The organism is Wolbachia endosymbiont of Litomosoides brasiliensis (assembly GCF_013366805.1).
Classification (GTDB): Bacteria; Pseudomonadota; Alphaproteobacteria; order Rickettsiales; family Anaplasmataceae; genus Wolbachia.
The window spans coordinates 1-52152 of record NZ_WQMO01000008.1 but is presented as its reverse complement, the minus strand read 5'-3'; the positions used below and the strand labels follow the sequence as shown (position 1 = coordinate 52152).

Sequence of the window (52152 nt, the reverse complement as noted above, 5' to 3'; positions counted from 1 at the left end):
TTCATACAATCAGTGTTAACACCCGGCACAAACAAGCTAGAACCCTCCCTATTTCCAGAATTAGTTATATTGTAGAGATAAAAATTCTGTCTACCTAATTTTAACTTTAACCTGTGTTCTAATACTCTTTTTAAACCAACCGTGCCCAACTTTCGGATGTGTGCTAACCCGCAATTCATCAAAAAAAATAACTCTTGTTTAGGATGTTTACTAATAGTCTCATTTAGCTTTATCTTGTCATTGTGAACCAGCCTTAACGTAATATACGAAAACTTCATTTCTTGCATATTACAGTGTACTGTAGACTTGCTGACATTCAAGCCAAATTTTCCTGAATTTCTTACTCTCATCTCTTTAATAGTAATATTAGGGTTTTCTTGTATCTACATTTCAACTTGTCTTAGTTGACTTGATTCAATTCAGTTTTTCTACGATATTAAAGGAAAGTAAATAATTTTTCTTCTCTTTTAAGTTTAGGTGCTTTATCCATGCGGTTAGTGCTGTTTTTAAATATAACTTCGCTACGGCTGTCGTACTGTGCCTTTTTGCCGCAATTATAGCATTTAGTTTTTTTGCAACATATGCGTTATTTCGCACTTCCTTCAGCATTTCTTTTGCTGATTCCATGACTTTTTACCCAATAATTGTTGATTTCAATTTCATTCTTATCATGAATTGTACTAGTTGGTATAAGTCAAAAAATTTAAAGGTACCTAAAAACATTGAGATTATGTACTTGCCACCATACTTACCCGCGCTCAATCCTATTGAGGGATTTTGGTTGTATATAAAACAGAACATTTTGCATAACAAACTCTATAATACAATTGCTTTGCCTGAGAGCACTTTGTGCAAATTTATTACCTTTCCTTTTCTCACTCCGCAATCAAACAACCTTGCAATATCACTTATTGACCCATTAACAATGAAAATTAGTATAAGCAATCCCATTATATCATAATCAAAATCCTTCATTATGTACCCTAAAGCACAGCTTAAAACTTGACTGTTGTTTATGTTAAACGACCTTGTATTGCTAAAAGGATTGATTTTCAAAAAGAGTTTTTCTTAAGGTTATTTGTTATATCGTAAAGGCTTAAAGCCAGTTTAAAAACTCCCATGTTACTACTTCTAGCAAGATCTAACTAAAAAATTGTTTATGATACCCATGACTGTACTCTCTATAAAAGCTCACCATCATCGCACAATTTTTAACCAAGATGATTTATTTCATACTAATGCAACCCTTTGCATCCAATAGCTCTCTACATCCACTTAACAAGAGGTGGCATTGACATCATAATTGCATCCGGATTACCATCCGTCATTAAACCAAACTTTGTGCCACGGTCATACAACAGATTGAACTCTACATACCTACCGCGTTTTATTAATTGGGCTTCTCGTTGCTCTTTCGTCCAAGGCTTGTGCATATGTTGACGCACAACATGTAAATAAATTTCCAAAAAGTTTTTACCTACTGCTTTTGTAAACTCAAAATCATCTTCCCACCTACCGGAATTAAGATTATCGTAAAAGATTCCACCAATACCGCGTGGCTCTTTCCTGTGCCGTAAGAAAAAGTAGCTGTCACACTGCTTCTTGAATTTTGGATAATATTCAGCATCAAATTTATCACATGTTGTTTTGATTGATTCATGGATGTACTTATAATCTTCTTCGTTTTTATATGCTGGAGTAAAGTCCATTCCCCCACCGAACCATTGTTTTGATGTATACATCAACCTTGTGTTCATATGTGCTGCAGGAACAAGTGGCGATTGCATGTGAGACACTAAAGATATACCACTCGCCCAAAACTCTCCACTACTCTCACTTGCACCAGGAATTTCATTTATAACTGAATCTGCAAATTTTCCATATACCTCTGAAACGTTTACCCCCACCTTCTCAAAGATGTCACCATAGATAATTACAGATTCCCCACCTCCACCACCCGGACGATTCCATTTTCTTTTTTCGATTTTTGGACCTGTAGGTGACTGCCTTTCAATTAACAAGAAAGACTCAATAATTCTGTCTCTCAGCACACAGAACCATTCGAAAGCTTGTGTTTTCTGTTCTTTCATAATATTTCGCCACTAATACTAACTTAAAGAGATTTAAATGGTAATTATCTATCAAAGATGTTAATAAACCTATAATAATTAAACAAGTATAATGAAATATTTTTACATACACAATGAGTAAAAGGTACATAGATAGCAAAAAAGAGAACAGGGTTGACTTCATATTGAGGAATCACGGAATGTCAGTTATCATTATGGCAGTTATTATGTTCTTACCTCCAGTAGCAATATCAGTACTCTACTTTTTTGATATATATGATCAGCACACTAACATAGAGATTAACCTATTGGTTAGCACTCTCATGACTCTCTTTATAGTCTATAATGTAAAACATTATAGACACTTACTCAATATCATAGAATTTCAAAATGCAATATTTGCAAATGCTCTAAACCATAATACAGAATTTTGCCTTATTTTACACAAAAATGAAGATGTTGTTTATGCTGATGCAAGGTTCTATGAAAGATTTAAAGATCACATAGATAATGATATTACACTAGGCAAAATTCTTGAAGTAGGGGATATTTTAGAGAAAGACAAAAAAGCATTATATCATGCACTAAAGAACAACTCTTCTGTACAGGTGCGCATTGCCTTAAATAAGAAAAGTAGAATATCCAGCTTTCTTTTGCTTTGTGAACCAATACCAGATAATCCACAAATTGCTATAAGTAGTAATAAGATCTTAAATTTATCATTAGCACCAATAGCAAGACCACATGGATATTTCGTGTTGAAAGCAACACAAATGAACAAAGAACAGGTATACGAGGAGTTAATAGAAAAGCACAATATAGGAACTTACATTGCAAATACTAAGGGGGTAATTTTATCTGTAAATAAAAGGTTTTTAGACATATTTGAATTGAAAAAACTTGAAAAAGGCAGTTCAATTAATGATTTTATATTTCAATCTAAGTATAACAATGCAGCAGCTGATAATAACATTTTGTTTTTTACTGTAAGTGGTGTTCCATTTAAGGCTTATATGAGCACCGCTATGTTTTGTGATAAACATCATCATAGCTATACATATGGCCTCATTACACCAGTTGAATCAAACATTATTGATTACCAATTACATCCTTGTTTTGCAAATTCATCAATCGCTATTGCACAATGTGATGTAAACGGCAGTTTTATAAAGAAAAATACAGCACTGATAAAACTTGCAGGACCAGATAACAGTTCAATATTTACATTAATATCTGATGACTATCATATAAAAATACGTGAATACTTCTCGAGTAACAGGATAAACAATGCGTCCTTTGATGTGCAACTCAACAACAATGATAACATGAAAATATATTTCAATAAGTTTCTTCATAATAGAATGATGTTTATACTTTGTTATTTTGTTGACAATACTGAGCACAAAAACCTGGAGATAAAGCTTGAGCATTATCAAAAAATGCAAGCTATAGGTCAACTAGCAGGTGGCATTGCACATGATTTCAACAATATACTTACTGGAATAATAGGATTTTGTGACTTGCTTTTACTTCAGCATTCAGCTGGTGACCCATCTTTCGGGGATATAATACAAATACAGCAAAATGCAAAACGTGGATCAAATTTGGTTAAGCAATTGCTTGCTTTTTCAAGAAGGCAAACTATGCAACCAAAGATTATTGATGTAAATAGCACGATAGCTAATCTTTATGAAATGATAAAAAGATTAATAGGTGAAAACATAAAATTTACTACTTATTATGGTAGAGATCTAGGTATGGTTAGGGCTGACCAAGGGCAATTAGAGCAAGTTATACTTAACTTAGCAGTCAATGCTAGTGCTGCTATGGAAAAAGGAGGAGAGTTAACTATACGAACTTTTAATAAAAAGATTGATTCATTAAATTCTACACCTCAGGGTATGTTTTCTCCAGATAAGGAAGCAATTGAGCACGGGAATTACGTTATGATTGAAGTAATTGACACAGGATGTGGCATGGCAAGTGATACAGTTGAGAAGGTGTTTGATCCATTTTTTTCTACCAAAGATATTACCTCTGGTACAGGTCTTGGTCTCTCTACTGTATATGGTATTATCAAACAAACTGAAGGGTATATCTACGTTGCTAGTGAAGTAAATTGTGGAACTAAATTTAGCATATTTTTACCTATGGTTTACATATTAGATGAGAATCATAGAGATAAAGGTAGTAAAGAAATAAAGAAACCTGTAGTAAATGAAGTGAAAAATAACGGCATAATTTTATTAATTGAAGATGAAGACTCAGTAAGAGAGTTCACTACCAAAGCATTAAAAAGAAAAGGATTTGACGTAATAGAAGCTAGTATAGGCAGCAAAGCATTAGAAATAATAAGTAAAAAAAATCAACATATAGATCTAATAATCACTGATGTAATAATGCCAGAAGTCAGCGGTCCAGAGATAGTTAAAGAAGCTCTAATTCACAGACCAGATATTAACGTTATTTTTATTTCCGGGTACGCAGAAGATGCTTTTTTGAAGAACGACAACATTAATATAGAAGATTTTCACTTTCTACCAAAGCCATTTACTCTAAGTGAATTAGAAAATAAAGTTCAAAGTGTACTACATAAAGTAAAAAAAGCTGTTCAATTTTAGGCAACAAAAAAATTTTCTAACGCAAAAGCTTTTAGCATATATATAACAGAGTTATTTAACATATAGGATAAAGAACGTGAGCAAGGTTATTACAATAGTAAATCAAAAGGTAGAGTTGCAAAATCACAATTAGTATAAATTTATCGACAGCTTTTGCTGCTGTAGGAAAAAGTACTTTATTGACAGATCTTGATCCTTAAGGAAATGGCCAATATTAGCTAGAGAATTTCTTATTGTAGTAGAGAAGAGAAAAATATATATAAAATTATTACTAAGTAGCGAAAATAAACTGATAAGACTAGGAATTTTCAATATAAAAGAATGCATTAGAGAAAATACGTAATGAATTATGAGTACATAATTACTGATTGCCCTTCATTACTTAGCTTGCTTATTATCAATGCTTTACAGCTACCGATTCTATTATCGTTCCTTTCCAGTGTGAATTTCTTGTTCTGGAAGGGCTGAGTCATTTAGTTTAACTGTAGAGCTTACTAAAAAGAAATAACCCAAACCCTCTTCTGGCAATAGAAGTAATCTTGCTAACATGTATGACAGCGTAATAAACCTAGCAAACAGATTAAGAATGGCATTTGTTAATACCTAAATATAATACTAGTTCTCATTATTAATAAGTCAAATAAGCGACATTACAGAGTTGTTGAATTGCGGAGTGAAAAAGAGAGGTAATAAATTTGCACAAAGCATCCTAAAGCATTGTATCACAGACTTTATTACGCAAAATGCTCTGTCTTATATACAACAACAAAGTCTCTCAATAGTATTGGGCTCATGTGAGTATGGTGGCTGGTATATAATCTCGATCTTTCTAGGTACCTTTAAATTTTTGACTTATGCCAGATACCACAATTCATGACAAGATTTGTTCAAGAAATATAATTCATACAATCAGTGTTGACATTCAGCGTAAATAAGCTAAAATTCTCTCCATTCTAAGGCTTCTCTTGTTCTTAAATATTGTGATATAGGATTAACTGCACTGTTGTAGAGATAAAAATTTTGTTAACTTGTGCTTTAACACTCTTTTTAAACCATCCGTGTCCAACTTTTGAATGTGTGCTAAACCATGACCCATCAAAGATGAATAACTCTTGTTTAGGATACTTACCAATAATCTCATTAAGTTTTTTTAAAATTCTTCCTGTCTACCTTTATCTTGCTCATTGTAAATTGGTCTTGACGTAATATACGAAAACTTCATTCTTTGCATATTATGTGAAAATATTGGTATCAGCTACTTGATAACAACTTATTGAACAGTAACGGTGAGGTATAACAAATAAAGAAGGTTGGATAAAATGGTTAATAAAGTAAAGGCACTGAGGTTTAACTTAAAATAGCCTGACAAAATTTGTACCACGCTTCCAAATGCTGGCACCCAAGAGAGTAACACAACTGCATAGATCAGTGGATTTTTTATGATTCCTGGTGTTTTATGCTCGTTCTCTAATTTGTGGTACGATTTCCTGATAGAAATTGTTATTTTACCTAAGTACCAATTGACCATTCCACCAAGGCTTGATCCCAGCACCCCAAAAAGTAACGTAAGTAGTGGATTATAATATGACCTAAAATACAACATAGTATAAAATACAAAACCTCGGTGTATAGGTAAGATTAGAGATGATACTAAGTTGTCCGTAAACAACAGGAGATAATTTTCCATATAAATTTACCAGACCGTTGTACCATCTTCGCTGTCAGAAATTGTAACTCCCATCTGTTTTAATTGATCTCTTATTCTATCTGCAGCATCATAATCTTTATTTTGTTTTGCTACTTTTCTTAAATCCATCAATCTTTTTATCTCTTGATAACTTATACTAGTAGTAAACCACTCTTGATAGCTTGACCCAAGAAGACCGATGAATCTTGCGCTCTTAATAAAACTTCCAGTTAATTTGAGCTTCTCATTCTCATTATTTGTTTTATTAATTTTTGTAGCCATTTTATGCAATATAGCCAAAGCTTCAGGAATATTCAGGTCGTTTTTTAAAGCCTTTATAAAGTCTCTAGAAATTTCTGCACCACTTTTTTCGATGCTTGCTACATCTATGTCACGTAACAATCGATAAAATCTGTTTAAAGTTTCTCGCGATTCAGAAATAATATTTTCTGTCCAATCTAGTGGTTTTCTGTAATGAGTTTTAAGCAGTGCGCAACGTATTACTTCACCCTTTATTCCGCTCTCCAGTAAATCTCTTACCTTAACTATATTAAATAAAGATTTGCTCATTTTCTCTTCGTTTACCGTAAGAAACCCGTTATGCACCCAGTATCTTGCAAACATTGATCCAGCAAATGCAGATTTATTTTGTGCAATTTCATTTTCGTGATGAGGAAATTGCAAATCTATACCACCACCATGAATGTCAAAATCTTTGCCAAGATAAGCATGTGATATTGCTGAACATTCTATGTGCCACCCTGGTCTTCCTTTTCCCCATGGGCTATTCCAATAACTTGAAAGCTTGTAATCAGTGTCGTTCGCAGGCTTCCATAATACGAAATCTCCCGGATGTTTTTTATTTTCACCAACTTCAACCCTACTGCCATGTTCTAATTCATCAATTTTTTTTCCTGATAAAGCACCATACTCAGGATAAGACTCTATACTAAAGTACACATGTTTGTTGGATTCATAAGCGTGACCAGATTGCAATAAACATTCGACTAATTCAATAATATACTTTATATTTTCTGCTACTCTTGGCTCATGTGTTGGTTCTGCACAATTTATGCTTCTCATGTCTTCATGAAAAGCCCTAGTGTAATATGTGCTGATACTTTCTACACTGCTATTTTTTTCACTTGCTGCATTTATTATCTTATCATCAATGTCAGTTATATTACGCACGTAAGTGACTTTGCCATAACAAAATTTAAGCAGTTGAAATAACACATCGTAAACAACAATAGAACGTGCATTACCTATGTGTGCTGTATCATATACCGTTGGTCCGCAGACATACATTTTTACATGATCTTTATTAATCGGTATAAAAAGCTCTTTTTTTTTTGTTAAAGTGTTGTAAAGTCTAACCATATACAAAACTTTTTAAAAAAGAAAATGCTCCAAGTATGAGCTGTGGTCCTTTGACTAGTACAATAAAAGTAAGTAATAACCCACACAGTGATACTAAGACTCCCAAGACAGAGAAAAGTCCGTCTTTACTCATAATACCAAGTGAAATGAGAGTTGTGCCAATTGCAGGAATAAAGTTAGTTAAAGGCAGTGGAATAGCTATAGATAATGCACAGAATAGCATTATGAATGCCAAAACCTTTTCACCTGGTCCACAGAAAATAAAAGACATTCTTGGCCTCATGAACTTCTCTATTTTTTTTAATGCAGGGGAAGTTTTTTCTACCACAAGAGCTAGCGTTGAACGTTGAAATGACTTCCCTTCTAACCAGTGAGGCATCCAAGGAGAGTGAAAACCAAATAAAAGCTGCAGTGCAAATAAGATTAGAGGTATAGAGAGTATAGTTGTATAGCCAGGTGGAACCGGTATAGGCACAGATAGTGGCAAGGAAAAAATAATTATTAAAATACCAAAACCACGTTCTTGCAAAGCTGCTTTAATATCAAACAATGTCACTTTATCGCTATTAGCGTTATTGGTGCCTGCAACCTCTTTTAGAAGGTCAGACGCTAATTTTTTATTTTTGGCTAGTTTCTCACTTTTTTGCACAGCTACCCTTCAACAGAACTATTCCTTCTAATTAACACAATTATCGCCGCATTTCAACCTGATATTTTACTTCTCTTTAATTCTTTAGCCTAGTCTTTAAAAAGAATGATACGCACTGAAAGTGCGTATCATGAAGTATGAAGACGCTAACGATCTGGTTCATTAGACGATAACTTCTCTGAGTCCTTAAGCTCTTGTTTAAGATTTTTAATACCTTTTCCCAAGTCACCCATAACTTGTGGTAACCTACCTGCGCCAAACAGAACTAATATTATTATTAAGACTAGAAATAATTGCCATGGACCTAAACTCATTGTGTACCACCATTTAAAATGTTAATTTAGATATTAAAACCTGACTGAAGTCAAGTAATTATATCACCCCTTGTTTAATTATAGATCAAAATTTTTTAATGTTTAGTTCTATTTTACAATAATTTTAGATTAGATTACTTTCTAGCAGCAAATATACCATCAAGTAGAAATTCCTCACTTAATTGTTGGGTAAAAGGGAGTTCACTAAAGAACTTTGCTAATGTAGCATCTTTAGGCCTGTAATACATATCGACTAGAAACTCCCGACTGAATAATTCTACCATTTTTCATCACATAGATAAAATCTACAACTTTCAATGCTTCTTGCGGGTCATGAATTACCACCAGCATAGGAATGTTTTTGCTTCTAAAAAGAGACAATATACGTTGCCTTATTTGACACTTTAACAGTATATCTAAGTTAGAAAATGGTTCGTTGAGCAAAACAACACCAGGGTTTTGTGCATTACCCTTGCTATTGCAACCAATTGTTGCTGTCCTCCAGATAAAGCATTAGGATATATATCTTCATACTTTGCTATATTCAATAGTTCCAAAATCTCCAATGCAATGAGGTGCTTTTCTTTCTTAAAAGAACCGCAAATAGCAAAAGTTATATTCTCTATTACTATTTTGTGAGGAAACAATGCCGAATGCTGGAAGATCAATCTTACATTTCTATACTCCACAGCAATTGATGTGCTGCTGCTTGCAACTAGCTTATCATCTATAAAAATAGCTCCAGATTTTGGGCTTTCTATTCCCGCAATTAGTTTTACAATTGTCAACTTACCGCAACCTGAATACCCTAATAAACACGCAACTTTTTCTCTTTTTACTTTAATATTTATATTACTTAAAGCAAAGTCGCCTTAATTGCTATAAAAATAACTGATACCGTTAACTAATATTAACCTTTCAACTTAAACTGCGTTATTAAGTATAATAGCATTGTACTCAAGAAGTATACAAAAATGTTTTGTGCTTTCGTAAATTGGTTATGCAAGAGATCTAGGAAAACGCAGAGTTTTTTGCTATAACCTTGCATAAATAATAGAAACATGGGACTATAGCTCAGCAGGATAGAGCGTTGGATTCCTAATCCGAAGGTCGTGCGTTCAAGCCGCACTAGTCCCACCGTGGACTTATTTACAGAACTATTTGTAAAGTAGCAACGGAAGCAATATACTTACTTATATTCTAATTCGAGAATTTAATTTATGTGGTCGCTCCCGATAAAATCAATCAATAAATTTTATCACTTAAAGATGAGAAGCAAAGAAATTATTATTTCTGACATTGCTCTTATTCCGCTGTTTTCTATTAACAGTGCTCTTTTAGAGAAAGTTAAGCAATTTATAGTGATAGTACAATTAATGGCTTTTCAGCAAAAACTTAAGAATGTAAACCGTGAAATCGCACTATATATTTAAACTTTCCTGGTACAGCAAGTTCCTTACATAAAGCCAGCCTTACCCCAAAAGTGAGTGATAAAGTTACTACTATTTATTTATCTGATGGTGAGACGGCAAAAAAGGGTGATGTAGTGTTGAAGATAGAAAACCCTGGCAGAATTAAACAAGTTAAAAAGGCCAGGGGATTTTATTAAAGCAGCACGAAGTTGATATGATTCTTCGGTCAAGCTTAGTAAAAAAAGCTATAGAGCGCAAATATAAGTAGAAGTGGCATATTTTACTGTGTTACACAGTGCAAAAGTTGACCTAAAAAGGCCAGAATTAGATCTAGAAAATACTGCAGTTAAGCCTTCTATTGATAGCTGCACGATAAAACCCACACAAACCAAGGGGATTTTGTTAACACTGGTCAAAAAATAACTGACGTGATTAATTTTAATCAAGTGCTTGTAGTGTTATACGTTTAGGAAAGTGTAGTAATACCAATCCTCATTGTTAATGGATTAAATAATAACATTGCAGAGCTGTTCAATGCGCTCTCAAGTAAAGCATTGTATTATAGACTTTATTATGCAAAATATTCTGTTTTATATACAACCAAAGCCTCTCAATAGGATTAAGCTTGGATGAGCATAGTAGTAAGTATATAATCTCAATATTTTCAGGTACTTTTAAATTTTTTAACTTATACCAACTAGTACAATCCATGACAAGGAAGGCTCTCATGTTCTTAAATATTGTGATATTTGTTCAAGAAATATACTCATAAAATCAGTGTTGAGGTGCATTCACAGCATAAATAAGCTAGAATTTCCCCATTCTTAGGATTAACTGCGCTGTAGGCTAAAAATTTTGTTAACCTGTTTTAACGCTATTGATGAATGTGTGTTAAACCACGATTCATCAAAGAAAAACAACCCTTGTTCATGATACTCATACCAATTCCTATTGTATAAGGAACGGATAGACAATAATGGAAAAGAAGCCATGCTGAAGTAGATAAAATAACAAGGTTTAAATGGCGTTTGTGAAATCAAAAATCATTAAATAAAAAAGCCGTGGAATCAGCAAAAAAATGCTGAAGTAAAGTGTAAAACAGCACATATGCTGCAAAAAAAACTAAATGCCGTAACTGCAGCAAAAAAGCACAGTATAACGGACGTAGTAAAAATACGGTATACTTAGAGAACAACACTAAAATTTATTCATATATTTTTAACAAACAGTAAAATATGAGACCCTGAGAACTAAAAGATACCCTTGGAGCAAAAAATTTTTGCCCCAAGGCCCACATTTATCTAGAATCCATTCATTCCACCCATACTGCCCGCGCCCATATGAGATGAAGCGTTTTCTTCCTTGCTTGGTATATCAACTATCATAGACTCAGTAGTAATTAGCACACTTGCAACAGATATCGCTGTTTCAAAAGCAATGCGTACCACCTTTGCTGGATCAATAACACCGGCAGTAAACGCATTAGCATAATTCATAGCCTCAACGTTATATATAAGCTCTTTGTCATTTTGCTTAGTCAAATGATCAATTATAACAGCAGATTCAAGGCCAGCATTCTTAACTAATCTCTTAATTGGAGCACTAAGAACTTTCTTAATAATATTTATGCCTATCTGTTCTTCATCACTTCCAGCTCTTAGCTTGTCGAGAGCAGACGAAGCATAAAGAAGCGCAACCCCACCACCTGGAACTATGCCTTCTTCAATTGCAGCTCTTGTTGCATGTAGTGCATCCTCAACCCTATCTCTACGTTCTTTAACCTCTACTTCAGTTGCTCCACCGACTTTAAGCACAGCAACACCACCTGATAGTTTTGCTAAACGCTCCCTCAGCTTTTCTTTATCATAATCAGAAGTCGAGGTTTCAATTTGAGATTTGATCTGTTCGATTCTAGCTTTTACTCTGTCAGAGTCACTGTTTTCGCTAACAATTATGGTATTGTCTTTAGTAATTTTAACATTTTTAGCAGTACCAAGATCTTCAAGAGTTAGATCTTCCATCTTGATTCCAAGCTCATCTTTTATTACATGTTTGATACCAGTTAAAGCTGCTATGTCTTCAAGCATCTCTTTTCTTCTATCGCCAAAACCTGGAGCTTTCACTGCAGCAACCTTCAGACCACCACGCAATTTATTGATAACCAAAGTACTTAATGCTTCACCTTCAATATCTTCTGCAATAACAAGCAAAGGTCTACCAGACTTAACAACAGCTTCAAGAATAGGAAGCAATGGCTGTATAATGCTCAATTTTTTCTCTGTAACTAAGAGATATGGATCATCAAATTCTACAATCATTTTCTCATTACTTGTGATAAAGTATGGAGAAAGATAACCGCGATCAAACTGCATACCAGTAGTAAGCTCAACTTCTAACTCTTTTGAGCCCTTACTTTCTTCAACAGTAATCACACCTTCTTTCCCAACTTTTTTAACAGCATCAGCAATGCTATTACCAATATCCTTATCACCATTTGCAGAAATTATTGCAACTTGCGCTACCTCATCCATTTTTTCCAAAGGAATTGTGCGAGACATTGATGTAATTCCTTCTAATACTGCATCTTTTGCCTTTTGCATCCCGTTTTTAATGCCAACACGATCATTTCCAGCAGCAATTGACTTTAAAGCCTCCATTACCATGTTACTAGTTAGTATTGAGCACGTTGTTGTACCATCACCAACTTTATCATTACATTGAAAACAACTTTGAGCAAAGATGCTTGTTATTGCAGCATGTAACGGTTTTTCAGGCTTAATGCCCTTCATTACCTTATAACCATCTTTTGTAATTTCTGGTGCTCCATAGGGCTTATTAATCCCTACTGTTTTCCCTCTAGGTCCAGCAGTTATCGCTACCGTTGAGTCCACTATTACTGCAACTTCACGAAAAGCTTCTTGCAACTGCTCACCTGATACTACTACATTAGCCATTTTTATCACCTCTTGTTAATAAAAAACTTAGAAAACCATAAATAAAATTACTTACAATGCACTATATTGTGCTTTGCTTTTAATTTAGTAAAAATAAAAACTTCTACTTAACGATAGCAAGTATATCTGACTCCTTCATTACGATAAGCTTTTCATTACCGTGTTCTATTTCTGTACCAGCCCATTGGCGATAAAATACTTTATCACCAGCTTTCACAGTCAAAGCTATGCGTTCACCACTTGAATTGCGTGAACCTTCACCAATTGCTATAACTTCACCTTTAGTAGGTTTCTTCTCAGCACTTGATGGAAGTACAATCCCACCTTGCTTTTCTTCACTGATAGGCTTGATCAGAACACTATCATCCAATACACTTAAGCTTATACTTGACATTTGTTTTCCCTCTCAACAAATTAACTTATAAACTTATATATGCACTTGTAAGTTAGATTTCAAGGGCTGAAACTTGTAAAATATAATAAGAAGACGAGAAGTGCCCAATGCTGTATAGTAAAATTTGGATTTATTAGTAGAAATTTTATGGGTTATATACCATTGCCAAATCGTGGTGTAATAGTTTTATACGGGCCAGATACGAGGAGTTTCTTGCAAAGTGTTATAACAAATGATATCAATAAGTTGAATGGTCAAAAGGCTATTTATTCCTTATTGCTTAGCCCTCAGGGAAAATACCTATACGATTTTTTTCTTATTGAATATGGTAAATATATCCTCTTGGAATGTGAAAACTTATACTTGCAACAGATAATCGAGAAACTAGATTTGCTCAAAACTTATTTAAGAGTGAAGATTAAGAACATTAGTGCACTATATAGGGTTGGGGTTTTATTTAATACTAAGTCAACGGAGTGTAGCAATGAGTCACAGGTCATTTTTCAAGACCCAAGACACAAGTCGTTGGAAATGAGAATAATACACAAAAATGAAATAAAGGAACTAGTTGGAGATTCTACTCAGTATGAAAGAGTAAGAATCCAAAATCTTGTTCCAGATGGAGCGAAAGACATGGTGCAAAATTCGTCGTTTCCGCTACAATACTTAATCGATAAGGTAAATGGTATAAGCTTTAACAAGGGATGTTACATAGGTCAGGAAGTTGTAAGGCAAATGAGCAGACAAAAAATATTCAGAAAAAAGCTTTACCTTATTGAGGGGGATAACGTACTGCCCAATATTGGCACTAAAGTAACAAATGAAAATAATGAGGAAGTAGGAGAACTACGCTCTAGCACAGATAACATTGGGCTCGCATTACTCAACACCGGAAAAAGCCATGCAAACTTGCACGCTGATAGAGTTGGAGTATTTGTGCGTTAGGGTATTATGAGAGGAAAGCCTTAAAATAGCTGGAATCTAGTAAAAAGCATTTACAAGTTATGCAGCAAATAACGTGCTCTGAGGGAATATGTTAAAAATAATATCCATAACAGTGTCAGCTATTCGAATAACTGGAGAGGAGCTTACCTTCCAATTAGATGGAAGCACAGTTATAGACAGAGTATCAATTTTTACTTTGCAGTTTTTCATCATCATTATAATTGTAATAGTGGTTAAATTAAATAAACATGAAAATTTTCATGAAAAATTTTAAGAGTAAGAAAAATAAGCTGGAAGAGCTTAATGAAGAAATTAAGGATTAACAACCGTCGCCCAAGATAAATTTGTACATGAGCTTAAAAACATCACATATGACAGCGTACAGAAGTTCCACAATTTGCTTATTAGGAAGTTAAACTCTATCCTCAACAATATTCATTCTCAAAATGTCAATTTGCTGAAATCCAGCTTAGTTGAATACGCTATAGGTTCAAATTTTATTAAGGGAGAAACAGCTTTAATACATTCTCTCCTTAATTGTCACAGGAACACACAGTAATACTAATTCTTATTGTTAATAGGCCAAATAAGTGACATTGTAGAATTGTTTAATTGCAGAGGAGAGATAATAAACTTGTACAAAGCGCTCTCAAGCAAAGCAATTGTGTTACAGACTTTATTACGTAAAATGTTTTTTATATATAACTAAAATCCCTCAATAGGATTGAGCTCAGGTGAGTATGGTGGACAAGTATATAATCTCAATATTTTTAGGTACCTCTTTTTAACTTATTCTAACTAGCACAACCCATGACAAGAAAGGTTTCTCATGTTCTTTAATATTGCAACATTTGTTTAAGAAACACATTCATACAATTAGTACGAACATACTCGATACAAATAAGCTAGAGCTCTCTCCATTTCTAGGATTAACTGCACTGTAGAGCTAAAAATTTTATTACCCAGTTTTACTTTAACTTGTGTTCTAACGCCCCTTTTAAATCACCTATGTCCAACTTTCGAATGTGTGTTAAACCAGCAATTCATCAAGGAAAAATAACTCTTACTCAGGATATTTATACTAATTTCACTACTGGAGTAGATAAAGATAAAATAGCAAGGTTTAAATGATATTGAAATCAAAATTATTAATGAAAAAATCGTGGAATTAGCAAAAGAAATGCTGAAGGAAGTGCAAAATAATGCATATGTTGCAAAAAAACTAAATGCTGTAATTGCAGCAAAAAAGCACAGTACAACAGCTGTAGCCAAAATATGCTGCACTCCAAGAATAGTACTAACTGTATGAATAAAGCACCTAAAATTTGAAAGAGAAGAAAAATTGTTTATTTCCCCCTTCAACTTCATAAAAAAACTAGATTGAGTCAGAGTCAATTTGAACAAGTTGAAGTATAGATACAAGAAATTCTAATATTACCATTAAAGAAATGAGAGTAATGATCCAAGAAAAATTTAGCTTGAATGCCAGCGTCTACAGCACACTGTAATATGCAAAAAATAAAGTTTTCGTATGCTATGCTAAGACCAATTCACAATGGATAAGATATAAGGTAGACAGGAAAAATTAAAAAAAACTTAATAAGACTATTGGCAAGCATTCTGAACAAGAGCTATTTTTTCTTGATAAACTGCGGTTTGGCACACATTCGAAAGTTGGACACGAGTAGTTTAAAAAAGGAGTTAAAACACAAGTTAAAATAAAACTAGGCAGACAAAATCTTTGTCTCTACAGTGCAGCTATCATAGAAATGAAGAGAGTCCCAATCTTTTGTACCGAATGTTAACACTGATTATATGAATATATTTTTTGAACAAATGTTGCAATCATACTCGCCTGAGCTCAATCCTATTGATGGATTTTAGTTCTACACAAAAAAGAACATTTTGCGCAATAAAGTTTGCAACACAATTGCTTTGCTTTAGGGCGTTTTGTGCAAGTTTATTATCTCTCCTCTGCAATTAAACAATTCTACAATGTCACTTATTTGACCCATTAGCAATGAGAATTGGTATAACTTTGTTATTTTACGCTCTAGACTTTTGCAAAGTTCTAAAAGATTTACTATATTACCTCACTTTTGCTCTATCATTATCTTTTTGTACCACCTTATCTATTTTTGTCACTCTGCTGAACGGATATGAAATTTACTAAGAAAAAAAGAGGCAAAAGAATCCTATGGCAGAAGTCCACCCATTTTCTAATCTTGCAAATTGGTGTACTATACTGTATTAAACGCTTTACAAGCGCGTTTCAGCTTATATTACGTAAAACCTAGAAATGTGTGAAAATAAGGTACACATAGTGCAAAAAATTAAACAATAAGACACCAACTATGTGATACTTCATTGTTTAACCATATAGATTGAAGATAATTGAATACCTTCAGTGCTATGATCAAGTGGGCTGGTAAAATATGTCAAGTAATTTTTGCCGTTTAATTTATAGCAACATTTCTGTAGCTTGACTAATTGACCTTATTAACAAAGCTAACTAATATCTAAGTAAATTACCACATGAATATGGAAACTGACATAGTAGTAATAGGTGCAGGACCTGTTGGGATATTTACTGCTTTTCAAGCAGGAATGCTTGATATGAGATGTCATATAATAGATGTTTTAGATCAAGCGGGAGGGCAATGCACTGCTCTTTATCCAGAAAAACCAATATACGATATACCTGGCTATCCCGTAATTACTGCTCAAAAATTAGTTGAGCAATTAATGGAGCAGGCCTCACCATTTGAGCCTGTTTACCATTTAAGTCAAAGGGTGGAAGAAATTGCGAATAATGACGGCCAAGGTTTTACTGTAGTAACGAGCGCAGATACGAAAGTAAAATGCAAGGCTATTATCATTGCCGCAGGTAATGGAATGTTTGAACCTAACCGTCCACCCCTTAGCGGTATATTAGAATATGAAAATAAATCTGTATTTTATGACGTAAATAAAATTTCTGATTTTCAAGACAAAATCATAGTTGTTGCAGGAGGAGGCGATTCTGCAGCTGATTGGACCGTAGAACTCTCTAAAGTTGCAAAGAAAATTTATGTAGTACATCGAAGAAAAGAATTTCGTTGCACTCCTGAAATGAAAAATAAATTAAAATTACTTGAAAGCAGTGGAAGGATAGAACTTGTAGTGCCATATCAACTACACGAACTAGCGGGAAATGATGGGCAGTTGAATGGGGTGATAATAAAAAATATTACCTCTAAGGAAGAAAAAAAAATATTCGCTGATTTTTTACTACCGTTTTTTGGACTATCAATGGACTTGGGTCCAATAGGCAGTTGGGATATACAGTTAGAACATAGCCGTGTAGTTGTTGACCAGGCTACACTTAGAACCAGTAGAGATAGAATATATGCAATTGGAGATGTAGCTGCTTATTTAGGCAAACTAAAGCTGATATTAAATGGTTTTGCCGAGAGTGCCATGGCTTGTTATGACATATACAAAGTGATCCATAATTCTCCAGTTAATTTTCAATATTCAACTTCGAAGGGAGTGCGTGGGAAAAAAAGCAATTTACTTTAGGTAAAACTGCTGTATAGTAGCTTTATAGTTCTAATTTTATGATGAATATACCCAGCATAGAAAATTGTGATCTTTACGGTAAAGCTGTCTTACTCAGAGTTGACTTCAATGTTCCTATAAAGAATGGAAAAGTGTATGATGCCACTCGTGTTTTAAGGGCATTACCTACTATTCATCATTTGGTAAATGCTGGCGCAAAGGTTATTATTATATCACATTTAGGACGTCCAAGGGCCAAAGACGATAATCTTTCACTAAGAAATGTAGTTAAAACTTTATCACAGCTATTAAGCAAAGAGGTGAAATTTGTTGACGGTTGTATTGGTAAAAAAGTACAAAAAGCAGTGAATGCGATAGCTATAGGAGATATAATATTACTGGAAAATCTGAGATTTTATAAAGAAGAAGAGCAAAATGACGCAAATTTTGCCAAACAACTGGCAGCTCTAGCGGATATATATGTTAATGATGCATTTCCCTGCTCTCACAGAGCTCATGCTTCTATTTCACGTATTACAGAATTTTTACCTTCCTATGCAGGGTTATGCTTACAAGATGAGCTAAAACATCTTGAGAAGGCCGTATCATTTGACGCTAAACCTATTACTGCAATAGTTGGGGGAGCTAAAATATCAACTAAAATAAAAATGCTCATAAGATTAGCAGAAAAGGTTGATTACCTAGTTCTCGGTGGTGCAATTGCTAATAATTTTTTATTATTTTATAAAGTTAACATAGGCAAATCTTTCTTTCAAAATGGTATCAATGACCTTTTGCATGATGTTATTGAAATAGCAGATAAAAACAATTGCAAAATAGTTATACCTGAAGATGTTCTGGTTGCAGTAAACTCTGATTATAGCACTTGCATTTTAAGAAAAACTGAATCCGTTTTGGATAATGATGTAATTTTGGATATAGGCCCTCAAACTTTAAGCACAATAAGTAATATAATAGCAAGCAGCAAGGCTTTGCTATGCAATGGACCTATTGGTGTTTTTGAATATTCAGTTTTTGCAAATGGTACAATAAAGGTAATGAAAGCCATAAGCAACTTAACGCATAAAGGAAAATTAACCAGCGTAATAGGAGGAGGAGACAGTTTATCCGCAATAAATGCAGCAGGTCTTACCAATAAAGATTTTACATATGTTTCGGCTGGTGGAGGAGCATTTTTGAGTTGGCTCAGCGGCGACAAGATGCCAGGGGTTGCTGCGCTGCAATCTACGTTAGATTAAAACTTTTTTAAATTGTTGCTTATACCCAACTTTTTTATGAAGTTGTATTGCAGTTATGTTGAAGAGAGATAAACTATTTATGCTTAATAATACCGATAATAGGATTTCTTTATTTCATTGGTAGCAAACTCACGAACTAACTTTGAACCATTTTTCAAAACAGGTTCTCCAGGTCCAAATTACATCCCATTGTTTCTAGAGCCAACTAATCTTGATAGAGGAGTTGCTAAGAGCTTACTGAGGTTAGAACCGCATGCTGATAAGAAGAATTTCAGAATCTTGCTTGATTGTCTATAACATCAAGAGGGTAGTAAAAGAAATATATGATAAGCCTAATCATCAGGTAATTATACAGGATGCAGATTCAGAGTTATTTAAGGATGAACTGAATAAAATGGGATTGGATCGCATGCATTTCGCAGGTAGGTATGTTGAAGTTTAAGAAGATAAATGAGCAGTGCAATCTGGACAATAAATCCAGCGTAATAGATTAGATATAAAACTGCCTGGTATACATTTGGAATGAAATATTTAGGTAATATCAACTCTCATTTGTTAGTAGGTCAGATAAGCAACATTGCAGAGTTGTTTAATTGCGGAGTGAGAAAGGGAGATAATAAATTTAACAAAGCGCTCTCAAGCAAAGCAATTGTATTATAGACTTTTTTATACATAACCAAAGTCTCTACAACAAGGTTGAGCTAGGGTGAGTATGTGTGGGTAGGTATATAATCTCAATATCTTTATGTACTTTAAATTTTTTGACTTATGCCACTAGCCAATCCATGACAAGAAAGGCTTCCCATGTTCTTAAATATTGTAACATTTGTTTAAGAAATACACTCACACAATCAGTGTTAACATTCGGTGCAAATAAGCTAGAACTCTCTCCACTTCTATGGATTACCTGCACTGTAGAGATAAAAATTTCGCCTACTTCATTTTACTTTAACCCGTGTTCCAACGCACCTTTTAAACCGTCCATGCCAACTTTCAAATGTGTACCAAACCGCGATTTATCAAAGATAAATAACTCTTGTTCAGGCTACTTACCAATAGCTTCATTAAGTTTTTTTTAACTCTTTTTGCCTACCTTTATCTTCTTCATTAAGAATGGGTCCTAGCGTAATATACGAAAACCTAGTTTCCGCACATCACAGTGTGCCGTAGATTTGCTAACACTCAAACCAAATTTTTCTTGGATCATTACTTTCATTTCTTTAATGGTAAAATTAGAATTTTCTTGTATCCATGCTTCAACTTGTTCAAATTAACTCTGACTCAATCTAGTTTTTTTACGAAGTTGAAGGGAAAATAAATAATTTTTCTTCTCTTCTAAATTTTAGGCGTTTTACTCATGTATCCATGTAGTCAATGCCGTTCTTAAAATGCAACATATTTTTGTGCTTACACGTTATTTTACAGTTCCTTCAGCATTTCTTTTGCTGATTCCACGACTTTTTCATCTGATTCCATCCAACACCACTAAAACTTCGTTATTTTACTTATATGGCTCCTTTTCCACTATTGGAAATCCATTCCTTATACAGGAATTGGTATCAGATATCTACAGCTGCGTGGTTCTTTACGTTGTGTAGCTTGTTGCTCATATAAGCATGAGCAGAATACTGCCAGCTTCACGCGTGAAAAGGTTTTTCACAGTGACGGCAGTACCATAACATTTGACACTTGTGACTTCATTCCTGAGTCAAAAAAACTAACTGCACCTATGGGTTTTAACATTAGATTGCAAAATAGCAAAGCTTCATATGCTTTAGGTTAATATATTTCCTTGCTTTTTCCCACCCGACAAATTTCCTTGATCGTTTATTGCTTTGTACCCCAGTCTTTTTCAAATATTGCAAGCCCCTGTTCAGTAAGTGGATGATTAAATAATTGCCTAAGCACTTTTGCTGGCACAGTAATTGAATCAGCACCAAGTCTTGCAGCTTCTATTACATGCACTGGAGTCCTTACAGACGCAACGAGAATTTTAGTATCAAAGCCGTAATTAGAATATATAGTGCATATATCCTTTACTAGCAATAAGCCATCACAGCTTATATCATCAAGACGACCAACAAAAGGGGAAATAAAACAAGCACTGGCCTTAGCAGCAAGCAGTGCTTGTCCAGGAGAAAAACACAATGTTATATTAACAGGTATTTTATGTTCTGTCCACAACTTTTTACAAGAAATTAATCCTTCACGTGTAAGAGGCAATTTTACTACAATATTACTAGCAACTTTCGCTAACCTAAGGCCTTCTTTAATCATATCTTCATGGTTATTTGCAACAACTTCAACACTAACAGGTCCTGTTATAATAGAACATATTTCACTTATCAAATCTTCGTATTTATCCTTATATCCAGATTTTGCTATTAAAGAAGGGTTGGTTGTTATCCCATCAATGAACTCTTTCAGTCCTTTAATTTCATTTAAATCAACACTATCAAGAAAAATTTCCATATTAACCTTCCACGAAAAAATACCTGCAGAATCTTGTCGTCCTACTGCTTGACTTACAATCGTAAAAACTTCCCGAGTTATGATAGAATAAACATCAGCTTATTGACGTCACCCAAGCGTAACTGCACAAACATTAAGATATAAGAATAATTTATACTAAGAAAAAAGATGTCATTCAAGTAGCCTGACACACAATTCTATGAACATAGTATTTTGAGAGTAATCCTCCACCATGGTGATGTCATGCCGGCACCAGGACACGCAGTTGTACGAACTTCCTACGTTATAGGGATAAATACAAAATATTGGTGTCATCCCAGTGCTTAACACTGGGACCCAGTAATTTTGGTTGTAAGAAAAAAAGCACACCGAGCTGACAAGCACAAAAGCAAGCTGGTTTTACTTAAAATAAACATTTTTGATGAGACTGCACGAGGAAGCTAGATTTTCAGTGTCACACACTAAAATGAAACACCCTTCTGGTAAGCTCAAATTATAACGTTCATACAGTGTGCATCTGGGCATTGGAATGACAAAAAAAAAGAGCACCATGAACAAAAATCTTACAGCTACTTGAATAACAATTGACTTTCTGCTTGAAACAGCTAAGAAAGAAACTTACCATTAAGATAACTTACATATATACTAATTCTCTTATTTTTAAGTAATTCTTCATCATGAATCACATGATCAAAAATCTGAGCTTGATTTGTCATAATGTTGCAACTATTACTTGCAACTTCCAATATTCCATTATCAATCACAATCTTCTTTTCCATTTGGCTACAAGTTTTAATAGTGATTATACCAGGCAATAAATAAATTAAGTAAGGAGAATGGTGAGCTAAAATCACCAACTCCCCTTCGAACCCATTCACTGAAAGAGAAATTACCCCTTTGAATGAAATCTGATCATCAGGAGAGAAAAATTGCACTTTCATAACTCTTAATTTTTAGCTCCAACTTTAGTTCCAGACTTGATTAACTCAGCCTTTTTTGTTGCTTCATCTATATTTCCTACCATATAAAAAGCAGCCTCTGGCAAGTGGTCATACTTACCTTCAACAATTCCTTTAAAATTGGAAACAGTATCAGAAAGTGAAACAAATTTACCAGGCATACCAGTAAATACTTCTGCAACATGAAAAGGTTGAGAAAGAAACTTCTGAATTTTACGAGCTCTGTCAACAATAATTTTATCTTCATCAGATAGTTCATCCATGCCAAGTATGGCAATAATATCTTGCAATGACTTATAAGTTTGCAATATACGTTTCACCTCAGAAGTTACCTCATAATGCTCTTCACCAATGATTTCCGTAGACAAAGATTGAGAAGTTGAATCAAGTGGGTCAACGGCAGGATATATCCCCATTTCAGCTATTTGTCTTGACAATACTGTGGTTGCATCAAGGTGAGAGAATGTAGTTGCCGGAGCCGGATCAGTTAGATCATCTGCAGGAACATATATAGCTTGCACAGAAGTAATAGAGCCTGAAGTAGTCGAAGCTATTCTCTCTTGCATTATACCCATATCTGTTGCAAGGGTTGGTTGATAACCAACAGCTGAAGGTATTCTTCCAAGTAAAGCAGAAACCTCCGAACCAGCTTGTGTAAAACGGAAGACATTGTCCACAAAAAATAGAACGTCTTGGTTTTCACAGTCACGAAAATACTCTGCCATAGTTAGTGCTGTCAAAGCAACCCTAGCCCTTGCTCCAGGAGGCTCATTCATCTGACCATAAACCAAAACAGCTTGAGATTTTTCATGTTCATCTACATTTATTACATTTGAAGTGATCATCTCGTGATAAAGGTCATTACCCTCACGCGTTCTCTCTCCTACCCCGGCAAACACAGAAAACCCTTTATGAGCTTTTGCTATATTATTAATCAACTCCATTATCAGAACTGTTTTACCAACACCAGCTCCACCAAATAAGCCAATCTTCCCCCCTTTAAGGTAAGGCGCAAGAAGATCTATGACTTTTATTCCTGTAACCAAAACCTCTTCCTGTACTTTCTGTTCAATAAAACTTGGAGGCGCTCTGTGTATAGATTTTAAATCATACTTTCCTTTCAGTGGACCACATTCATCTATAAGCTCCCCAACAACATTAAAAATCCTTCCTAAAGTTGAACGTCCAACCGGAACTAATATTGGTGCACCTGTATCAACAAACTCGTCATTTCTTGAGATACCATTTGTGCTATCCATGGCAATACAACGGACTATATTATCACCTATATGCTGTGAAACCTCTAAAATTAGTTCTTTGCCTTTATATTTTAATTTGCTCTTTAAAGCATTAAATATTCTAGGTAGTTCGCCTTCAAATTTTAAATCAACAACTGCTTGAGTTACCCTAACCGCTCTACCTATATTCATTTCCTTATTTTTATCACCTAACACTATAATTTAACAAAAAAAAATTTTAAAGAACTCTGAAGAAAATAAATCCTATATTATTAATAGGAATTTTGCAACAACATTCGCTAATTACGCTTTATTATAAACAATGCAAACACATTCAATAACCAAGTAATAATAAATAGCACTAAACTAAGCGCATAAGCAGCAAGGGTTTGTACACTATTGAAACCCTGATCCCCTGTAAGTAATGTAGCGGTTTGCACAGTAATAGTAGTAACTGAATTAAGAGGATTAAAAGTCAAGTTCGAGTTGATTCCTACAGCCATCAGTACTATCATTGTTTCACCTATCACTCTTGAAATCGATAATAAAATTGCACTCAAAATTGTAGGCATTGCATAAGGTATTGTTATATGCCATATAGTTTCTGCTGGAGTTGCCCCCAACGCCATAAAGCCATAGCGCAAGCTTTTTGGTACGGACCTGATTGCATCCTCTAATAAAGAAATAATAAAAGGTAGAATCATTATCCCCACCGATAAACCAGCAACTAAGGCACTCTCCGAGTGTATATTAAAACCAAAAAAATTTGCTATTCGCTTTACAAAGGAAGATAAAAATACAACTGAGAAATACCCATACACAACTGTAGGAATAGCAGACAAAACCTGCAACGTCGTATTAACAATGTAACGTACTTTCTCACTCGCATATTCACTAATATATATCGCAGAAAATAAACCCAGCGGAACAGCAACTAGTATTGCTACAATAGTTATAACTAATGTACCAACCAAAAGCGGGGTTACACCAAAACATCCTACCTTTTCTTCATTAATAGTTACTACACTATGGCCCCATTTTAAGCAAAACAAGAACTCCGAAATAGATACCCTTTTAAAAAATTCAATAGATTGAGTAAGAATAGATAGCATTATAAATAAAGTGATAAAAAACGATATGGCTAGAGCCACAAATAACGTAAATTTGATTACCTTGCTTCTTTTACCCTTAAAAATAAAAGCAAACACGAAAGAAAGGAACGTTATGAAAACGAAAGTTATAAAGCAATTGTCACAGAGTATTAACAACCAAGTTAATACCCATACATAACTAAGGCATAAATAAAATTTAACCTTATCTACCTTCTGAAACTTATTAAAGCAAAATAAAAGAATTAGTAGTACAGGTATAGAAAAAAGGATTATTGTCAATAAATTCATCTACTCACATATCAAATCTTATTTTACGAGAACACAATTTTTAAGAGCATTCAATACATATAATGCAACCATCATTTGACAACAAAGCAAAACAATTTAAAATAACTAATTATACTTATAAAAATAATGAAGAGAACATTTCAACCAAAAAATTTGATAAGAAAACGCAGGCACGGCTTCCGTTCACGTATGGCAACAAGAGCTGGAAGGAAAATCCTCAATAGGCGTCGTTCACTAGGATGTAAAAAATTATGTGCATAATCAAGTTATCAAGCATAAAAAAAAAGATTTTTCATTCGCCTTTAAAAACAAACTAACGCTTAGTAGTCTTTTTTATCGTGGGCTTTATATATCGTTATATGCTATAAAAGAGAGAGAGCCTGAAAAGCACACTCACACCATTAGGGTAGGCATTGTTATTAGTAGAAAAGCTGGAAAAGCAACAAAAAGAAACAAAACCAAAAGAAGATTAAGAGTACTTACTAGAACTAACATTTTAGATATAAGTAATGTAGGGTACTACTACATAATATTAACTCATAAAAACATTATGCAAGCAAGTTATAAAAACTTACAGAAAGATATAACTATTTGCTTTAAAAAAATAAAATAAGAAAAAATCTCAATTAAGGTATTTACAACTATATTATTCATGATAACATAGGTAAAATTTTTAAAATTAATTAATAGGTGTGATGAACGATGGCGCACATAAAAGAGGTAAGTAATATAAGCTTTGGTGAGATGTATGGACCTTTGTTTCCCTCCAAAGAAAATGGAAAAGGAACATGGATAGATTGGAAAGCAGCATTCAAGCAACAAAAATTATTAGAGGCAGAAAGTAATGCAATGCTATTAGAAATCAGTCATTCTCTTTTAAAAGAGAATCAATTATATAAAGAGGAAGTAGGAACAAAGTTAGACAATATAATAAAAAACAATCAAGGAAATATAAGAAAAGGCAGGCAACTTTACTAAAGATCAGAAATTAAAAAAAACAAAGGAATTAAAATAAAAGTATGTTTACCACTTAACTAATAAAGAAATTTTTATAAACTTGGCAGCGACCTACTCTCCCTTTTCAAGTACCATCAGCGCTAAAAAGTTTCACTTCCGAGTTCGAGATGGGATCGGGTGTTTCATTTTTGCTATAACCACCAAGTTAATAAAAATCTCTTTCAATAAATTCACCCAATATTTAACACTGCATACACACATATAGAAAACAAACAAATAAATCAATCAGGCTATTAGTACTAGTTAGCTCCACATGTTACCATGCTTCCACATCTAGCCTATCAACGTGGTAGTCTCCCACGGCCTTAATTGGGAAATCTTTTTGAAGAGGGTTTCTTAGTTATATGCTTTCAGCAATTATCCCATCTATACATAGCTACCCAGCAATGCTATTGGCATAACAGCTGGTACACCAGAGGTATATCCATCTCGGTCCTCTCGTACTAGAGTCAGATCTTCTCAAATTTCCTTCACCCACGGCAGATAGAAACCGAACTGTCTCACGACGTTCTAAACCCAACTCACGTACCACTTTAATCGGCGAACAGCCGAACCCTTGGGACCTTCTCCAGCCCCAGGATGTGATGAGTCGACATCGAGGTGCCAAACGGTGTCGTCGATATGAACTCTTGAACACCATCAGCCTGTTATCCCCGGCGTACCTTTTATCCGTTGAGCGATGACCCTTCCATACAGAATCACCGGATCACTATGACCGACTTTCGTCTCTGCTTGGCCTATCAGCCTCGCAGTCAGGCAAGCTTATGCCATTATACTATCAAGCTGATTTCCGACCAGCCCTAGCTTACCTTCGCACGCCTCCGTTACCTTTTAGGAGGCGACCGCCCCAGTCAAACTACCCACCATACAATGTCCTAGTTCCAGATAATGGAACATAGTTAGGTATCAAAAGTGTAAAGGGTGGTATCTCAAGGTTGACTCCATTACAGCTAGCACCATAATTTCAAAGTCTCCCACCTATCCTGCACATCACATTTTTAATAGCAATATAAAGCTATAGTAAAGGTGCACGGGGTCTCTTCGTCTAACCGCGGGTACCCCGCATCTGCACGGGGAATTCAATTTCGCTGAATTGATGTTGGAGACAGTGGAGAAATCGTTACGCCATTCGTGCGGGTCGGAACTTACCCGACAAGGAATTTCGCTACCTTAGGACCGTCAGTGTTACGGCCGCCGTTTACTGGGGCTTCAATTTAGAGCTTACACCCCTCCTATTAACCTTCCAGCACCGGGCAGGCGTCAGACCCTATACTTCCACTTACGTGTTTGCAGAGTCCTGTGTTTTTAGTAAACAGTCGCCACTCCCTATTTTGTGCCACCTATTCATAGTTGCCTAAAAGCAGGTTACCCTTCTTCCGAAGTTACAGGTACAATTTGCCGAGTTCCTTCAACATCATTCTTTCAACACCTTAGTATACTCTACTCATCCACCAGTGTCGGTTTACGGTACGGCCTCACAAATATAAGTGCTATTTCCTGGAGCTCCTTTTAAGCACAGGTCAATCCAATAAGACCCATACAAATACAAAACTCGTCACACTTAAGAGGTTCAGGAATATTAACCTGATTGCCATCGACTACTCCTTTACGGACTCGCCTTAGGAACCGACTAACCCTACGCAGATTAACTTAACGTAGGAATCCTTAGATTTTTGGTGAGAGTGTTTTTCACACTCTTTTACGCTACTTATGTCAGCATTCTCACTTCTGATATCTCCAGCAGTTTTTACAAACCACCTTCATAGACTTACAGAACGCTCCGCTACCGCACTTATTGACCGCAATCAATAAGCACCCACATCTTCGGTATACAGCTTTAGCCCCGGTACATTTTCAGCGCAGAAAAACTTATTTAGACGAGTGAGCTGTTACGCTTTCTTTAAAGGATAGCTGCTTCCAAGCCAACCTCCTAGCTGTAATGGTTTTTCTACTTCCTTCCCCACTTAGCTGTAATTTTGGGACCTTAGATAGTGATCTGGGCTGTTTCCCTTTTCACCACGGACTTAGCACCCGCAGTGTGTCTGCTGTATAATCAATCATTGGTATTCGAAGTTTAGTTAGATTTGGTAAGACGGTGAGTCCCCCTAGTCTATCAAGCGCTCTACCCCCAATAACATACATACAACGCTCTACCTAAATAGATTTCGCGGAGAACCAGCTATTTCCAAGTTTGATTGGCCTTTCACCCCTAATCACAACTCATCCAATAATGTTGCAACATTAACTGGTTCGATCCTCCAGTGTGCTTTACCACACCTTCAATCTGGTCATGACTAGATCACTTGGTTTCGGGTCTAATCCATAAAACTAAAACGCCCTATTCAGACTCGCTTTCGCTATGCCTACACCTAACGGCTTAAGCTTGCTCCACAGATTAACTCGCTGACCCATTATGCAAAAGGTACGCTGTCACTCTAATGTAAATTAGCTATAAGATCACTCTCGTAGCAAAAACATAGAGCTCCAACTGTTTGTAAGCACTCGATTTCAGATTCTATTTCACTCCCCTCCCGGGGTTCTTTTCACCTTTCCCTCACGGTACTCATTCACTATCGGTCGTTAAGGAGTATTTAGGCTTGGAGGATGGTCCCCCCATATTCAAACAGGATTTCACGTGTCCCGCCCTACTCAAGGATTTAAAAACCTTTTACTTATACAGGACTATCACCTTCTATGGTTACTCTTCCCAGAGTATTCTAATTCTTATTCTTAAATCACTAGCCTTTTCCGCTTTCGCTCGTCACTACTAACAGAATCTCGGTTGATTTCTTTTCCTTTGGCTACTTAGATATTTCAGTTCACCAAGTTTGCTTTACACATCGACTTAAATATGTAATAACTAGCTTAACTAGCTGGGTTTTCCCATTCGGAAATCTGCGGATCAAAACCTGTTGACAATTCCCCGCAGCTTATCGCAGCCTGCCACGTCCTTCATCGCCTCTTAACGCCAAGGCATCCATCAAGTGCTCTTAATAATTTATTTATCCGGCTACATGCAGAATATGCAGAGTTAAATATTATTGAAATTAAATTGAGATTAAATTAATCTCTACCATAAAACTTGTCAAACATCTAAAAAATAAACTAACTTTTTATATATTAGAAATCAACAAATAATATGTCAATGCTTTTTTACACAAAATATTTACTTACGTTGGCAACGATAATATACTGTAACCCTAAGTAGGTAAAATTTTTAACCTAAGTTAAGTGACAAAGCAGCATTATATACAGCAGCGTTATATACAATGGAAATTAATGAAAAAAATATTTTGTAATATAAAATGCTTTAAAAATTGATTCTGCTCAAAAATGATAGTGAACATTAAGGGTATTTTTAAGGTATGAAAAGCAATTTATCTTTCGTAAGCATTATTTTAAATTTTATTTGCAAGTTAATCAGCATGTTTAACATTAAGAAGGCCAAACAATTCGCTGCAAATAAATACAGAGCTCTCCATAAGGAAATAACAGTATTTCTTAAAAAGTCCAAAAATCTATTAAGCACTAATATTGAAATCGGTTTATATCACTTCTACAAAGGCAACATCTCAGATGCAAAGTTACGATTTTGGTTAACCGGCATGTTCTACTCCAACTTACCTATAGTTTGGTACAATATCGGGAGGTGTCATTTTGCAATGGGGAATACTAGCAAAGCTTACACCTATTTAACAAAGACACTAAGGCTAGACAATAATTATGAAGAAGCGTCTTATTACATAAAAAAGATGATAAATCCAGCACCTATTATAAAATTACCTAAAAATATTATAAAACAATACTTTGATTACACTGGCGAACATTTTGTCGAGCATTGGCTAATCGCAAAACAATACAGAGGTCATGAACTTGTACACACAGTAATTACAAAAATTTTTAACGACTCCACTTCTGAACTTAACATACTTGATCTTGGCTGCGGAACTGGAATATGCGGTCACTTCTTAAAAATACACAACACTGGAAATCACATAACAGGAATTGACATTTCAAATAGAATGTTAAATATTGCTAGAGGGTGTTTTATAAAGGGCAAACCTGTTTATAACGAATTAATACACATAGAAATGACAGAGTTCCTTAAACAAGGGAGAAATCACCTATATGATGTGATTATTTTCGCTGAAGTGCTACATTATCTACATGATTTTAAAGTAGAACTGGAATTAGCAAAAAAATCTACAAGCAAAAAAGGGGCAATTGTATGTTTAATAAGAAGAAAGGAAGGCAAAGGTATTGACTTTGTAAATAAAGGAGACTACTTTCGTCACTCAGAAAGTTATGTTCAACATGTTGTAAAAGAAATAAATATGCAAATAAGTTATATGAGTTATTGTAAAATATATGGAAGTCAGGTCGATGGTATCTTGTTTGCATTACAGCATCCACAAAAAAAATCGAAAAGTCTAACTTAAAGCATTACTGTTGCTTGAAACAGTGTCTATGTACAATAAATATAGAGAGGAATTTATGAGTAATATTGCTATTAATCATGAAAAAAATGGCAAATTGACCGATTTTGGGAAAGCAGTTCTATCAGATAGATATTTAATAGAAAATGAAAGTTATCAAGATCTTTTCATACGCATTGCCAACTACTATTCTAATAACAAAGAGCATACACAACGCCTTTATGATTACATGAGCAACTTGTGGTTCATGCCTTCAACACCAATACTTAGTAATGGTGGCACCAACAGAGGATTGCCTATCTCTTGCTTTCTTAATGAAACTGAAGACAGTCTGCAGGGAATAGTTAATTTGTGGAATGAAAACGTTTGGCTCGCCGCACGTGGAGGAGGAATAGGGAGTTACTGGGGAAATCTACGTTCAATTGGCGAAAGTGTAAAAGGCAGTGGTAAAACATCAGGAATTGTACCATTTATCGTAGTACAAAATGCTCTAACGCTTGCAATTAGTCAAGGGTCCTTAAGAAGAGGAAGCTCAGCAGTCTATCTTCCTGTATCTCATCCAGAGATAGAAGAGTTTTTGGATATACGCAAACCAACAGGAGGAGACCCAAACCGCAAAGCATTAAATATACACCATGCTGTAACAGTAGATGACAAATTTATGCAAGCTGTTGAAAGCGATCTAGAATGGAACTTAATCAGCCCACATAATAACAAAGTTATCTCAACTGTCAAAGCACGTGATATATGGATTAAAATACTAACAGCAAGAATCGAGACTGGAGAGCCTTACATTATTTTTCTCGATGCAATAAATAACAACAAACCAGAGTCTTACAAAAGACTCAATTTAGATATCAAAATGTCAAACCTATGCAGTGAAATTACTTTAACTACAGGCTACGACCACCTAAATAAATCGCGTACTGCTGTGTGTTGTCTATCGTCAGTAAATCTTGAATACTATGAAGAATGGAAATACAACGAGCTCTTTATAGAAGACATAATGCGTTTTCTTGATAACGTACTAGAAGACTTTATAAATAAAGCACCAGATGAAATACAGCGAGCAAAGTATTCTGCAATGAGAGAGCGTAGTATTGGTCTTGGTGTAATGGGCTTTCATTCGTTTTTGCAAAGTAAAATGATTCCTTTTGAATCAGTAACAGCACAACAGTGGAACAAAAAGATATTCAAGTACTTACACAAGCAAGCAGATATGGTCTCCAAAAAATTAGCAGAAGAAAGGGGAGCATGTCTTGATGCTAAAGAAATCAATCTAATGGAAAGATTTACACATAAACTTGCTATCGCTCCAACTGCTTCAATTTCTATTATTGCAGGCAATACCTCCCCTGGAATCGAACCATATGCAGCAAACGTGTTCACACAAAAGACACTAACAGGTTCATTTGTAGTGCAAAATAAATTCTTGCAAAAACTATTAGCAAAAAAAAATAAAAACAATGATAAAACATGGTCTTCGATTTCGATAAATGAAGGTTCTGTGCAGCATTTAGATTTCCTTAACGAGCATGAAAAACTAACATTTAGAACAGCATACGAGCTTGATCAGAGGTGGATTATAGAACACGCAAGTGATAGAACCCCATATATTTGTCAGTCTCAATCAGTAAACTTGTTTTTACCTGCTAATATACATAAACGTTACTTGCACAAAATACATATGCTTGCTTGGAAAAAAGGTTTAAAGAGTTTATATTACTGTCGATCACAGTCAATGCAGAGAGCTGACAAGGTTTCTCATGACATATTCAAAAAAAGTGAAACATTGCAGCAAAGAACAGATATTGATTATGGTGAATGTTTATCATGTCAATAGATGCTACATAGAGATCCTTATGAATTTCTAAAGTCCATTTCAAAAGGCAAGTGCATAATGTGTCTTGACATGGGAGAAAAGAGAATAGGCATAGCGTTCAGTGATAAAACTCAGCTCATAGCTACAGCACATAGTATATACCACAGAAAAAATATAAGCAAAGATTTAGGTTGTCTAAACAGAATATTCAAAGAAAATGAAGCTGGATCAATAGTAATCGGGTTACCACTGGAAATAGATGGACAAAAAAGTGAATGGTGTGAAACCATAATCAAATTTGCAAACAAAATAATAAAAAAATATAAGGTAAGCATATATTTACAAGATGAAAGCCTGTCAACGTCTATTGTATCTCATGTGCTAAAGATTGCCGGGGTATCAACCACAAAATCAAAAAAAATAGATGATAAAATTTCCGCATGTATTATTTTACAACGAACGTTAGATAAGATAAATGCAATTAAATAGTTTTTCTCAAATTATTAAATTTTAAATCCCAATTAAATAATATGGCAACATTTCTTTACATAGCTTGCATCATATTCATTCATAGTTATACCAATTCTTGCCTCATAAGGAACGGATAGATAATAATGGAAAAGAAGCCATGCTAGCAGGTAAAATAAGCGACATTGCAGAGTTGTTTAATTGCGGAGTGAGAAAGAGGACAATAAACTTGCACAAAGCGCTTTCAAGTAAAGCGATTGTATTATAGGCTTTATTACGCAAAATGTTCTGTTTTATATATAACCACAGTCTCTCAATAAGAGAGAGCTCGGGTGAGCATGGTGACAAGTATATAATCCCGATATTTTTAGGTACCTTTAAATTTTTTGACTTATGCTAACTAGAGTAATCCATAACGAAAAAGAGTTCTCATGTTCCTAAATATTGGGACATCTGTTCAAGAAATATATTCATACAATCAGTGTTGATATTCGGTACAAATAAGCCAGAACTTTTCCCATTTCTAGGGTTAACTGCACTGTAGAGATGGAAATTTTGTCTACCTAATTTTACTTTAACCTGTTTCTAACGCCCTTTTTAAATCACCCGCATCCACTTTCAAATATGTGCCAAACCAAGATTCATCAAAGAAAAATAACCCTTGTTTATGATACTTACCAATAATCTCAATACTCACTGACATTCAAGCTAAATTTTTCCTAGATTCTTATTTCTCTAACGGTAATATTAGGGTTTCCTTGTATCCGTACTTTAACTTGTTCAAATTGCTCCTATTCAATCTAATTTTTCTACGGCGTTGAAGGGAGCAAACAATTTTTCTTTTCTTCCAATTTTAGGTGCTTTATCCATGCAGCCAGTGTTGTTCTTGAAATGTAATATATTTCTGCCACGGCTGTTATGCTGTGTTTTTTTCTGCAACACAGCATTTAGCTTTTTTGTAACATATGCGTTATTTCATACCTCTTTTAGTATTTCTTTTGCTAATTTCACGACTCTCTTATCCAATAATTTTGTGATTCAAACGTCATTTAAACCTCACTATTTTACTTACTCCAGTAAGGCCTCTTTTCCATTATTATCTATCCGTTCCTTACACAGAGGAATTAGTATAAAATTACAACCCCTCTTGTACATCCTAAGTTAGTGAAGATTTATGATTCTTATTTAACAAAAATTTTTTCTATTCCAGCTTCACTCAGAGAATATAAAGAAATTACCTTCTTAACTGTTCGAAAATTACATACAGATATTCATTTATACTCAGTTTAATATCAGTTGACATAGTGCCACTAATTAGAAATTCGATATTGCTTCTTTCATCTAGATCAATAATAGCCACCAGGTTTTACTCGTTCCCAGATCGAGATCTATTATCCTTATCACTTAAAAAACACTTAGCCAATAAACAAACACAAATAAGAATACCCAGACTATATCTACAAAGTGCCAATACCAAGAAGCAAATTCAAAGCACAAATGATCCTGAGGTGTAAATTGATCTTTCCGCGCTCTGAATAAACATACTAACAAGAATATCACTCCTATTATAACGTGTGCACAGTGAAAACCGGTAATCATATAAAAATTGGACGCATAAATCCCTGCTTCTTGTAAAGAGAAGCCAGCTTCATGATACTCTATTGCTTGTACTATTATAAAAAACACTCCAAGTAATATAGTTATGGACAGCATCTTAATCATATTCCTTTTATCATTATTGAACAAAGAGTGATGCGCCCAGGTAACCGTTGTACCAGAGAGTAATAACACTAACGTATTCATGAATGGTAGCGACCATGGATCAGGTGGTAAAATTCCCTCAGGAGGCCATTTAACTCTTTTTGTAGGAGAAAACGCTTCAAACAAAAAAACCGGGTCAAGCCAAGCTTTAAAGAATGAACAAAAGAACACTATAAAAAATATAACTTCTGAAAGGATAAATAAATACATTGCAAACTTGAGTCCATGCTTGACAACTGCAGTATGGCATTTATCATAAATGGCTTCTTTTACTACATCTCTCCACCAATAAAACAATACTCCTGACACTGCAGAGATTCCTAAAATTAAGCAAAATACCCCAGAAACCTGTTTATGGAGCGTGCAAACTAACCCAAGCACAAGAATAAGAATTGCTGCTGATATGGCAATTGGCCAAGGGCTTGGATCCACCAAATGAAAATCATGTTCTTTACTTTTCATACACTATCCTCAAAAACATGTATTAAGCATACAAATTAGCTTTAAATTATCAACTTTTCTTAGAAACCTAATCAAATTTGGGAAAATCATATGCGTTATCCCAAAAAACTAATTCAAATTAGTACTGATCTTAAATAAACTCAAGCATTCTGCTTCTCCCATTTTTCCTAATCATTTTGCAACACTCATCAACAATATCCTTATAAAGCAATGCACTCATACTCTTGCTGCTAAAAAAATCAAACCAGTCTTTGTATCTGCTATTTTTCTTGAATTCACCTTTCATACTATCAATTACAGTCTTATATACAAACACACGAGAATATAAAACTGTTATAGTCTCACAGGTATTATCATATGAGACGGATAAGAGAAAATTGATGAAGTTGAAACATGCAAAAGGTTTTTCCCCATTCTTTATACCATATAAAGCAAAATAGTGACTATACAGGAATCTGTTAGTGGCTATTAACCTCCGTACCTAGCAAGCAGGATCATGTTGCTATAGCTTTTTATCCTGGTGCGATAGTTAATATGGTACGAACATAATTACCTAAAAATAATGCATCCTGTTGAATATAGAACCTAAAACTCTCTCGATGTTTAAAGTATTATTCATTAGCTCAACATTAAAAGGGCAACTATCATACCCCTTAAGAAGTTTGACCATAACAGCTCCTAACACCAATTCTCATTGTTAATAAGTCAAATAAGCGACATTGCAGAGTTGTTTAATTGCGTGGTGAGAAAGAAGGTAATAAATTTGCATAAAGCGCTCTCAAGTAAAGCAATCGCATTATAGAGTTTACTACGCAAATGTTCTGTTTTATATACAACCAAAGCCCCTCAATAAGATTGAGCTCAGAAGCACTGTGGTAGGTATATAATCTTGACATTTTTAGGTACTTTAAATTTCTTGACTTATGCTAACTATAACAATACATGACAAGAAAAGCTTCTCATGTTCTTATAATAATTCCTACTGTACAAGAAGAAGGATAGACGATAATAGAAAAGAAGCCATATTGAAGTAAGTAAAATAGCGAGGTTTAAATGGAGTTGAAATCAAAATTATTGGATGAAAAAGCAGTGAAATTAGCAAAAGAAATGCTGAAGAAAGTGTGAAATTGCATATGTGTAAAAAAACTAAATACTGTAATTGCACCAAAAAAGCACAGTATAACAGCGTAGCAAGAACACGTTGCATTTCGGGAACAACACTAACTGCATGGATAAAGCACTAAAATTTAGAAGAGAAGAAAAATTGTTCACTCTCCTTCAACGTCGCAAAAGAACTAAATTGGTCAGAGTTAATTTGAATAAGTTGAAGCACAGATATAAGAAAACTCTAACATTATCATTTAAAGAAATGAGGATAAGAATTCAGGAAAAATTTGGCTTAATGTCAGAAAATTTACAGTGCACCGTAATATGCAAAAAATGAAGTTTTCATATGTTACGTCAAGACTAATTTACAATGAACAAGATAAAGGTAGACAGGAAGAGTTAAAAAAAACTTAATGAGACTATTGATAAGCCCATGAATAAGAATCGGTTTGGTACACATTCAAAAGTTAAACACGAGTGATTTAAAAAGGGTATTAGAGCATAGGTTAAAGCAAAATTAAGTAGACAAAATTTTTATTTCTACAACACAGTTAATTCTAGAAATGGAAAGAGCTTTAGCTTATTTGCATCGAATGTCAACATTAATTACATGAATATATTTCTTGAACAAATGTTGCAATATTTAAGAATACGAAAAGCCTTTCTTGTTATGAATTATACCAGTTGGCATAAGTCAAAAAATTTAAATGCACCTAAAAATACCAAGATTATATACCTATCACCATACTCACCCGAGTTTAATCCTATTGAGAGACTTTAGTCACACATAAAAGAGCATCTTGCATAATAAAGTCTATAATATAATTGCTTTGCTTGAGAGCGCTTTATGCAAATTTATTACCTTTCTTTCTCACTCCGCAATTAAACAACCCCGCAATGTCACTTACTTGACTCACTAACAATGAGAATTGGTATTACTTACTTCAGTAAGGCTTCTTTTCCATTATTATCTATCCGTTCCTTACACAGCGGGAATTAGTATTATCTGCAATAGTCAACAAAGTTCGAGTATAATCTGTTATATATAAAAAACCCTACTAAAGGTAGAATCTAAACTTTCCACAATCTAGCGTTGTTCATTAATTCAATATTGAAAGGATGCTCTCTAATCTTTTCAACAAGATTAGATAATTCTCTTATAGCTATACCATAGAACTCCCCTCCTGTTTCCTGTTGCACACTTCTTGAACCTCATAAATAAGAAAATTGCCATTAATGTAGTATAATTATTATGAAAAGCTAATTATACTTAATAATAAGCCAGCACACTAGTATTGAGCTATAAATCAAAAACTTTAGCAATCTAAACAAACTTTCCCATTATTTCGTATACCAAATTCTCTAGAAAGATCAAGAGATAAGTTCAAGTTTTCCCAAGAAAACCCACCATCCTTTCCTGATTCTTTACCAAAGTGTCCATAGCAGGCCGTGCGTTTATATATAGGACGGTTGAGTGATAAATGTTTAATGATACCCCTGGTTGACAAATCTATATCACTCTCAATAAGCCTCTTAATTCTTCTTTCATCTACCGTACTTGTACCAAACGTATCAATGTAAAACGAAGTAGGCTTTGACACACCAATTGCATAAGATAGCTGCACAAGACAGCGCTCAGCCAAACTTGCAAAGACAATATTTTTAGCAAGATATCTTGCCATATAAGCTGCAGATCTATCAACCTTTGTTGCGTCTTTTCCAGAAAATGCTCCACCACCATGTGGAATATAGCCTCCATAAGTATCAACCATAATCTTTCGTCCGGTTAATCCACAATCACCTACTGGTCCACCGATAACAAATCCACCAGCCGGATTAACCAAGAAATTTTCCTCGGCACACATCCAACCTTTAGGCAAAGAAGAAACCACGTAAGGATAAATTATTTCTTTTACTTTTAATTGATTCAGATCTTCAGGATGCTGTATTGAAACAATAATACTTTCAGCACGCACTGGAAGGTTATTCTCATACGCCAAAGTAATTTGCGATTTTGCATCCGGACCAAGTTTTGCTTCCTTAACCATACTCATGATGTTTTTCAGAATAGAGTGCGCATAAAAAATAGGCGCTGGCATGAGGGCTTCTGTTTCTATTGTTGCATAGCCATACATTATGCCCTGATCTCCAGCACCTTGACCTACCCCTACAACGATGTCGCTTGATTGTTCATGCAGCAATATATTTACTTTGACTTTTTCCCAATGGAAACCATCGTGCTCGTAACCAACGTCTTTTATTGTATCTCTTACAATACTTTCAATTCTGCTATTTGTAATGTTAGGCCCAAATACTTCCCCAGCTATAATAACATTATCTTTGGTAACTAAGGTCTCTATTGCAGTTCGTGAGAAAGGGTCAGTCAAAAGATATTCATCAAGTATTGCATCCGAAATTTGATCTGCTACTTTGTCTGGATGACCAGCCGCAACCGACTCACTAGTTATTAAATTTTCACGTAAACTCATGCTTTAGATTTGCTTATACAATAAAAGTTATTATAGGAAACCTAGCTAGTAACCACCAAATAGTGGGCCTGGGAAGAGTTGAACTTCCGACCTCACGCTTATCAGACGTGCGCTCTAACCACCTGAGCTACAAACCCCTAATTTATTCAAGCTGAAGCCTGTATATTATCTACAGGTACAATATCAATAAAAGTCCTTTTATTTACTGACTTTCTAAATCTAATCCAGCCTTCCACTTTAGCAAAAATCGTATGATCTTTACCCATACCAACATTTTTTCCAGGATGAAATTTTGTACCCCTTTGACGAACAATTATATTACCAGGAATAACTTTTCCGTTCTTTTTTACTCCTAACCTACGGCCTGCGGAATCTCTACCATTACAGGAACTACCACCTGATTTTTTAGTTGCCATATCTTACCCCTTATTCTTGAATAATTTCATTGATACGAAGAACAGTTATATACTGCCTATGACCAGTCTTTCTACGGTAATTCTTTCTTCTCTTCTTTTTAAAAACTATAATTTTTTCTCCTCTATGCTGCCCAAGCACTTCAGCCTTAACAGTAGCATTAGTTGAACAAGATAAACCGCTATCTAAAAAGTAAACTACTTTATCAATCTCTACCTCTTTTCCTTCCTCAACTTCCAATTTTTCTACTTTTATTACACTACCTTTTTTTACTAAATATTGCTTTCCACCCGTTTCAATTACTGCAAACATAACAAATACACACTTTCACTGCTAATTTTAATTGTAAAGGATATCATATAGGACGTCAAGACAAATTCCTCTTAAGCTACATCAAATACTTTCACTAATCATAAAAACTGCACCATGAGCTAAAAGCAACTCCATAAGTTCTTGGTGATTACACTCAGCAGCACAGTACAATGCTGTCTTGCCTTTATTATTTTCAACGTTAACGTCTGCGTTGTGTTTTAGTAGTATTTTTGCTACGTCAATCCTCTATCTTATAACAGCCCAGTGCAATGGAGCGTTACCATTCTTACATCAATTCCTACTGTACAAGGAACGGATAGATAATAATAGAAAAGAAGCATACTGAGGTAAGATAGCGAAGTTTAAATGGCGCTGAATCAAAGTTATTGGATGGAAAAGTTGTGGAATCAGCAAAAGAAGTGCTGAAGTAAAGTGCAAAACAACGCATACGTTGCAAACAAACTAAATGCCGCAACTGCAGCTTGAACGAGTTAAAGTATAGATACAAGAAAATCCAATATTACCATTAAAGAAGAATAAGAATCCAGGAAAAACTTGACTTGAACGTCAGCAAGTCTACAGTACACTCTAATACGTAAAAAATGAAGTTTTCCTATATTGAGACTATTGGCAAGTATCCTGAACAAGAGTTATTTCCCTTTGATAAATCACGGTTCGATACACATTCGAAAGTTGGACATGGGTAGTTTAAAAGGGCGTTAGAACACAGGTTAAAGTAAAATCAGGTAGATAATTTTTTCTCCACAGTGCAGTCAATTCCAGAAATGGAGGAAATTCTAGCTTGCTTGTACCTAATGTTAACACTAATTTTATGAATATATTTCTTGAACAAATATCATAATATTTAAGAACACAAGAACCCTTTTTTGTAATGGATTACTCTAGTTAGCATAAGTCAAAAATTTAAAGGTACCTAAAAATATCGAGATTATATACTTATCACCACTCTCATCAGATTTCAATCCTATTGAGAGACTTTGGTTGTATACAAAATAGAACACTTTGCGCAATTAAAGTCTATAGTACAATTTCTTTGCTTGAGGGTGCTTTGTGCAAACTTATTACCTCTCTTTCTCATCCCGCAATTAAACAACTCTGCAATGTCACTTATTTGACCTATTAATAATGAAAATTAGCATTAGGTGCTTTATCCATAATGAAACATATTTTTGCACGGCTGTTATACTGTACTTTTTTTTTGCTGCAATTACAGCACTTAGTTTGTTTGCAACATATGCGTTACTTTGCACTTTCTTCAGCACTTCTTTTGCCGATTCCACAACTTTTCCGTCCAATAACTTTGATTCAGCGCCATTTAAACTTCGCTATCTTACCTCAGTATGCCTCTTTTCCACTATTATCTATTCGTTCCCTGTACAGTGGGAATTAGCATAATCACTTAACTTTTCACTCAAAACCAAGTTCACAACATCAGGACTGGCTTTTCCTTTGGTAAGTTTCATGGCTTCACCGACAAAGAATCCGTATAGTTTTGTTTTACCACTTTTATATTCTTGAACCTTACCTCGGTTGTCATTGAAGATTTTGTTGATAATTTCTGATATTTGACCCTTATCGGTTATTTGCTTCAGGTCCTGCTCTTTTATAATTAAAGATGCTGGCTTGCCAGTTTCAAACATAATATCAAAAATTTGCTTACCAAGCTTAGCAGAGATCGTTTCATCAACAATAAAGTCCAAGAGTTCGGATAAGGCATCTGCTTTGATTGGGGAGCTTGTGATATCAATGCCTGCCTTATTTAAGCGACCAAAAAGCTCTACAGTTAGCCAAGTAACAGCAAGCTTTGAATCGTGCTTTTTTATCAATTCTTCAAAATAATTAGCAATTGCCTTATCAGAAGTGATGACATCAGCATCGTATTCGTTGATACCTAATTCTCCAATGTATCGCAGCTTTTTTTGATCTGGCAATTCGGGCAAAAATGACCTAATAGAATCGATTTTATCCTGAGTTATCTCAATAGGCAGTAAATCTGGTTCAGGAAAATATCTATAATCACTTACATTCTCTTTGCTTCGCATCACTTTTGTTTTCCCTGAAGCAACATCAAATAACAAGGTATCTTGACTTATTTCTCCCCCACTTTCCAAAATTCCAATTTGCCTTTGTATTTCATAATCTATAGCTTGCACAATATAACGTATTGAGTTCAGGTTTTTTATCTCGCAGCGGGTGCCGAATGTGTTACTGCCTTTTGGGCAAACAGAAACATTCGCATCACAACGAAGTGACCCCTTTTCCATATCACCATCACATGAGCCAATGTAACGCAAAACCTGCCTCAACTTTTTCATAAATTCGGCAGCTTCTGCAGATGACCGAAGATCCGGCCCCGAGACAATTTCCATTAAAGCAACCCCTGCACGATTTAAATCTATATAAGTTTTACTCTTTTTATGAATGCTCTTTCCTGCATCTTGCTCTAGATGAATTCTAGTGATTCTTATTTCTTTCTCATTATTATTGATAAATATTTTACCATTTTTAACTATTGGCTCAAAAAACTGAGTTATTTGATAACCTTGTGGCAAATCTGGGTAAAAGTAATTTTTCCGATCAAAGTAAGAGCTCTTGTTAATTTCTGCAGAAAGCGCAAGACCAGTGCGTATCGCCTGCTCTATAGAGTGGTAGTTCAGTATTGGTAGTGTACCTGGCATTGCCGCATCAACCAGAGAAACTTGAGTGTTATGTTCAGCACCAAATTCAGTTGATGAGCTAGAAAATAGCTTTGTCTTAGAGGAAACTTGAGCATGCACCTCAAGCCCAATTACTACTTCCCAACCCCTTTTTATCATGCATTTAATTCAAATTATAATCCTAACATTCTGCAAAATTAGCACAACAAGTCAAAACAAAACTCATGCTTTTATATTTTATCTTAACTTTTCAACCCATAGTTAAGCGCAATGTATACTAAAAATACAAAAAATCACTTAACAAACCTCGGCAGTCCCTTTGATCATAGCAGTGAAGTACTTAGTTATCTTCAATCTGTGCAGATTAAACAAAGAAATACTCCATAGTTGAAATCTTGTGTTTAATCTTCTGCATTATTATATGTACGCCTTATGCCTTTACAACATTTCCTAGATTTTTACCCACATAAGCCGAACGCGTTTACAAAGTGTTTAAGACAGTATAAAACGCCAATTTATAGGATTAGAGAGTAGCAATTCCTACCACGTGATTTCTTTCACCTTTTTTCCGCTCAGTAAATTTCCTAAATTTTATGACTAAAGGCTAGTTGCAATAAAAAGCAGTTAAATCACAGTTATTAAGTGTTTTAAACATAAAAAAACCCAATGTTTTTTAACCAAGGTTTCTTCTGCTTTTTTTTCCACTTGGTAAATTTTTCAAATATTTTTACTACCATCGTTCCGCTGTTTGTTAGTGAGATTTAAAGATACCGCGAACAAATCGTGGTAACGATGAGGGAGAGCAGCTGATAAACTGCTATTTCAGATTTGCATGGCACTATTATAAAACAAACCAGTACCATATTTAACAGGGAGATTGGAACAAGGGATATTAAGAACTTCATACCAACCCTCACTATTAATCAGTTAAATAAGTGACATTGCAGAGTTATTTAATTGCGGAGTGGAGAAAGAAGGTAATAAATAGGATTGAGCTCAGGTGAGTATAGCATCAGGCATACAACCCCGATGTTTTTAGGTGCCTTTAAATTTTCTGATTTATGCCAACTAGTACAATCCATACAAGAGAGGCTTCTCGTGTTCTTAAATATTGCGATATTTATTCAAGAAATATATTCATACGGTTAGTGTTGACATTCGGTGCAAATAAGCTAGAATTCTCTCCATTTTTAGAATTAACTGCACTGTAGAGATAAAAATTCTGTTTACCTGATTTTACCTTAACCTGTTCCTAACTCCCTTTAAAACCCGCGTCCAACTCTCGGATGTGTACTAAACTGCAATTCATCAAAGAAAAATAACTCTTGTTCAGTATACTTATCAATAGTCTCACCAAGTTTTTTTTAACTCTTCCTATCTACCTTCATCCTGTTCATTACAAACTGGTCTTGACGTAATATACGAAAACTTCATTTTCTGCATATCAAGGCATGCTATAGATTTGCTGACACTCAAGCCAAATTTTTCTCGATTCTTATTTCTCATACCAATTCGCACTGCAAAAGTAATGGATAGACAATAATGGAAAAAGAAACTATGTCAAAGTAAGTAAAATAAAGAGGTTTAAACGTCATTGAAACCAAAATTGTTGGATGAAAAAGTCGTGGAATCAGCAAAAGAAATGCTGAAGAAAGTGCAAAATGCATAAGCTGCAAAAAAAATTAAATGCTGTAATTGTAGCAAAAAGCACAGTATAATAGCCGTAGCAAAAATATGTTTCATTTCAAGAACGGCACTAACTGCATGGATAAAGCACCTAATAATTTGGAAGAGAAGAAAAATCGTTCACTCTCCCTCAACACCGTAGAAAAATTAGATTGAATCAGAGTCAACCTGAACAAGTTGAAGTACAGGTACAAGAAAAACCCTAACATTACCATTAAAGAAATGAGATAAGAATCCAGGAAAAATTTAGCCTGAATGTCAGCAAGTCTACAGCACACTGTAACATGCAAAAAATGAAGCTTTCGTATATTGAGACTATTGGTAAGCATCCTAAACAAGAGTTATTTTTCTTTGATGAATCATGGTTGGACACGGATGTTTAAAAGGGCGTTAGAATACAGATTAAAGTAAAATTAGGTAGACAAATTTTTATCCCCTACAGGCCGTTAATCCTAGAAATGGAGAGAGTTCTAGCTTATTTGCACCAAATGTCAACACTAACCGTATGAATATATTTCTTGAATAAATATCGCAATATTTAAGAACACGAGAAGCCTCTCTTGTATGGATTGTACTAGTTGGCATAAATCAGAAAATTTAAAGGTACCTAAAAATATCAAGATTATGTACCTACTACCATATTCACCAGAGCTTAACCCCATTAAGAGACTCTCTAGTTATAAAAATAGAACGTCTTATGCAACAAAGTCTATAATAGAATTGCTTTGCTTGAGAGCGCTTTGTGCAAATTTACTACCTCTCTTTCTCACTCCGCAATTAAACAACCCTGCAATGTCACTTATTTAATATATTAATAATGAGAATTAGTATTACTGTTTGGATAATTATGTGTTATAAGATCTTACCCGTTTAAAATAAAGTCTAGTGTCACTTCACGCTAAATGTGGTGGTATCCAATGGGTAAGTCGGTTATAGGGCTGCATTTACATGCAGCACACATTGCGCTATCTGCTATTGACCTAAAGAGTGAACTATTTTTATAGGAACTACCATCCGCCACATCAGCCATAATTATTTTGCCTTGATTGAATAACAATAAGTTAATTTTTACACTAAAATCTTCTTTGCAAGCTATGCTTCCAGAAATGCTCCAGCATTTTGTGAGCTTGTCTCTTACAGAGACGATAACTTTTGCTACGACTAACTCACTCTCTTTATTATCGATACTTTTTTTGCTTTCTACCCACTTTTTGTCTCTCTAGGCTTTGCAACATCTCTTGATTTTTCATTTATACGCTCTTTTTCTTCTTGGAACCGGAGTAGATTCTTCACCTTTGTCAATAGCGACTTCTTCTTACATTTCAATAATTTGTATGGGCTTTTGCTGAAAGTAATGAAAAAAGCAAAAGGCAACCTAAGGATAGAAAAGGAACATAGTTAGAACAAAGAAAACGCATATGTTGAAATCTATTTTACTAATTTAAAGCCAATATATTTTAGTTAGTTCACTGTGAAATACCATACCACCAAAGTAAACAACAGGCCCTAGTGTGCAAAACTACTATAGCTAACTTAAGCTTGCAGTAGCTAGCACCTTGTTAGCACAAACTACTCGACTTTAGAAATATGAAATTACTGTCGGAAAGCAAGTTAGGCATAAAGCTTAGTATATTTTCTTTTTGCCAGATAAAATAAATGTGCTGCTACAAATAAGCAGATGCTTAACATTGATGCATAGGAAAACTTAAGAGCCAAGTCTCTGATACATATTGATAAGCACTTGTCTACAGAAAATTTGTACAATAGCCCAAAATACATAACTGTACTATCAATTACTGATACTGTGATTAAAGTAATGAAATTTGTTATGTGGAACCCAAACTTGGATTCCAATTTTTCAAAAAAGATTATACTCGAAAAGAGGGATACTAAAACTGCAGTGTATGAAGTTAATATCATCAAGCTAAAATCCTGCCACTTAAGAATACAACATAATAACGTGCATGTTATTAGGCCATACATAGCTTTTCTCTTACCATAAAACTCAACTATTAAATTTACAACTAAAGCAGCCACTGTAACTAAGGCAGCGCATATTATCAACTTATTTAAATTGTTGAGCAAAGAAAGACTAATAAATAAAACAATTAATAAAATAGACATAATTACCCACCCCAATATAGCAATATACATTTATTCTAAGTAAACATCACACATAGTGAAAGAATTATTTAGCATAATCAAAAAATATTTAAACTAGCATAACATAATCCTAAGTCTTTTAAATCTACTTTTAAAACATCCCTGATATTTAGAACTTTCTCGTCTGTCACTTTACCAATACACGAATAGACTACACCTTTAAATAATTGTTCAAACCTCCTCTGGTTCTGTGGTGCGATAGTAACTAAAATTCTACTTTGCGATTCAGAAAACATTATTATTTTGTTTATCGTATCCGCATTTTGTGTTTTCCCTACTGGCACCAGTGAAAAATCAATTTCGGCACCTAGATTCCCTGCAATTAGCGATTTTGCTAAAGCAATAGCCAGCCCTCCTAGGTTTGGTGCAATTGCAGAAGCAACGATGCCTTCTCTTACTGCATAGTTGAAACGCTCGTATAACTTTCTGGCGTTCTTTGCATCAACTTTTGGTACATTGTTGGTGTTTATTCCACTATATAATTGATATTCAGATCTACCAAGTTCATCGCCGGTTGTACCGAGCACATATATCAAGTCCCCTGGCATTTTCACGTCAAGCGATACTGCATTTTCAATATTTTCTATAATCCCAACTGCTGAGATGAGCAATGAAGGTGGTGCAGAGATTATCACTTCCTTACCATTTTCAGCATGGCCTTTAAAGTCGTTAAACATACTATCTTTTCCAGATATAAATGGTGTTTTAAATGCGGTTGCGTAATCATAACAAGCCTTTGCAGCTCTTTTTAGTTGCCACAGCCTTTCTGGATTGTAAGCATCACACCAGCAAAAATTGTCAAGCAACGCTAGATGGTCTATATTTCCTCCTGCGGCTATATAGTTACGTATGGCAGTGTCAATTGCACATGCTGCCATATGATAAGTGTCAATCTCTCCATAACTTGAGCCAAACCCTTGAGATTTCACAACACCTTTGCTTGAAGAAAGAATTGGCCTTAAGACAACAGCTTCACTGCATACTCTTCCCTTGCCCTGTAATGGTTTTAACACTGAAGACCCTTGAACTTCATGGTCATATTGCACCACTATGAACTCTTTGCTGCATATATTCGGTCTGCTTAGCATCTCTTTTAGTTCAACTTCCGGGCTCAGTGTTATTCCAGCGCATAACGTTGGAGTAGCAGTAATTTGCCCAGACCACGGCTTTGTTTTTAAGTGCATCTTAGGATTACCGTCATGCAGAAACTCAGTTTCAATATTCATTATTGGTGGGATGGAAGGGATTCGAACTATCAACACACCTGTATTATTGAACTCTCCGATCACGCTGACCTCCACATCATGCTTTTCCATGATTTGCTTAAGCATAGGTAGATTTTTTTCTGGCACCGCTAAGGTCATTCTCTCTTGTGATTCTGATATCCATATTTCCCATGGAGCCATACCATCACTTTTAAGTAGAATCTTGCTTAAATCAACCTCAAATCCATCCTTTCCCATTTCACCAACGGACGATGATAGGCCACCTGCCCCGTTATCTGTTATCGCATTGTAAAGACCGAGGTCTCTTGCTTCTATGACAGCATTGGATAATTTTTTTTGTGTTATGGGATCTCCAATTTGCACGACTGTTGAGGTGCTATTTCCTGACAACGCCTCTGAAGAGAGCGTTGCACCATGAATTCCATCCCTTCCAACTCTCCCCCCGATAATTACGATCTTATCGCCATTTTGGGGCTTTTTAACATGTGAAGGTACATTGTTTATATTGCGCGGAATAATTCCTACGCTTCCAACAAAGACTAATGGTTTTCCACAAAATCTGTCGTCAAAATATATCGATCCAAGTTGTGTTGGAATGCCAGAGCAATTACCAGCAATATTAACGCCGTGAATCACCTCTTTCATAATATATTTTGGTGGCAAAATTTCATCAGCACGCTCTTTGTCCCTATAAAATTTGCCTTTTGCTTCTTTGGCAAAGCAAAAATAGTAAGTATTCATTATAGGCTCTGCACCTTTGCCAAAACCCACTATATCACGATTAACTCCAAGCACTCCAGTCATTGCTCCACCAAATGGATCAAGAGCTGAAGGGCTATTGTGAGTTTCAACTTTATCTACAATCAGGTAATCGTCATCAAAAATTATTCCTCCTGCATTATCGGAAAAAACTGACACGCATATGTTAGAGTTTATCTCATGCGTTGCACGCTTAATATAATGCGCATACAAGCCGTCTTTTATTTCATCAATTGGAGAGCAGAAGATATTGTGCTTGCAGTGTTCAGACCAAGCCTGTGCTAGAGACTCAAGTTCAATATCATATGGGTTTCTACCGAGTTTGTTGAAATAATCCCTTATGGCTTTCATTGCTACGAGAGAAAGTCCTAAGGTGCCATTACCATTGATTCCACCTCTACTGATTTTTTCAAGCTCTTGATCACTTATATTAAGGTTAACAGGCTTAGCTCTAACCTCCATGCAACGTGTTTTAGTATGTAAATGTTGTAATTTACAGGCAGTTTGCATAGAAGGTGGTGTCATTTCAGCACTTGATACTGGAATCCAGTTTTCATTATGCAATTGCTTAGTTCCAGTTAAGTTTTTTAGATCCCAGTGTCTTGGTGCTGGGATGATATCCTTTAATTTACCATAATGCTTCCAATGGCAATTGCCGTTTTCTTTATAAATAAGTGTACAACACTCAGTGAGTGGGTTGAATTCTATATCGCCTTCAATTAGCAAATTTCCTTGCCCTAGAATCAATCTAGAACTTCTTGCTTTTATCTCAACTGGTGTCATTTCAGCGCTTGACACTGGAATCTGCTCTTTCCCTTTCTGAATCTCAGTATCAAGCACTGGAATGACAGATAGATCGACATAGCCCTTACTTATTAAATACTCTCTAACGATTTGCTCTGATGTGTTGCCGACATTATCGGTCATGCCAGGTAAGAAGCTTACTTCTAAGCCCCACTCAGCTTGCAACTCTATAAAATCATATCGGACTTCTTCGAAGTTTTTATTGTAGGAGTAACAACGGCAGTCTTGTATGGTTTCATTATAAAATAGCTTACAAATTTCTTTATATAATTTTGATGGTAACTCTTTACTTATGTAGATCGAATAAACGTTAACTAGCCATCTGTTGTCAACTTGTTCGCATTTATTTAAAACCTCTATTCTGATATTTACCATGTAATGTTAAAAGATTTTAACGTATAATAACATTAAGAAATTGTAAGCGCACTTATATTTTGCTGTACAATAAAGCATTGTATTAATTGCTATCTTTCGTGGGAAGAATTTTTACTATTAATGTGAATGAACACTTTTTCGATACACTGGTTCAGCACATATTTTCTGAGTATGAGAAAGAAAAAATTTCCAAGATAAAAGTAATACTTCCTTGCAAAAGCGACGTGATAGCAATGCTGAGTGCATTCAAGAATTATGACGCTAAAAAATGCATAATTTTGCCAGAGATAGTTTCACTAGAGAACATTGATGAGAAAGATTCAATATTAAATCTTGATAGGATTAAAGTTATCAAGCCAACAAAAAGGACACTACTATTGATCCAATTCATATTGGAGTGGAATAGAAAAAATAACGACAACTTCCCAATAGATTTAGCTTATAGCTTGCAATCACTACTTGATAAGATTCAATGCACTCAAATAACAGATGATTATCAACTTGACAACCATTCAAAGAAAATAGAGAATTTCATAAACTTACTTGTTGAAACTTGGAGTAAAACTCTAAAAGATCTAGAAGTAGTGGATATATTAAAACATAAAAGTGACTATATAAATAATATGGTAGTCTCTTTACAGGAAGATCAACATATAATTTTTGTTGGAATTGGAAAGGGTGAGATCTACAAGTTATTGATTAAGGTTATATATGAATTGCCATTTGGAAAGATAATTTTACCCAACCTAAATTTGAAAATTAAAGAGAAGGATTGGAAATCGCTTGATAAAAGACATTATCAATATTGCCTAAAAGATCTGCTAGGTTATTTAAGTGTAAGCAGAAAGGACGTGAGTTTCCTACCAGAAGTACTTCTTCCAGCACATAACACTGAAATCTGTAACCAGAGAACCGGGATGACTGTAGAATATCTAGATTACATCTTTGATACTACCGCTGATCTAAGCAAAGTTAGTGACGGGTACATAGAAAATATTGAAGTTATCACTTGCGATTCTAGGAAGGAAGAATCACAAGTGATATCATTAATTATAGAGAATGAAGGTTATGAAAATGTTTCTTTAGTTGTCTTTGACAAATTGCTCGCAGCTTGCATGGCATGTTCCGCATCAGAAAACTACCCCTATATAACGCTCTTGCTCTATAGTATCGAGGTTTTGACTTCAAATTGGAATAGTGTAGCATTACTTTCGCTCCTTAAACATAAACTAGTAACTTTTGGTTATGCTCAAGAAGAGTACAATAAAATTTTATCTGAGTTTGAAATAGAGATATTACGTAGCTTTAATACAAGAGGCCTTGATGACATTATAAAAGCTATTAATACCCATAAAAAGCTAAGACACAAAGAAGGTATATTACTCATTATCAGCAAGTTAGAGACTGTACTTAATCCTTTACTTAATTCTATGAATTGCCCTATTTCTGATGTAGTAACAGCTCATTTGCGGTGTGTTAGTATGCTGTCTAGTGTGAATTTTTTGGAGTTAAGTAATGAAATGGGTAATTTTACCCATGATTTCTCAAATGCAAGCGAAGGTATGGCAATTAAGTGCTCCTTGGAGTTATATAGCCAGATTCTGATCTTGTTTTTAAGAAAAGAGTTTTTTTCTACAGCAAGCGACTTAAATAAATTTAGTTTATATCATAATAAAGTTGTAATACTTGCTGGATTCAATGACATACCAAGTTTTCAAAGTCCATTTTTGAATGCACTGATAAGAGAAAAGTTCAGCCTCCCTTCTGTACAAGAGGAACAGGGGTATTTCTTATATAATTTACGCAACTTATTTTGTGCAAGTAAAGTTTACATTACAAGATTGCTGAGCAATAGGAAGCCAATTCTATTGCGTCGTCTAGAAATTCTATTACAGGAGTCAAAGCACCCTTATCGTGATTGGCTAAGAGTATTAAATATGCCTGAATGTGCTACCCCGTGTGCTCAACCTATGCCAAAACCTCAAACTAAAGTTAGAGAAGAAAAAATGCAAGTGATGTCTTGCAGTGCGGTAGAAAAGCTGATCCGCAACCCTTACTCATTTTACGTTGAATACATACTAAAACTTAAACAATTGAAAGACTTAAATTTCAAGCCTTCAATATTGGAATTTGGCACCATGGTACACAACATTCTTGAGAGGTATTTACGCAACAGAAAATCGCCAATGAGCATTGCACAAGAGGTGTATTCAACTAGTCAGTTTAACTTTTCAAATATGTGGTGGGTAAGACTGCAAGGGATAATTCAATCTTTTGTTGAATTTAATAAGGCTAGAAGCAATCTTGTTGCGTTGGAAAAGAGCTTTTCCTATCTGGTAGCCTGTGTTCCTGCGCACAATGCTAAAGCTACTTGGAAGCTACAAGAAGTTTCTCTAACAGCAAGATGCGATAGAGTTGAGTATCTGCCAAATGGACAAGCGGCAATTATAGACTACAAGCTTGGTTTGCCACCTTCCAATAAAGAAGTTATGTCAGGATTTTTTCCGCAATTAATTTTACAAGCTTTAGCGGTAGAACACACAACCGGAAAAGAAGTTTCAGAGCTTGCTTACTGGAAACTTGACTATGATAAAATAAAAGTTATTTTCCTAAAAGGTTACAGGCAAAAAATGCAGGAGTTTCAGAGTTATTTGCCAGATTTTTTATCCCATTATTTAAAAAATACTGTTCCCTTTATTGCCTCTCCATATTTTGATAAATTCCTAAGGTTTAACAGCTATAAACAACTAGAAAGGGTGGGAGAGTGGTTGTAAACCATCAATTCCCACTGTGCAAGGAACGGATAGAAAATAGTAGAAAGGAGGCCATACTGAGTAAGTAAAACAGCAAAATTTAAATGGCATTGAAATCAAAATTATT

The 52152-nt window shown here is 34.8% G+C and carries 41 protein-coding genes, 2 tRNA genes, 2 rRNA genes and 9 pseudogenes; 21 read left to right on the top strand and 33 right to left on the bottom strand.

Going from position 1 to position 52152, the window contains the following annotated elements; all coding sequences use genetic code 11:
- Both GO684_RS02620 and GO684_RS02615 read right to left on the bottom strand, forming a co-directional pair.
- Positions 1–350, bottom strand: a pseudogene (locus GO684_RS02620) (IS630-like element ISWpi10 family transposase); the annotation flags it as partial.
- Positions 351–414: 64 nt separating this feature from the next.
- Complete coding sequence (locus tag GO684_RS02615; protein ID WP_175938662.1) at positions 415–627, bottom strand: hypothetical protein; 213 nt, start codon at positions 625–627, stop codon at positions 415–417.
- Between GO684_RS02615 and GO684_RS05780 the strand changes: the two are divergent.
- A pseudogene (locus GO684_RS05780) lies at positions 626–763 on the top strand (hypothetical protein); the annotation flags it as partial. The gene GO684_RS02615 and the pseudogene GO684_RS05780 sit on opposite strands and share 2 nt — an antisense overlap.
- Before the next feature lie 53 nt (positions 764–816).
- Here GO684_RS05780 and GO684_RS05220 read toward each other — a convergent pair.
- Positions 817–1056 carry a hypothetical protein gene (locus GO684_RS05220; RefSeq protein ID WP_246228205.1) on the bottom strand — a complete coding sequence of 80 codons (240 nt, stop codon included), beginning with the start codon at positions 1054–1056 and terminating at the stop codon, positions 817–819.
- Between the two features lie 209 nt (positions 1057–1265).
- Positions 1266–2090 carry an oxygen-dependent coproporphyrinogen oxidase gene (hemF, locus tag GO684_RS02605; protein ID WP_175938659.1) on the bottom strand — a complete coding sequence of 275 codons (825 nt, stop codon included), beginning with the start codon at positions 2088–2090 and terminating at the stop codon, positions 1266–1268.
- A gap of 113 nt (positions 2091–2203) precedes the next feature.
- On the opposite strand from hemF, the gene GO684_RS02600 reads away from it, so the two are divergent.
- Both GO684_RS02600 and GO684_RS05775 read left to right on the top strand, forming a co-directional pair.
- Positions 2204–4690, top strand: a complete 2487-nt coding sequence (locus GO684_RS02600; RefSeq protein ID WP_175938657.1) for a response regulator — start codon at positions 2204–2206, stop codon at positions 4688–4690.
- Positions 4691–4766: 76 nt separating this feature from the next.
- Positions 4767–5287 (top strand): annotated as a pseudogene (locus GO684_RS05775) (ParA family protein); the annotation flags it as partial.
- A 31-nt stretch (positions 5288–5318) separates the two neighbouring features.
- Here GO684_RS05775 and GO684_RS06015 read toward each other — a convergent pair.
- From GO684_RS06015 to GO684_RS05765, 6 genes and pseudogenes are all read right to left on the bottom strand, one after another.
- Positions 5319–5921, bottom strand: a pseudogene (locus tag GO684_RS06015) (transposase); the annotation flags it as partial.
- A 39-nt stretch (positions 5922–5960) separates the two neighbouring features.
- On the bottom strand, positions 5961–6377 hold the full coding sequence (locus GO684_RS05770) for a YqaA family protein (protein ID WP_369408519.1): 417 nt from the start codon (positions 6375–6377) through the stop codon (positions 5961–5963).
- Positions 6378–6383: 6 nt separating this feature from the next.
- On the bottom strand, positions 6384–7757 hold the full coding sequence (gene cysS / locus GO684_RS02590) for a cysteine--tRNA ligase (RefSeq protein ID WP_175938654.1): 1374 nt from the start codon (positions 7755–7757) through the stop codon (positions 6384–6386).
- Positions 7750–8406, bottom strand: coding sequence for an exopolysaccharide biosynthesis protein (locus GO684_RS02585; protein ID WP_175938652.1), 657 nt, complete (start codon positions 8404–8406; stop codon positions 7750–7752). Before GO684_RS02585 ends, cysS begins: the two co-directional genes overlap by 8 nt.
- A gap of 146 nt (positions 8407–8552) precedes the next feature.
- A complete protein-coding gene (tatA, locus tag GO684_RS02580; protein ID WP_006013840.1) occupies positions 8553–8720 on the bottom strand; it encodes a twin-arginine translocase TatA in 168 nt (55 codons plus the stop codon).
- A 134-nt stretch (positions 8721–8854) separates the two neighbouring features.
- Positions 8855–9571, bottom strand: a pseudogene (locus GO684_RS05765) (ATP-binding cassette domain-containing protein).
- 212 nt (positions 9572–9783) lie between these two features.
- On the opposite strand from GO684_RS05765, the gene GO684_RS02570 reads away from it, so the two are divergent.
- The 3 genes from GO684_RS02570 to GO684_RS05565 all read left to right on the top strand — a co-directional run bounded on the left by GO684_RS02570 (position 9784) and on the right by GO684_RS05565 (position 10329).
- Positions 9784–9857, top strand: a tRNA-Arg gene (locus GO684_RS02570).
- Between the two features lie 83 nt (positions 9858–9940).
- Positions 9941–10153, top strand: a complete 213-nt coding sequence (locus GO684_RS02565) for a hypothetical protein (protein WP_175938651.1) — start codon at positions 9941–9943, stop codon at positions 10151–10153.
- Positions 10154–10203: 50 nt separating this feature from the next.
- Positions 10204–10329: a hypothetical protein gene (locus GO684_RS05565; protein ID WP_255419650.1), complete on the top strand. Its 126-nt coding sequence runs from the start codon at positions 10204–10206 to the stop codon at positions 10327–10329.
- A gap of 334 nt (positions 10330–10663) precedes the next feature.
- Here the strand turns inward: GO684_RS05565 and GO684_RS05760 are convergent, their stop codons facing one another.
- The 3 genes from GO684_RS05760 to GO684_RS02550 all read right to left on the bottom strand — a co-directional run bounded on the left by GO684_RS05760 (position 10664) and on the right by GO684_RS02550 (position 13471).
- Positions 10664–10843 carry a hypothetical protein gene (locus tag GO684_RS05760; RefSeq protein ID WP_175938648.1) on the bottom strand — a complete coding sequence of 60 codons (180 nt, stop codon included), beginning with the start codon at positions 10841–10843 and terminating at the stop codon, positions 10664–10666.
- Between the two features lie 590 nt (positions 10844–11433).
- A complete protein-coding gene (gene groL, locus GO684_RS02555; RefSeq protein WP_175938646.1) occupies positions 11434–13086 on the bottom strand; it encodes a chaperonin GroEL in 1653 nt (550 codons plus the stop codon).
- Positions 13087–13189: 103 nt separating this feature from the next.
- Entirely contained in the window at positions 13190–13471 is a 282-nt protein-coding gene (locus tag GO684_RS02550) for a co-chaperone GroES (protein ID WP_369408521.1), read from the bottom strand.
- 156 nt (positions 13472–13627) lie between these two features.
- Between GO684_RS02550 and ygfZ the strand changes: the two genes are divergently transcribed.
- From ygfZ to GO684_RS02520, 6 genes and pseudogenes are all read left to right on the top strand, one after another.
- On the top strand, positions 13628–14425 hold the full coding sequence (gene ygfZ / locus GO684_RS02545) for a CAF17-like 4Fe-4S cluster assembly/insertion protein YgfZ (RefSeq protein ID WP_175938642.1): 798 nt from the start codon (positions 13628–13630) through the stop codon (positions 14423–14425).
- A 571-nt stretch (positions 14426–14996) separates the two neighbouring features.
- Positions 14997–15134 carry a hypothetical protein gene (locus GO684_RS02540; RefSeq protein WP_175938640.1) on the top strand — a complete coding sequence of 46 codons (138 nt, stop codon included), beginning with the start codon at positions 14997–14999 and terminating at the stop codon, positions 15132–15134.
- A 471-nt stretch (positions 15135–15605) separates the two neighbouring features.
- Positions 15606–16366, top strand: a pseudogene (locus GO684_RS05205) (transposase); the annotation flags it as partial.
- A 600-nt stretch (positions 16367–16966) separates the two neighbouring features.
- Complete coding sequence (locus tag GO684_RS02530) at positions 16967–17986, top strand: NAD(P)/FAD-dependent oxidoreductase (protein ID WP_175938636.1); 1020 nt, start codon at positions 16967–16969, stop codon at positions 17984–17986.
- 41 nt (positions 17987–18027) lie between these two features.
- The gene (locus tag GO684_RS02525) at positions 18028–19224 is read left to right on the top strand and encodes a phosphoglycerate kinase (protein ID WP_175938666.1); all 1197 of its coding nucleotides are present in this window, start codon (positions 18028–18030) and stop codon (positions 19222–19224) included.
- A 253-nt stretch (positions 19225–19477) separates the two neighbouring features.
- Positions 19478–19666 (top strand): hypothetical protein, encoded by a 189-nt coding sequence (locus GO684_RS02520; RefSeq protein ID WP_175938633.1) that lies wholly within the window; start codon positions 19478–19480, stop codon positions 19664–19666.
- 1385 nt (positions 19667–21051) lie between these two features.
- Here the strand turns inward: GO684_RS02520 and fsa are convergent.
- The 4 genes from fsa to pstC form a co-directional block, all read right to left on the bottom strand.
- Entirely contained in the window at positions 21052–21696 is a 645-nt protein-coding gene (gene fsa, locus GO684_RS02510) for a fructose-6-phosphate aldolase (RefSeq protein ID WP_175938632.1), read from the bottom strand.
- Between the two features lie 605 nt (positions 21697–22301).
- Positions 22302–22637: a F0F1 ATP synthase subunit epsilon gene (locus tag GO684_RS02505; RefSeq protein WP_175938630.1), complete on the bottom strand. Its 336-nt coding sequence runs from the start codon at positions 22635–22637 to the stop codon at positions 22302–22304.
- A gap of 5 nt (positions 22638–22642) precedes the next feature.
- Complete coding sequence (gene atpD, locus GO684_RS02500) at positions 22643–24085, bottom strand: F0F1 ATP synthase subunit beta (RefSeq protein WP_175938628.1); 1443 nt, start codon at positions 24083–24085, stop codon at positions 22643–22645.
- A gap of 107 nt (positions 24086–24192) precedes the next feature.
- Positions 24193–25293 (bottom strand): phosphate ABC transporter permease subunit PstC, encoded by a 1101-nt coding sequence (pstC, locus tag GO684_RS02495; RefSeq protein WP_175938625.1) that lies wholly within the window; start codon positions 25291–25293, stop codon positions 24193–24195.
- A 126-nt stretch (positions 25294–25419) separates the two neighbouring features.
- Between pstC and rpmH the strand changes: the two genes are divergently transcribed.
- The 3 genes from rpmH (at position 25420) to GO684_RS02480 (ending at position 26271) form a co-directional block, all read left to right on the top strand.
- The gene (gene rpmH, locus GO684_RS02490) at positions 25420–25554 is read left to right on the top strand and encodes a 50S ribosomal protein L34 (RefSeq protein WP_011256888.1); all 135 of its coding nucleotides are present in this window, start codon (positions 25420–25422) and stop codon (positions 25552–25554) included.
- Positions 25547–25906, top strand: coding sequence for a ribonuclease P protein component (gene rnpA / locus GO684_RS05200; protein WP_175938623.1), 360 nt, complete (start codon positions 25547–25549; stop codon positions 25904–25906). Before rpmH ends, rnpA begins: the two co-directional genes overlap by 8 nt.
- Positions 25907–25995: 89 nt before the next feature.
- The gene (locus tag GO684_RS02480; RefSeq protein WP_175938621.1) at positions 25996–26271 is read left to right on the top strand and encodes a hypothetical protein; all 276 of its coding nucleotides are present in this window, start codon (positions 25996–25998) and stop codon (positions 26269–26271) included.
- Positions 26272–26348: 77 nt separating this feature from the next.
- Here the strand turns inward: GO684_RS02480 and rrf are convergent.
- A 5S ribosomal RNA gene (rrf, locus tag GO684_RS02475) occupies positions 26349–26455 on the bottom strand.
- Positions 26456–26522: 67 nt separating this feature from the next.
- Positions 26523–29314 (bottom strand): 23S ribosomal RNA (locus GO684_RS02470).
- 361 nt (positions 29315–29675) lie between these two features.
- Between GO684_RS02470 and GO684_RS02465 the strand changes: the two genes are divergently transcribed.
- From GO684_RS02465 to ruvX, 3 genes are read left to right on the top strand one after another with little or no spacing between them, the layout of a single operon-like run.
- Positions 29676–30749, top strand: coding sequence for a methyltransferase (locus tag GO684_RS02465; protein WP_175938619.1), 1074 nt, complete (start codon positions 29676–29678; stop codon positions 30747–30749).
- Between the two features lie 28 nt (positions 30750–30777).
- Entirely contained in the window at positions 30778–32589 is a 1812-nt protein-coding gene (locus GO684_RS02460) for a ribonucleoside-diphosphate reductase subunit alpha (RefSeq protein ID WP_175938617.1), read from the top strand.
- Positions 32590–33057, top strand: coding sequence for a Holliday junction resolvase RuvX (gene ruvX / locus GO684_RS02455; RefSeq protein ID WP_175938615.1), 468 nt, complete (start codon positions 32590–32592; stop codon positions 33055–33057). It begins immediately after the preceding gene.
- A gap of 142 nt (positions 33058–33199) precedes the next feature.
- On the opposite strand, the pseudogene GO684_RS02450 reads toward ruvX, so the two are convergent.
- From GO684_RS02450 to GO684_RS02440, 3 genes and pseudogenes are all read right to left on the bottom strand, one after another.
- Positions 33200–34074 (bottom strand): annotated as a pseudogene (locus GO684_RS02450) (IS630 family transposase).
- A gap of 366 nt (positions 34075–34440) precedes the next feature.
- On the bottom strand, positions 34441–35259 hold the full coding sequence (locus GO684_RS02445) for a cytochrome c oxidase subunit 3 (protein WP_175938613.1): 819 nt from the start codon (positions 35257–35259) through the stop codon (positions 34441–34443).
- Positions 35260–35389: 130 nt separating this feature from the next.
- Positions 35390–35596 (bottom strand): hypothetical protein, encoded by a 207-nt coding sequence (locus GO684_RS02440; protein ID WP_410543310.1) that lies wholly within the window; start codon positions 35594–35596, stop codon positions 35390–35392.
- Between the two features lie 716 nt (positions 35597–36312).
- Between GO684_RS02440 and GO684_RS02435 the strand changes: the two are divergent.
- Positions 36313–37286 (top strand): annotated as a pseudogene (locus GO684_RS02435) (IS630 family transposase).
- Between the two features lie 151 nt (positions 37287–37437).
- Here GO684_RS02435 and GO684_RS05560 read toward each other — a convergent pair.
- The 9 genes from GO684_RS05560 to GO684_RS02390 all read right to left on the bottom strand — a co-directional run bounded on the left by GO684_RS05560 (position 37438) and on the right by GO684_RS02390 (position 43777).
- Positions 37438–37566 carry a hypothetical protein gene (locus GO684_RS05560; protein ID WP_255419649.1) on the bottom strand — a complete coding sequence of 43 codons (129 nt, stop codon included), beginning with the start codon at positions 37564–37566 and terminating at the stop codon, positions 37438–37440.
- 116 nt (positions 37567–37682) lie between these two features.
- Positions 37683–38855: a methionine adenosyltransferase gene (gene metK, locus GO684_RS02425; RefSeq protein WP_175938608.1), complete on the bottom strand. Its 1173-nt coding sequence runs from the start codon at positions 38853–38855 to the stop codon at positions 37683–37685.
- A 63-nt stretch (positions 38856–38918) separates the two neighbouring features.
- Positions 38919–38992, bottom strand: a tRNA-Ile gene (locus tag GO684_RS02420).
- Positions 38993–39001: 9 nt separating this feature from the next.
- Positions 39002–39271: a 50S ribosomal protein L27 gene (rpmA, locus tag GO684_RS02415; protein ID WP_175938606.1), complete on the bottom strand. Its 270-nt coding sequence runs from the start codon at positions 39269–39271 to the stop codon at positions 39002–39004.
- 10 nt (positions 39272–39281) lie between these two features.
- A complete protein-coding gene (rplU, locus tag GO684_RS02410; protein WP_175938604.1) occupies positions 39282–39581 on the bottom strand; it encodes a 50S ribosomal protein L21 in 300 nt (99 codons plus the stop codon).
- Positions 39582–39662: 81 nt separating this feature from the next.
- The gene (locus GO684_RS05195; RefSeq protein ID WP_369408520.1) at positions 39663–39824 is read right to left on the bottom strand and encodes an ankyrin repeat domain-containing protein; all 162 of its coding nucleotides are present in this window, start codon (positions 39822–39824) and stop codon (positions 39663–39665) included.
- An 881-nt stretch (positions 39825–40705) separates the two neighbouring features.
- Positions 40706–40882, bottom strand: a complete 177-nt coding sequence (locus tag GO684_RS06010) for a hypothetical protein (RefSeq protein WP_175938602.1) — start codon at positions 40880–40882, stop codon at positions 40706–40708.
- Positions 40883–40963: 81 nt separating this feature from the next.
- Positions 40964–42418: an Asp-tRNA(Asn)/Glu-tRNA(Gln) amidotransferase subunit GatB gene (gene gatB, locus GO684_RS02395; protein ID WP_175938600.1), complete on the bottom strand. Its 1455-nt coding sequence runs from the start codon at positions 42416–42418 to the stop codon at positions 40964–40966.
- Between the two features lie 1215 nt (positions 42419–43633).
- The gene (locus GO684_RS02390; protein WP_175938598.1) at positions 43634–43777 is read right to left on the bottom strand and encodes a hypothetical protein; all 144 of its coding nucleotides are present in this window, start codon (positions 43775–43777) and stop codon (positions 43634–43636) included.
- A gap of 124 nt (positions 43778–43901) precedes the next feature.
- Between GO684_RS02390 and GO684_RS06005 the strand changes: the two are divergent.
- Positions 43902–44760 (top strand): annotated as a pseudogene (locus GO684_RS06005) (transposase).
- Positions 44761–45556: 796 nt separating this feature from the next.
- On the opposite strand, the gene GO684_RS02380 reads toward GO684_RS06005, so the two are convergent.
- Complete coding sequence (locus GO684_RS02380) at positions 45557–46069, bottom strand: hypothetical protein (protein WP_175938595.1); 513 nt, start codon at positions 46067–46069, stop codon at positions 45557–45559.
- A 77-nt stretch (positions 46070–46146) separates the two neighbouring features.
- Positions 46147–49272, bottom strand: a complete 3126-nt coding sequence (locus tag GO684_RS02375) for an AIR synthase-related protein (protein WP_175938593.1) — start codon at positions 49270–49272, stop codon at positions 46147–46149.
- 98 nt (positions 49273–49370) lie between these two features.
- Between GO684_RS02375 and GO684_RS02370 the strand changes: the two genes are divergently transcribed.
- Entirely contained in the window at positions 49371–52046 is a 2676-nt protein-coding gene (locus GO684_RS02370) for a PD-(D/E)XK nuclease family protein (RefSeq protein ID WP_175938664.1), read from the top strand.
- The last annotated feature ends 106 nt before the right edge of the window (positions 52047–52152 follow it).

Coding starts and splice junctions, on each gene's coding strand:
- atpD (WP_175938628.1), bottom strand. CDS start 24,085: ATGAATATAGGTAGAGCGGTTAGGGTAACTCAAGCAGTTGTTGATTTA.
- GO684_RS02530 (WP_175938636.1), top strand. CDS start 16,967: ATGGAAACTGACATAGTAGTAATAGGTGCAGGACCTGTTGGGATATTT.
- tatA (WP_006013840.1), bottom strand. CDS start 8,720: ATGAGTTTAGGTCCATGGCAATTATTTCTAGTCTTAATAATAATATTA.
- rplU (WP_175938604.1), bottom strand. CDS start 39,581: ATGTTTGCAGTAATTGAAACGGGTGGAAAGCAATATTTAGTAAAAAAA.
- GO684_RS05770 (WP_369408519.1), bottom strand. CDS start 6,377: ATGGAAAATTATCTCCTGTTGTTTACGGACAACTTAGTATCATCTCTA.
- GO684_RS02520 (WP_175938633.1), top strand. CDS start 19,478: ATGCTGATAAGAAGAATTTCAGAATCTTGCTTGATTGTCTATAACATC.
- hemF (WP_175938659.1), bottom strand. CDS start 2,090: ATGAAAGAACAGAAAACACAAGCTTTCGAATGGTTCTGTGTGCTGAGA.
- GO684_RS02600 (WP_175938657.1), top strand. CDS start 2,204: ATGAGTAAAAGGTACATAGATAGCAAAAAAGAGAACAGGGTTGACTTC.
- pstC (WP_175938625.1), bottom strand. CDS start 25,293: ATGAATTTATTGACAATAATCCTTTTTTCTATACCTGTACTACTAATT.
- GO684_RS02375 (WP_175938593.1), bottom strand. CDS start 49,272: ATGGTAAATATCAGAATAGAGGTTTTAAATAAATGCGAACAAGTTGAC.
- groL (WP_175938646.1), bottom strand. CDS start 13,086: ATGGCTAATGTAGTAGTATCAGGTGAGCAGTTGCAAGAAGCTTTTCGT.
- GO684_RS02460 (WP_175938617.1), top strand. CDS start 30,778: ATGTACAATAAATATAGAGAGGAATTTATGAGTAATATTGCTATTAAT.
- fsa (WP_175938632.1), bottom strand. CDS start 21,696: ATGGAAATTTTTCTTGATAGTGTTGATTTAAATGAAATTAAAGGACTG.
- GO684_RS02380 (WP_175938595.1), bottom strand. CDS start 46,069: ATGTCTATTTTATTAATTGTTTTATTTATTAGTCTTTCTTTGCTCAAC.
- GO684_RS05760 (WP_175938648.1), bottom strand. CDS start 10,843: ATGGATTGTACTAGTTGGTATAAGTTAAAAAATTTAAAAGTACCTGAA.
- GO684_RS02480 (WP_175938621.1), top strand. CDS start 25,996: ATGGCGCACATAAAAGAGGTAAGTAATATAAGCTTTGGTGAGATGTAT.
- GO684_RS02465 (WP_175938619.1), top strand. CDS start 29,676: ATGAAAAGCAATTTATCTTTCGTAAGCATTATTTTAAATTTTATTTGC.
- rpmH (WP_011256888.1), top strand. CDS start 25,420: ATGAAGAGAACATTTCAACCAAAAAATTTGATAAGAAAACGCAGGCAC.
- rpmA (WP_175938606.1), bottom strand. CDS start 39,271: ATGGCAACTAAAAAATCAGGTGGTAGTTCCTGTAATGGTAGAGATTCC.
- gatB (WP_175938600.1), bottom strand. CDS start 42,418: ATGATAAAAAGGGGTTGGGAAGTAGTAATTGGGCTTGAGGTGCATGCT.
- GO684_RS02565 (WP_175938651.1), top strand. CDS start 9,941: ATGTGGTCGCTCCCGATAAAATCAATCAATAAATTTTATCACTTAAAG.
- GO684_RS02615 (WP_175938662.1), bottom strand. CDS start 627: ATGGAATCAGCAAAAGAAATGCTGAAGGAAGTGCGAAATAACGCATAT.
- GO684_RS02505 (WP_175938630.1), bottom strand. CDS start 22,637: ATGAAAGTGCAATTTTTCTCTCCTGATGATCAGATTTCATTCAAAGGG.
- ygfZ (WP_175938642.1), top strand. CDS start 13,628: ATGGGTTATATACCATTGCCAAATCGTGGTGTAATAGTTTTATACGGG.
- ruvX (WP_175938615.1), top strand. CDS start 32,590: ATGCTACATAGAGATCCTTATGAATTTCTAAAGTCCATTTCAAAAGGC.
- GO684_RS02445 (WP_175938613.1), bottom strand. CDS start 35,259: ATGAAAAGTAAAGAACATGATTTTCATTTGGTGGATCCAAGCCCTTGG.
- cysS (WP_175938654.1), bottom strand. CDS start 7,757: ATGGTTAGACTTTACAACACTTTAACAAAAAAAAAAGAGCTTTTTATA.
- metK (WP_175938608.1), bottom strand. CDS start 38,855: ATGAGTTTACGTGAAAATTTAATAACTAGTGAGTCGGTTGCGGCTGGT.
- GO684_RS02525 (WP_175938666.1), top strand. CDS start 18,028: ATGAATATACCCAGCATAGAAAATTGTGATCTTTACGGTAAAGCTGTC.